This window comes from Verrucomicrobiota bacterium (assembly GCA_019247695.1).
Classification (GTDB): Bacteria; Verrucomicrobiota; Verrucomicrobiia; order Chthoniobacterales; family JAFAMB01; genus JAFBAP01.
Window position 1 is genome coordinate 1 of record JAFBAP010000062.1, and the last position, 57308, is coordinate 57308.

At 59.8% G+C, this 57308-nt stretch carries 45 protein-coding genes; 24 read left to right on the forward strand and 21 right to left on the reverse strand.

Annotated elements, in window-relative coordinates:
* Window positions 1-1191: glycosyltransferase (locus JO015_06315; GenBank protein MBV9998713.1), on the forward strand; the 1191-nt coding region annotated here is incomplete at its 5' end.
* Window positions 1192-1218: 27 nt separating this feature from the next.
* A complete protein-coding gene (locus tag JO015_06320) occupies window positions 1219-2451 on the forward strand; it encodes an acyltransferase (protein ID MBV9998714.1) in 1233 nt (410 codons plus the stop codon).
* A gap of 149 nt (window positions 2452-2600) precedes the next feature.
* On the opposite strand, the gene JO015_06325 is transcribed toward JO015_06320, so the two are convergent.
* From JO015_06325 to JO015_06370, 10 genes are all read right to left on the reverse strand, one after another.
* Complete coding sequence (locus tag JO015_06325) at window positions 2601-3500, reverse strand: glycosyltransferase family 2 protein (protein MBV9998715.1); 900 nt, start codon at window positions 3498-3500, stop codon at window positions 2601-2603.
* Between the two features lie 17 nt (window positions 3501-3517).
* Window positions 3518-4243 carry an FkbM family methyltransferase gene (locus tag JO015_06330; protein ID MBV9998716.1) on the reverse strand — a complete coding sequence of 242 codons (726 nt, stop codon included), beginning with the start codon at window positions 4241-4243 and terminating at the stop codon, window positions 3518-3520.
* Window positions 4243-5421 (reverse strand): glycosyltransferase family 4 protein, encoded by a 1179-nt coding sequence (locus tag JO015_06335; protein MBV9998717.1) that lies wholly within the window; start codon window positions 5419-5421, stop codon window positions 4243-4245. Before JO015_06335 ends, JO015_06330 begins: the two co-directional genes overlap by 1 nt.
* A gap of 150 nt (window positions 5422-5571) precedes the next feature.
* Entirely contained in the window at window positions 5572-6507 is a 936-nt protein-coding gene (locus tag JO015_06340) for a hypothetical protein (GenBank protein MBV9998718.1), read from the reverse strand.
* A 155-nt stretch (window positions 6508-6662) separates the two neighbouring features.
* Window positions 6663-8807 (reverse strand): polysaccharide biosynthesis tyrosine autokinase, encoded by a 2145-nt coding sequence (locus JO015_06345; GenBank protein MBV9998719.1) that lies wholly within the window; start codon window positions 8805-8807, stop codon window positions 6663-6665.
* Window positions 8808-8864: 57 nt separating this feature from the next.
* Window positions 8865-9422: a polysaccharide export protein gene (locus JO015_06350; protein MBV9998720.1), complete on the reverse strand. Its 558-nt coding sequence runs from the start codon at window positions 9420-9422 to the stop codon at window positions 8865-8867.
* 625 nt (window positions 9423-10047) lie between these two features.
* Complete coding sequence (locus tag JO015_06355) at window positions 10048-10599, reverse strand: Uma2 family endonuclease (GenBank protein ID MBV9998721.1); 552 nt, start codon at window positions 10597-10599, stop codon at window positions 10048-10050.
* 442 nt (window positions 10600-11041) lie between these two features.
* The gene (locus tag JO015_06360) at window positions 11042-11779 is read right to left on the reverse strand and encodes a class I SAM-dependent methyltransferase (protein ID MBV9998722.1); all 738 of its coding nucleotides are present in this window, start codon (window positions 11777-11779) and stop codon (window positions 11042-11044) included.
* 757 nt (window positions 11780-12536) lie between these two features.
* The gene (locus JO015_06365) at window positions 12537-13655 is read right to left on the reverse strand and encodes an outer membrane beta-barrel protein (protein ID MBV9998723.1); all 1119 of its coding nucleotides are present in this window, start codon (window positions 13653-13655) and stop codon (window positions 12537-12539) included.
* Between the two features lie 724 nt (window positions 13656-14379).
* Window positions 14380-14922: a hypothetical protein gene (locus JO015_06370; GenBank protein ID MBV9998724.1), complete on the reverse strand. Its 543-nt coding sequence runs from the start codon at window positions 14920-14922 to the stop codon at window positions 14380-14382.
* 467 nt (window positions 14923-15389) lie between these two features.
* Between JO015_06370 and JO015_06375 the strand changes: the two genes are divergently transcribed.
* The 4 genes from JO015_06375 to JO015_06390 all read left to right on the forward strand — a co-directional run bounded on the left by JO015_06375 (window position 15390) and on the right by JO015_06390 (window position 20722).
* Window positions 15390-16754 carry an O-antigen ligase family protein gene (locus tag JO015_06375; GenBank protein MBV9998725.1) on the forward strand — a complete coding sequence of 455 codons (1365 nt, stop codon included), beginning with the start codon at window positions 15390-15392 and terminating at the stop codon, window positions 16752-16754.
* An 88-nt stretch (window positions 16755-16842) separates the two neighbouring features.
* Window positions 16843-18048, forward strand: a complete 1206-nt coding sequence (locus JO015_06380; protein ID MBV9998726.1) for a glycosyltransferase family 4 protein — start codon at window positions 16843-16845, stop codon at window positions 18046-18048.
* A complete protein-coding gene (locus JO015_06385) occupies window positions 18041-19294 on the forward strand; it encodes a glycosyltransferase family 4 protein (GenBank protein ID MBV9998727.1) in 1254 nt (417 codons plus the stop codon). Before JO015_06380 ends, JO015_06385 begins: the two co-directional genes overlap by 8 nt.
* Before the next feature lie 171 nt (window positions 19295-19465).
* Window positions 19466-20722 (forward strand): acyltransferase, encoded by a 1257-nt coding sequence (locus JO015_06390; protein MBV9998728.1) that lies wholly within the window; start codon window positions 19466-19468, stop codon window positions 20720-20722.
* 1581 nt (window positions 20723-22303) lie between these two features.
* Here JO015_06390 and JO015_06395 read toward each other — a convergent pair.
* The 3 genes from JO015_06395 to JO015_06405 all read right to left on the reverse strand — a co-directional run bounded on the left by JO015_06395 (window position 22304) and on the right by JO015_06405 (window position 26818).
* Window positions 22304-23575 (reverse strand): acyltransferase, encoded by a 1272-nt coding sequence (locus tag JO015_06395; protein MBV9998729.1) that lies wholly within the window; start codon window positions 23573-23575, stop codon window positions 22304-22306.
* Window positions 23576-23715: 140 nt separating this feature from the next.
* Complete coding sequence (locus JO015_06400; GenBank protein ID MBV9998730.1) at window positions 23716-25284, reverse strand: hypothetical protein; 1569 nt, start codon at window positions 25282-25284, stop codon at window positions 23716-23718.
* A 73-nt stretch (window positions 25285-25357) separates the two neighbouring features.
* Window positions 25358-26818 carry a UbiA family prenyltransferase gene (locus JO015_06405; protein ID MBV9998731.1) on the reverse strand — a complete coding sequence of 487 codons (1461 nt, stop codon included), beginning with the start codon at window positions 26816-26818 and terminating at the stop codon, window positions 25358-25360.
* Window positions 26819-27306: 488 nt separating this feature from the next.
* Between JO015_06405 and JO015_06410 the strand changes: the two genes are divergently transcribed.
* The 6 genes from JO015_06410 to JO015_06435 all read left to right on the forward strand — a co-directional run bounded on the left by JO015_06410 (window position 27307) and on the right by JO015_06435 (window position 34548).
* Window positions 27307-28521, forward strand: coding sequence for an acyltransferase (locus tag JO015_06410; protein ID MBV9998732.1), 1215 nt, complete (start codon window positions 27307-27309; stop codon window positions 28519-28521).
* A gap of 213 nt (window positions 28522-28734) precedes the next feature.
* Window positions 28735-30552, forward strand: a complete 1818-nt coding sequence (locus tag JO015_06415) for an HAD family hydrolase (GenBank protein ID MBV9998733.1) — start codon at window positions 28735-28737, stop codon at window positions 30550-30552.
* A gap of 5 nt (window positions 30553-30557) precedes the next feature.
* Window positions 30558-30791 (forward strand): acyl carrier protein, encoded by a 234-nt coding sequence (locus JO015_06420; protein ID MBV9998734.1) that lies wholly within the window; start codon window positions 30558-30560, stop codon window positions 30789-30791.
* Between the two features lie 76 nt (window positions 30792-30867).
* Window positions 30868-31266 carry a serine acetyltransferase gene (locus JO015_06425; protein MBV9998735.1) on the forward strand — a complete coding sequence of 133 codons (399 nt, stop codon included), beginning with the start codon at window positions 30868-30870 and terminating at the stop codon, window positions 31264-31266.
* Between the two features lie 3 nt (window positions 31267-31269).
* The gene (locus JO015_06430) at window positions 31270-32889 is read left to right on the forward strand and encodes an SDR family NAD(P)-dependent oxidoreductase (GenBank protein MBV9998736.1); all 1620 of its coding nucleotides are present in this window, start codon (window positions 31270-31272) and stop codon (window positions 32887-32889) included.
* Window positions 32890-32985: 96 nt separating this feature from the next.
* Complete coding sequence (locus tag JO015_06435; protein ID MBV9998737.1) at window positions 32986-34548, forward strand: hypothetical protein; 1563 nt, start codon at window positions 32986-32988, stop codon at window positions 34546-34548.
* A 108-nt stretch (window positions 34549-34656) separates the two neighbouring features.
* On the opposite strand, the gene JO015_06440 is transcribed toward JO015_06435, so the two are convergent.
* The 4 genes from JO015_06440 to JO015_06455 form a co-directional block, all read right to left on the reverse strand.
* The gene (locus JO015_06440; GenBank protein MBV9998738.1) at window positions 34657-36567 is read right to left on the reverse strand and encodes a hypothetical protein; all 1911 of its coding nucleotides are present in this window, start codon (window positions 36565-36567) and stop codon (window positions 34657-34659) included.
* Between the two features lie 256 nt (window positions 36568-36823).
* Window positions 36824-37084, reverse strand: a complete 261-nt coding sequence (locus tag JO015_06445) for a PIN domain-containing protein (GenBank protein MBV9998739.1) — start codon at window positions 37082-37084, stop codon at window positions 36824-36826.
* Window positions 37062-37328, reverse strand: a complete 267-nt coding sequence (locus JO015_06450) for an AbrB/MazE/SpoVT family DNA-binding domain-containing protein (protein ID MBV9998740.1) — start codon at window positions 37326-37328, stop codon at window positions 37062-37064. The genes JO015_06445 and JO015_06450 overlap by 23 nt, the downstream gene beginning before the upstream one ends.
* Before the next feature lie 245 nt (window positions 37329-37573).
* Window positions 37574-37816, reverse strand: a complete 243-nt coding sequence (locus tag JO015_06455) for an ATP-binding protein (GenBank protein ID MBV9998741.1) — start codon at window positions 37814-37816, stop codon at window positions 37574-37576.
* A 136-nt stretch (window positions 37817-37952) separates the two neighbouring features.
* Between JO015_06455 and JO015_06460 the strand changes: the two genes are divergently transcribed.
* The 8 genes from JO015_06460 to JO015_06495 all read left to right on the forward strand — a co-directional run bounded on the left by JO015_06460 (window position 37953) and on the right by JO015_06495 (window position 45260).
* Window positions 37953-38543 (forward strand): Uma2 family endonuclease, encoded by a 591-nt coding sequence (locus JO015_06460; protein ID MBV9998742.1) that lies wholly within the window; start codon window positions 37953-37955, stop codon window positions 38541-38543.
* Between the two features lie 33 nt (window positions 38544-38576).
* Window positions 38577-38837 carry a type II toxin-antitoxin system prevent-host-death family antitoxin gene (locus tag JO015_06465; GenBank protein MBV9998743.1) on the forward strand — a complete coding sequence of 87 codons (261 nt, stop codon included), beginning with the start codon at window positions 38577-38579 and terminating at the stop codon, window positions 38835-38837.
* A gap of 14 nt (window positions 38838-38851) precedes the next feature.
* Complete coding sequence (locus tag JO015_06470) at window positions 38852-39286, forward strand: type II toxin-antitoxin system VapC family toxin (GenBank protein ID MBV9998744.1); 435 nt, start codon at window positions 38852-38854, stop codon at window positions 39284-39286.
* Between the two features lie 488 nt (window positions 39287-39774).
* Window positions 39775-40074, forward strand: a complete 300-nt coding sequence (locus tag JO015_06475) for a hypothetical protein (protein ID MBV9998745.1) — start codon at window positions 39775-39777, stop codon at window positions 40072-40074.
* Window positions 40075-40538: 464 nt separating this feature from the next.
* Window positions 40539-40778 carry a plasmid stabilization protein gene (locus JO015_06480; GenBank protein MBV9998746.1) on the forward strand — a complete coding sequence of 80 codons (240 nt, stop codon included), beginning with the start codon at window positions 40539-40541 and terminating at the stop codon, window positions 40776-40778.
* Window positions 40775-41191 carry a type II toxin-antitoxin system VapC family toxin gene (locus JO015_06485; GenBank protein MBV9998747.1) on the forward strand — a complete coding sequence of 139 codons (417 nt, stop codon included), beginning with the start codon at window positions 40775-40777 and terminating at the stop codon, window positions 41189-41191. The genes JO015_06480 and JO015_06485 overlap by 4 nt, the downstream gene beginning before the upstream one ends.
* Before the next feature lie 324 nt (window positions 41192-41515).
* A complete protein-coding gene (locus tag JO015_06490) occupies window positions 41516-44086 on the forward strand; it encodes an ATP-binding cassette domain-containing protein (protein MBV9998748.1) in 2571 nt (856 codons plus the stop codon).
* Window positions 44087-44258: 172 nt separating this feature from the next.
* Window positions 44259-45260, forward strand: coding sequence for a rhamnose ABC transporter substrate-binding protein (locus JO015_06495; protein ID MBV9998749.1), 1002 nt, complete (start codon window positions 44259-44261; stop codon window positions 45258-45260).
* A 289-nt stretch (window positions 45261-45549) separates the two neighbouring features.
* On the opposite strand, the gene JO015_06500 is transcribed toward JO015_06495, so the two are convergent.
* The 4 genes from JO015_06500 to JO015_06515 form a co-directional block, all read right to left on the reverse strand.
* Entirely contained in the window at window positions 45550-46539 is a 990-nt protein-coding gene (locus tag JO015_06500; GenBank protein ID MBV9998750.1) for a PRC and DUF2382 domain-containing protein, read from the reverse strand.
* 472 nt (window positions 46540-47011) lie between these two features.
* On the reverse strand, window positions 47012-48460 hold the full coding sequence (locus JO015_06505) for an NAD(P)/FAD-dependent oxidoreductase (GenBank protein MBV9998751.1): 1449 nt from the start codon (window positions 48458-48460) through the stop codon (window positions 47012-47014).
* 87 nt (window positions 48461-48547) lie between these two features.
* Window positions 48548-50593, reverse strand: a complete 2046-nt coding sequence (locus JO015_06510; GenBank protein MBV9998752.1) for a hypothetical protein — start codon at window positions 50591-50593, stop codon at window positions 48548-48550.
* A 698-nt stretch (window positions 50594-51291) separates the two neighbouring features.
* Window positions 51292-52191 (reverse strand): AraC family transcriptional regulator, encoded by a 900-nt coding sequence (locus JO015_06515; protein ID MBV9998753.1) that lies wholly within the window; start codon window positions 52189-52191, stop codon window positions 51292-51294.
* Between the two features lie 135 nt (window positions 52192-52326).
* Here JO015_06515 and JO015_06520 point away from each other — a divergent pair, with 135 nt between their 5' ends.
* The 4 genes from JO015_06520 (at window position 52327) to JO015_06535 (ending at window position 56931) form a co-directional block, all read left to right on the forward strand.
* Window positions 52327-53631 (forward strand): extracellular solute-binding protein, encoded by a 1305-nt coding sequence (locus JO015_06520; protein MBV9998754.1) that lies wholly within the window; start codon window positions 52327-52329, stop codon window positions 53629-53631.
* A 63-nt stretch (window positions 53632-53694) separates the two neighbouring features.
* Window positions 53695-54651: a sugar ABC transporter permease gene (locus tag JO015_06525; GenBank protein MBV9998755.1), complete on the forward strand. Its 957-nt coding sequence runs from the start codon at window positions 53695-53697 to the stop codon at window positions 54649-54651.
* Complete coding sequence (locus JO015_06530) at window positions 54648-55481, forward strand: carbohydrate ABC transporter permease (protein ID MBV9998756.1); 834 nt, start codon at window positions 54648-54650, stop codon at window positions 55479-55481. Before JO015_06525 ends, JO015_06530 begins: the two co-directional genes overlap by 4 nt.
* 127 nt (window positions 55482-55608) lie before the next feature.
* The gene (locus JO015_06535; protein MBV9998757.1) at window positions 55609-56931 is read left to right on the forward strand and encodes an alpha-glucosidase/alpha-galactosidase; all 1323 of its coding nucleotides are present in this window, start codon (window positions 55609-55611) and stop codon (window positions 56929-56931) included.
* The last annotated feature ends 377 nt before the right edge of the window (window positions 56932-57308 follow it).

The window sequence follows — 57308 nt, forward strand, 5'->3', positions numbered from 1 at the left end:
CGCCAACGGCTCCAACGGGCCCGGCTCCAAAAGCTCGGCGACTGGCTGCCCTTAAGCGACCCGCTCGACGGCTGGCGCAAGGCCGCCTACGCCGCCGCATTAGAACAAATCGAGCGCCGCCGCCCCGACCTGCTGCTGGTCTTCATCTACCCCTATGCCAGCGGCGACGTCGGCCTCCAACTCCGGCAAGCCACCCGCATCCCCACAGTGTTCAATTTTGACGACAGCCCCTCGTGCGACGACATGCACCCCGTCTACCCCAGCCGGTGGCACTTCCAACGGATGCTGGCCTGGGAAGACCGCATCGTGGAAGCCGCCGCGGCCGTCATCTACGTCTCACGCCGCAACCTCGAAAAGGTGCGCGAGCGCCAAACTCCCCAAAACCAGGGCAAGCTGCACTTGGTGCGATGCGGCGTGACCGACCGGCTGCCGCCCCCGGCGGCCCGGGCCCGGCGGCCTGAAGCCCCCTGGACCATCCTTTACGCCGGCAACATGTCGGGTTGGGTCGAGTTTTTCGACCCGCCGGGCCGCACCCCGGCCTATAAAAGGGTTTTGGCGGCCTGGAACCGTCTGGGCCAGCACACCCGCATGCGCCACGACTTCAAAGGCTCCACGCCCTACTACCTGGTGCAGGCCCTCCGCCGCCTGGGCCGGCGCGTCCCGGCCTTCAAGGACCGTTTCCGCTTCGAACTCATCGGCAACACCTACCCGGCACGCATGATCGAGCGGGCGTTGCGTCACGCCAACCTGGCCGACGTGGTCAGCGTCCGCGGCGCGTTGCCCCACCATGAAGCCCTAAGCCAACTGCAAGCGGCCGACGTGCTGTTCATGTGTCTGCCGGGCCGGCCCGACGGCAGCCCGGGGGGTCGCATCTCGGCCAAGACTTACGAGTACCTGGCCACCGACCGGCCGATCCTGGCCGCGCTGCCCGCCGGCGAAAACCGCGAGTACCTCGAAGGCCAGCCCGGCGTCTGGATCACCGAACCCCACGACGTCGAAGCCATGACCCACGCCCTCCAGGACATCGCTGGCGCAAGCCAGGCCGCAGGTGGCCGGGCCTGCTTCAGCCGCCGCGACCTTCTCAGGACCGTAGGTTATGCGGAGTTGACCAGGAAGTTTGAGGACGTCTTACATTCAGTATTAGGCGTAACCGCATGTAGCCAAAGCACGAGGCCCGGCAGCATCCATTAAGCTGTCCCGAATCCAATGATTAGACCTGTGAGCTTTACCGACTGGTTCCGGACACCGAATCCACCGTGCACACTTTCAAAACCACGGAATCTGGCGTTACTCGATTACCTGCGTTGTCTGGCAATACTTCTGGTGGTTTTCCGACACCTGGTCGGAATAAATTTCCATTGGCAGTTACCCTGGGTTTACGATGTGCGCGACTTCAGTGCATACGGCCTCGGCTCGATACTGGTCCATCTTTTCTACATTGGGTGGGCCGGCGTCCCACTCTTTTTCGTTGTAAGCGGCTTCTGCATCCATTGGTCCTGCCTGCGTCTTGAACGATTCGGCATGACTCGCTTTTTCTGGCAACGATTCTGGCGCATTTATCCCGCCTATATTACCGCCTTGATTCTCTTCACCTGGGTGGAATTGAAAGGCAATTTCAATCTGGCCGCAGGCCGGCAGTTTTTCTCACACGTTTTCCTGATTCAGAATCTCTCTACGACTACTTTCTGGGGCATTAATGGTCCGTTTTGGAGCGTCGCCGTAGAGGTACAACTTTACCTGCTTTACCCCGTTCTACTTGCAATCAGACGGCGTTCAGGATGGCGCGGTTGTTTCCTCATTGCCGGTTCCTTGAGTCTCCTGTGGAGAGTATTTGCAGTCACGAGATGGGGATGGCCGGATCATAGTGTTAACCCGGCGATGACATCGCCCTTGATGACCTGGGCCGATTGGATGGTAGGCGCATGGATCGCTGAATGCTACGGAGCTAACCGCCGTGCGTTCCCGCCGAGCAGGATACTCCTGCCGATTGTCTTTATCGGCTTTCTTGCTAGTACGATCTATCGGCCGTTAACTGTTTTTAGCTTTTCTCTCGCCGGGTTGAGCTCGGCAATATGGCTGGACCAAATGCTTCATCGTAAAGCGTCGGCCGCATTTAACTCCACACCGTCGGCCTTTGTGAAAAGAAACGCCATCAGGGTTGGGCTGATCAGCTACTCCGTTTATCTCTGGCACGAACCGATTCTGATTCATTGGCATGCATTCATTACCCAGCACGCCATCGGAAAGTTAACCGGAACGAGCTTCACGTTGCTGGCTGTGGTAATACCAATTGTGTTTGCTATCATCGTCGCGTACCTGTCCTATCGCTTGATTGAAAGGCCCGGGATACAACTCGGGCGCTGGCTCTTGGAGCGCTTTACGGCGTTACCTCGACCGGATTCGAGAATTCTCGAACTCGCCCCGTCACGGCCCGAAGCTGGGATTCACTAACTGGCAGCGTTGCCGGGCGGTCACTTCTGCAGGAACATGCGGACGGAGAGCGGGCCATGGCCGTTGCGGGGGGGACGTAATGCAGCGAGACGGCGCATTGGCAATTGGCCTTCTTGCTCGAATCCCCGCGGCCTTCTAATCCTTCTAATTTACGTAAACCGGGCCCACGCTCCCGAAAGGAATAGCGCGCGGTAATGGAGATAGAGTTGGGCCGTCTTCCACCATGCCACCATGCCAAACCTGTCCTTGCAGGCCTCGGTGCCCTTGAGCAGCAAGTGCACCTGATTAGCCAGGGCGCGTAGCGTAAAGTATCCCCAGCACTCGAGGATCGCGCGCCATGATGGAAAATAAACTCCGTAAGTCAGCGCGGCGGCCAGAAACGCCGTTTGGACCTGGACCAACGGCAGGTCATAACTGCGAACCGGCCCACTGTGATGGATGATGTAGGTGGTTGGAAGGTGGCGGATTCGATAACCACGCGCTTTGAGCCGGGCGCCAAATTCCAGGTATACGCTGCCGAAGACAAACCGCTCCAGCATGCGGTTTTCCGCAAAAACCCGGCGGGGATAAACGGTGGCCCCGTCCGAAATTGCCATCGAGGCATCCGGATTCCTGGGCGGCAACGAAAATCCCCGGGGTTGAACCTCCGGTGCCACCGGGACAGGCTCTTTCACCTGAGCCCAGCCGTAATATTCCCCGATCACCCACACCGCTTCCGGGTCGGCCGCTATAGCGTCGCGCACGCGCCGCCAATGGCCGGTTGGAAATTCGTGATCGTCATCAACCGTCCGCACGTGCGTTCCCCGGCACTGGCTGGCGGCATGATTCCGGTTCGCATACAAACCCCGGCGCGGGCCCCGCACGTAACGGCATCCGAACGTCTCAGCGACTTCCCGAGTCGACGGCGCGAACGCCTCGTCTGAGTCGTCGGATACGACTACCTCCTCGGGCGGTTCGGCCGCCGCACTGAGGCTCCGCAAGCAGCGTTCCAACTGCTCCGGGCGATTGCGCGTGACCAACGCCACGCTCAGAATCATTTCTGAAGCCATAGATCTCCGGAAGGTAATCAAACCCGGCCGAGGCCAGGGATGCGCCAGGTAACCGCTCCCCTCCAAGCCCGGTCCAATCGCCGCCCGAACCCCTCACGCAATCGCCAGACTTGCGCCTGCCACTCCCAACCGGGCCCCAGCCCCAAACGCCCGGGATGCATAAAAAGCACGTCGCTGAAGTCGGTAAAGGAACCTTTGAAGGCCCGAAAACCAAGACCCTCCAAACGACGGACGATGTTCCGGATATCCTGTACGGTGCCGATTCCGATGCTTTCATGAAACTCCACTGCAATCTGATCGACACAAGCCAGGACCGAAGCGTCTGTGTTCGCCAACAGCGCCAACTCGGCGCCCTCGATATCGATCTTGAGTAAATCGACGTGCGTGACGCCGGTCCGATCCAAAAAGCCGGCCAAGGTCAGTGCCTCACATTCAATCGCCGAACTTACGGCCGACGTGGTCGGACTGAACAGGGAAGAGCACTCGTCGTTATCGGCCAGGTTAAAACGGAGGCGCCCCGACACTGGCGCGATAGCCACGTTGAAGACCGTCAGGCCCGCTCGCCGGGCAAGCCCCTCGCATAATTGGGGGTTGGGTTCTGCACAGTAAACCTTACATCCGGCGGCTGTCAAAACGGCCGTAGCAAACGCGCCTCGGTTGCTGCCGAGATCGACTACTACCGATTTCGCATCCAGCCGGCTTCGCAGCACCGAGTGTCCGTAAAACCTGGCAAACTGTATCATCAGCGGATCCTTCCCCTGCGCCCCACCGGCGGTTCTTGAGTTAGAAGCGGTTCCAAAGAGTTTAAGAAACAGGCCGCACTGCGCCGCCAGGTATAACTACCGGCTGCGTCCAGGCTCGCGGCGCACAACGACACGTAGTCATCCGCCGGCAGGTTGAGGAAATTCAGCAATGCAGCGGCCGTCGCGTCAACGTCACCGACAGGAACCAGAAGCGCCGGATTGACTTCACGCACTAGGGTGCGAACCCCCGGAGCATCCCAGGCCACGACCGGCAGACCCGCAGCCATCATTTCCAGCACGCCTAACGGAAAGCCTTCGACATAACTTGGAAACACGGCCACTTTGGCCTCGGCCAGAAGCGCCGGGAGCTGTTCCGGCGAATAGAACGGGCGCACGACGACCGCAGCGCGGTCGCAAGGATCAAACGCGGATTTCACCCGGCCTTCGCTGACGCCGGTTCCCAGGAGGTGAAATGATACCTTCGGATTCGTCCTGCGCACCCTGCGGACAAGCGATGGAAACTCCGCCTGGCCTTTGCGCAGCCCCCACGTGCCCACAAATGTCACCACGTTGGATGCGGCGCGAATCACTGGCACGCTCGTGGCACGAAGGGCCGCCGAGAAGCCCTCGGACAGGCCGTTGGGAACGATGACGGCTTTGTCGCCGAAACCGAACTCGTCAGTGAGCACCGCCTGTTCCTCGCTATTCAGTACGTGAATCAGATCTGCGGTTGAAAACGTTCGTAAAGCGGCGCCCCAGCGGCCTCCCGAAGCCAAACGGCCCGCCTTGCGGAGAAAGTTCCCGCCCCAGGTGCCGCGCTGTCCGGTCTGCCGCATGAGGCGCCGCTCAGCCGACCGGTGCCAGCGCTCGTAGAAGAGCGGCAGCCCATTGCTCTTGGCCACCATGATCCCGTCAAAGCCGTACGCCGCCCGTGGGAACGGGCCCAGATTACTCTCCAACTGAACGACGTCGAAGTTGCGCCCCTGCCTCCTCAAGAAATCCAGCAGGCGCCACTGAAAGAGGGAAACGTCAAAATAGCGGTTCCATTTGCCCAGTCCTCGCGGGAACGCCTGTTCCCAAGCGTAATGCGAACACCGGTGCCCGAGCCGCTGGAGCTGACGGGTTAATTCTATGCTCACCCGCGGCACACCCATCCGCTCCGTCCAGGGTGAGTTCACGGCAAACAAAATTCGTAAAGGCCGTTGTACACCGTCCCCGAGCTCGCCATCTACCTGGTCGGTTGCCGTGAGCGATGCCTTCGCGGGTCGCTGATGGTATTGTCCGCCCTCAATTACTGCCTTCAAACGCACCTCCCGGTTCCATGGTTTCTACTGCGTCTGCCGCTCCGCCAAGTCCACCAACTCAGCCGGACAATGGGCGGCGTTGGACGGGTACCGCGCCGCCAGCCAGAACTTATGGCGGACCGTGCTTACGTAATGCCGGCACACCGGCCCGGCCCGTCCCGCAAAACTATCCTTAAACAACCATTGATCCTTCAACGACAGCACGTACCGGTTCCGACAAAGGGCCTTGCCCCGGCTGGAACGCATCGCCAGGTGCACGGCCGTCTGCTCGGCGAAAAAGGCAGGCGGCATGCCTCGTTCCGCCAACCGGGCCAGCGCCTCTGACCAATCCAACGGCCGAGGTATGTAGAGCACGCCCGTGTTAACGAGCGGAACACGTTCGCTCAGGTCAAGTTGGCGAGCGTCGCCGCTGAAGACAATGTCCTGCATAAACGCCGGTTGCCCACCCAACCGCGCCAGGTCCTTTCCCAACGATGACGCACCCTGGAAATAAAGGACATCTGGATCGGTGAAGAACCAGCGATCCGAAGGAGGCAGGTTCAGCAGGAACACCAATTTCTTCACATAAGCCTCAGGGATAAAAGGGTTGGGCTTCAGGTACCCCTGGAGCAATTCCGGGACCCTTCCCCGCACCTGGTCGGCAAAATCCTCTACGCAGACCCGCGGCGAGAGGGCTCGCAAAGCTTTCGCGTCCTCCCGCGTAAGCGAGCCGTCCGAGACAATCAAAACCCGCTCCGGGGTACCGGCGCGGGCAAGAAAACTGGAAAGACAAACCAGCATTTCCGGAACGTTCGAACGCCCCAGGATCGACGTTACCGAACATTCCAGGCGTCGATCCGAGGGGTAAAGGGGCCGGAAGGCATGCTCCTTCATCCTGGCCTCGAAGCGCGACCGGCGGATGCAGGCCAACCAACGGGCGGCTTGATAACTCCACCGGACCGTGAAAGGATTAACATTCATTCACCCACCAAACTTATATTCCGATGGCAGGTAACCTTCATTACCTGCCCAATTCCCGGATCAGCCAGCTGACACCCGTTTTAATCGACCGTGCAGCATGCGCTTGTCGCAAAACCGATTGCCGCCCCAAGCGCAACCACCTTCCAGCCGGCTGCTTAGCGGCCGTTGTCTGCATAGTACCGGTCGCCGTAGTAGTAATAGTAATAGCTCGCGCCGACTTTGAAGTTAACCCGGTTCAGGAAAAAGCCGGCCAACTTTCCGCCCGCCGAATGGATCAGGTGCGCGCATCGGGCGATCGCTTTCTTCGGTGTTTTCGCCGGGCGCACGACCAGGCAGACGTAGTGAGCTGCCCGGATAATGGTAAGGGTATCGCTCACGGCGGTGAGCGGGGGACTGTCGATGACCACACGGTCAAATCGTTCCGACAATGTTTTGATCAATTCGCTAAACGCTTTTCCGGACAAGAGTTCCGCCGGGTTCGGCGCCTTGCGTCCCGCGAAGAGCAGGAAAAGGTTGGGAACCCGGCTCTGTACCAGCACCTCGTCCAGCGGAACGTTGCCGGCAAGCAGGTCGCTCAAACCCGGGGTCTCACGATTCGCGATGTCTTTGAATGCCTTGTGCAACGTAGGCATGCGCAAGTCGGCCTCCACCACCACCGTTTTAAGGTTCTCAACCGCGAACGCCGCCGCCGTGTTAAGCGAGGTGAACGTCTTGCCTTCAGAAGGCACGGCGCTGGTAAACAGGAAGATTTTACGCGTCTCCTCGGGCCCGAGGAGCGACACCGACGCGCGAATGGTCCGGAACGCTTCCGCCTGGCGCGACCTGGGTTCATCCACCACCGTCAAAGGCAATGCGATATTACTTTTGCGTTTCTCTTCGGGGATCACGGCCAGCGCCGGCATGCCCAGAAATTCTTCTGCCTGGTCCACCGAACGAAGGGTGTCGTCCATTGAGTCCAATGCGACGATGATGACGACCGAAACAAGCAGAGAGAACACGAGTGCGATCAGAAGGGTTTTGACCTTTTCCGGTTTCACCGGTACCCAGGAAACCGTGGGCGCTTCCACCAGCCGGAATGGGCTTTTATCCATCCCGCTGCTGATGTTGGTTTCACCGATGCGCGTCACCAGCGAGTCGTAAAGCGCGCGCTCCGAGGCCAGGTTACGCTGCAGGACGTTGTAGGGAATGGCGATCTTGCTCAGGTTAAGCGCCTCGTTCTCCTGATCGTGCAAAGCCGCCGTCAACTGGGTTTCGGTTGCCTTGGCCTCGGAAAACCGGGTCGTGAGAATGTTGCCGACGTCCTGCAGGGTGCGGCGTAACGAGTCCTGTAAACCCTGAATTGTGGTAATGGCCTGGATGTACCTCGGGTGGTTGCGACCATAACGCTTTTGCAGCGCGTTGAACTCCGCCTGGACCGTTACAATCTGCGCCCTGAGCTGGGATACCTGCGGGAGGGCCGCTACGCTGGAAATATGGAGGATCCCGTCGGTGTCATCGGGGCGAACCCGGCGCAACTGCTCCAGATCGGTGTCCAAACGGATCCGCGCATCCTTGGCAGCCGTGACCTTACCATTGAGGTCTCTTAGCTTGTCGGCCACGATGTTCTGATTCTGGTCGAGCGACACGGCTTTGTGCTCCTCGCGGTACGTCTGCAGTTCGTGCTCGATGCTCTCGACCTTTGCCTTTTGCTGGTCTGCCTGCTCCTGCAGGAAGCGCGTGGCAACGTTGGCGACCGTCATCTGCTGCTCGAAGTTCTGGCGCAAAAACTGGTGGAAAACGGCGTCGGCAATGCGCTGGGCCCGCTCCGGCTCTTCGTCCTCCACGGAGATATCCATCAGCCGGGTCCCGCGCCGCAAGGCGGCTTTTACCCGCTTGGATGCCGCACCGGCAATGGCGGAGTCGCTGTACGGCTTCCCGTCAGGCCGGGGTGGAAACAGCCTCGGGTCCCGGTCCAACCCAACCTCTCTGGCCACCCGCAGCATAAGCGTTTGGTTGGTCATCGATTGGACGATGGTGTTGAGGTAATCGTCGCTGTTCAGGTGCTGCGGCTGGAGGTCTTCCACCTTGCTCAAGATCCGTTGTTCCTCCTGCTCAATCTGGATGACGACGCGCGAGCCGTATTCTTTCGGCTGCCGTGATACCCACGCGAATGCCCCCGCCACGCTCAACGTGATCACCACCCCGATAAACGGCAGGTTGGCTACAACCAAGTGGTAGTAACGTTTTACGTCGAAGTCCTTGCCCCCACCCTTCACGAAATCCTGCATCAGGTGCCGTTGCACCGGCATCGGTTCACTCATATGACCTCCCTAACTGTCGAAATTTATTTTTCCTGCTGACCGCTATGCCAGGAAAGGTTAGAAAATCGATTCCCCGACCGTGATGACGTCTCCCGGGTGAATCTTGAAATCCGGGCCGTTAGCGCTGCTGGCGCCATCGCGTCCATCCAAGCGGATCCGTTGTTCCTGGCCACCTTCGTTCCGGCGCACGGTGACCGCCGCCCGATTGGCGATACGAGTATAGCCTCCGGCCATACCGACCGCTCCCAACAGGGAAACGGACTCGTTACCCACTATGTCGTAGGTCCCCGGCTTTTGAACCTGACCCAGCACCGTGAAGGTCCGTTTACCATAGGAACGGACCCCCAGGTTCACCTGCGGATTGACAAAGTATTCCTGCCGGATGTAGGCGTCTCGCAACGTTTCGCTCGCCTGGGCTACGGTCAGCCCACCAATCCGGACCGATCTAAGAAATGGAAAATTTGCCGTGCCATCTCCCGCAACGCGGATATCGGCTACCGTGTCAGGTTCGCCGAAGATCCCGAAATACAGGATATCATTGGGCGCCAGACGATAATTTTCCGTCTGCTGACCCCAACCGGGGCACGCCGCCGCGACAAGTCCAACTGTTACCAATGCAAAAACCGCCCGCCGGGCGGTCCTGACCCGATCAGGGACACCTGAAAAGGCCCCTGCCAACGATAACCAATTCCTTCGAACATTCATGAAGTATTCCGTGCCTCTCGGCTCTGTGTCCTTGAGGGGTGTTCAACGGCGGAATTCCTCTCACCTTTAGGAGAAACGTCACACGACGACCGCAGCGGGGGATGGCGGGCACAACGTAAGAGTTCACACGGTCACACGGCGGGCACAGCGTAAAAGACTCACACGGCGCCACGGCGGAACACGGCGACCACGGCGGAAAGACAGAATCAGCCGCAGAACACGCAGAGAACGCAGAAAGGAGAAAACGTCCACAGATTACACAGATTGACACAGATTAGGGGGCACACGACGGATATAGCGCCTCTCTTACCCGGCACTCGACACTCGACACCCGGCACCTTCATTTTCATCCGCAGACAACGCAGAAAAGAGAAAACGTCCACAGATTACGCAAAGTACACAGGCAAGGCGATGGAGGGTCCTACGCCGTTGATCGTGCATGGCCCGGAGACGCAACCGCGGTGTGAATTACGGCTGGTTCATGAATGAGTCTTAGGCCGTCAGGATGGGTGAATCCTCGCGGGTGGCGAATGTTTCAGCGCAGAAACGTGGTCGGAATGTGCCGGGGAAAGGCGGGGCAGATGGCCGAATGTTCCAGCAAGCCTTCCCGGCTGTAAAAGGTCATTGTGCCATCCAGGTCAGATACCCAGACTTCCTGGACGCCCGCGCCGAAGTACGCGTCTGTTTTCTTCTGGATGTCGCGCTTGCTGTTGCGCTTCGATCGCACCTCGACGCAAATATCCGGCGCGAACTCCGGAAGGCTAACGTCCGCGGTTTCCAAGGTCCGAGCGTTCTCCGCCCGGTACCACACCGCGTCGGCAACCTTGACCCCCTCCGGGGTGGAGACGGCCCCCTCGGTAAATGAACCACCTTCGGGCAGCTGTCGCTCCAATAACTGGTTGATGTGGTGCTGGCGGATGCGATGCGGCGTTCTCGGTGGGGGACTCATGATCAGATTGCCGTCGCGGTCGGTCTCGATCTTCTCGAGCACGTCGTTGAGGCTTGGATCGTCAATGAGCCTTTCCCATACCTGGCGGTTCACGGCGTGCTGCTCGGGAAAGGTCCGACGGAGAGTGGGTACGCTCATGCTGCACTGTGCCTTAAACCAGCATGATACGTGATCCCAACGCCGTACACAAGCACGCCAAAGTATGACGACGCAGTCGAGGTATCGCTCCGGGACGCTCCGCTATCGACCCTCAATTTCCGTAATCTGTAAATGTTTTCTGCGTTGTCTGCGTGTTCTGCGGATACGCCTTCTGAGGACCCCACCTATGGCACCGTGTGACGGGATCCCTTCTCATAGCACGGAAACAATTATTTGGGTAGAACCCTGCCCGGCAGCCGGTCGTGCGCCCTCCCGCAGCGTGACTCCTGAGGTCATTGAGCCGATTCCCGACGCTGACGGCCCCCGTTTTCGGCGGCCGCATCGCTATGGTCCTGGATCGATCAACGCTGATTTCCGGCTGACCTCGATCCGAGAGCAGCCGTGCGGTGACCGGTAGCTGGTGAGGGTAGGGCGTCGCCCTTCAGCCTTTCCTGATTACCATGTCAACCGAACAGGGCAGGACCTTCTGAAGGAACGGGAGGCAACGCAATCCCAGGTAATATATCGTTTCGGCAGGGCCGCGATTGATAAGCGACGGGGCAAAATGCGTTTCGACCGTCAACCCCAAATCCTTGGCAATTGATTCAATCTCGCGAAATCGGATTACGTCTTCGGGTACCTCAGGACGTCTTCGATTCACCCGCAGGCAAGCGAGCCGATAAATGTAGGCGCGGCAGGCTGGTTCATGCAAATAGAGCGCAGTTCCATCAGGTCGCAGAACACGTTTGATCTCCCGCAACACGCTCCGATGCCTGATGAAGTGATGCGCTGCGCAATAGACGAAAATCACGTCGAAAGAATTATCAGGAAATGGGGTGCTATAGCTGCGGCACGCCAGCCCTTCTTCAATCTTGACCTGGTATACGTGCTCCCATTTTGGGAGTGATGCAACGGCAGCCGGGCTGATGTCGGTCGTGACCACACGAGCAGCCGGATAGAAGCGCTTGACGATGCACGAAGCCCACCCTTGCCCCCCGCCCAGTTCCAGGATGCTGCCTGCTCCTGAGAAAATGGGCCCAAAGGCCTGGAGCTTCTCGACAAACACCCGTGCCTCGGCACACTTGGTGAGAATGTTTACTATTGACTGGCTCTCCGGACTTTCGATGTCAGAGGCCTTCCAGAAATCTATCTCAATGGCTTCTTTCTCAGCAATATTCACGTGGACTCCTTTCAGGATGGGACTTCTGCGCGGTACCAGAGACGCATGCCACCTGGGCATCTGAAGTTGGCGTACGGGCATTACGGTCCCCGGTCCTGTGACCGCGTTCCGCTTAGCCGGTAACCGGCCATACGGTTAACATTTTCTCTAAGGGAGTGAGGCTACAGAACAGAAGATTTCCTTATAATAGATACAATAATGTTTATATGTTCTGGTGAATACAACCTTTTTCTTTGGTTTGTGATTATCGAATTTTGGTCAGCGCCCGACCGAGCGGGGCGGAGATGAAATGCATGATCTCAAAAGGAACGCCTGCATTCTTACGCGTCCTCCAGAACGTTGATCACGCTCCGCGATAAGGCGCGCGCGAATGACCCGGCTCGGACCTGGAAGGTTTCGGCTGTTGCAATCGCTGGCCGTCGTCGTCCACTGCGGTTTTCCTCTGCGCCTGGGCACCAGGGCGGTATCAATATGGTGCGGAGCATCTCCGGTGCCGACGCCCCCAGGCGGCATTCCACCAGCATAACTGTCTAAATGGTGCCAGCACCAACGACTCATACCATTTCGACGGCCATGGAGGTAACAATTTTGTCTTCCTTCCGAGGTGCTCTGTCAGCGTTACACCTATTAGACCGTATAAATGGCCTCAGGCCCAACGGGCCGGGAGACCTTAGCCCAGGGTTCCACCAAGATAACTAAATCGTATCAGTCTGTGTAATCTGTGTAATCTGTGGATGTTTTCTTTCTTTTCTGTGAATTAGAAAGAAATACCTAGCCGGAAGGTCACCCGATTATCCGTGAAACTGACCAAATGCTGGTTGGATCCGTCCCTTCTGAACTCGTAGGAGAGCGTTGCAGACAACCACTTGTTGAGGTTGTACGACAGCGTCGGCGTCACATGGAAATAATTGTCCTCGCGCCTGGACCCGAACGTCGATCCTGAAGTTTCTGATTGGTAAGAATCGTTTTCATAGCCGACCGCGACCCCGGTGGTCAACCGGTGAAACCAGAGTTGGCTAAGGGACACCGCCACGCCGGTGGCAACGTAATTGGTGCTGGCGTAGAGCGGCGAGGCGTTCACGTTGCGAAAACCGGTGACGCTTACGGCAGTGTCCACGAAGGGCCGCCAGGTGGCGCCGAGAGAGAATACCGGCGTGATGCTCGTTCCATCCCCACGGTAGTTCCGAGCCTCGCCGCCGGCGCTCAGCTGCAGAGAGAATTTTTCGGTCCACTCGTAGTTTACCCGCAGGTTCAACTGTCCGTAAATCGACAATGGGCTGGCTTCCTGGTCTACCGCACCAACAACGCCCTCGCCTCCCAGCTTGATCTTCGGGGTGATCTGATAATCAGCGCCGCCCCGGAGGATGTACTCATAAGAACTAAGATAGCTGGGATAAAGATTTGTACTCTGCTCGAACGCGAGAAACGCCTGGGTTTTCTCGCTGATGTCATCCAATAGCCGGACGGCGTTACCGATAAAATAGTGGTCGGCGAAGGTCCCCACACTACGATCGGCACCCGTCAGGTATTGGAACTGCGTATCGGTTTGTAACGTCAGCTTGGAAAAGCGGAACTGCGTCCGGAGGGCGCCAAACTGGTTAACGGAATCCTCCCCGGAGAAGCGGGAGAAGAAAAACGCGTCCGCACGGTACTGCGCCAAGAGGTAGTTCTCGCGCAGGTTGCGGTAATCCCCCATTTCAAAGGCCAGCCCTCCGGAGAGGGTAAAGATCTCGTCGGACTGCTTGTGGTCGTGGGAGATAAAAATGTTGTCGTCGTAGGTGACGCCGAGGCCAAAGCTAGGGTGCAGCCGCCAGAGCTTGTTTCCGGCGTCTCGGCCCGTGCCGGTGCTCGCCCCTCCCGGGAGCGCTAAGCTCAATGCGGACGGGGCCGCTTCGGTTGAGGGGGGAGGCGGAGCGACGGGGGTGCCGGACACAGTCGCGGGCGTCTCGTCCTGGGCGTCCGGAGGTATGGGAGCTGCGGCCCCCATAGCCGATGTTTCCGTCTCGGGTGCCGCTGCAGGGTTCTCTACGGCCAGGGCCGGCATCACCTCACCCGTGCCCGGTGCCCCTGCCGGATCTGCAGGCGTTGCGGCTGCATCAGCAGAGACCGCTGCCGGATCCGCGGGAGATATTACCGGCCTGGCCGGCACAGACGCGCCATCGTCAGGCGATAGCGGTACCGGAGCGTCTTGTGCGGAAATCGAAGGCTGGCCGGGCAGAGAGGCGGCCGGATCCGTAGGAACAGCCATCACCGACCCGTCTCCGGCAGGTTCGGCCGGAGCCCGGCCTACATCCGTCGCCTCTGGTGAGACCGACGTTGGCAGCGGCAGAATAGCGGTTTCGTATCCGAAAGCCGGCGGGCGAAGCACCTGTAAGGTGACTACGAGTAGCGTACATCTGAAGAATTTCGCAGTCTTCATCATAAAAGTTCCCTTCCGTGCGAAGCTGAATGGAGGGCGCTGCGCCCTCGCAGCGTCCAAGGAAAAAAAAGTGCTCCTGGTGAGGTAAATGTGTCCTGCGGTGAACTCCTGGGGCCTGATGTCCCCGGGATGAATTGCAGGTACCCGGCGGGGAACAGTCACGTCCGGGAAAAATCAACAACTACGGCAGAGCGCCTTGCTCCCTCGGTTCCATTGAGGCCCGGTACCCCATCTCTGAACCAAGCGCGGTCTCGGGTCCAAAAAACGCAAGACCCACTACGACCGACTCGGCGGTTTCCCAGATACGGGTAGCCTGCTCCGGGACCTGGGCCGTCGCCGTCCGGACCACAAGCGTTGCCCAACTCGGGCGGGCCAGGATGGCCGTCCGGACGAGGGCCGGGATTTCTTTCGCCGGCGTGATCGTTACCAGTGCCGCGATCACCGCCGCCCCTTTGGCGTCGTCACGGCGGCTCAGGCCGTTAAAAAGAAAGCGCATCAGCGCCGCAGCATCGACCCGATGGAGGCGCACCGCGCGGTCCACGGCCTGCCCCAAGGTCTCGGCCGAGCAGGTTTCGATGCCCTCGGGGACCAATGCCGCCAGCAGGCGAGCCTGCGCCAAACCGGCCGGGGATGCCCCGCAGAGCCAGCTCAAGAATCGTCCGATCCGCATCCTGTTCCTGCGCAAACCAGCGCTATCCCGGTAATCCATTTGCCTTTGGTCCATCTCGTTCACTTACAACCCATGTTTCTCTTCCTGCAGGCGAATCAGCTACAGGGCCCTCAGGCCCCCGCCTGTTATCCGTCGCCACTCAGTGGCGAGGACCAACGCAGGTGAACTAGCGTCACAGATCGCCGGAACGGGCGCATTCTTTAGAGTGTTTATATAGATTGAAAATGGTTTTTCCCGGCGAGAGTGTTATTAATCGCAATTCTGTTTAAGGAAATCCCGCCGGCTGCCGAATAAGAGGGCTATGGAGATGACACGGAGGTTTTGCCGGGATTCGCTGCGTTCATTCCCAAACACTGGGCCCTTTCCTCCCAGTGCGCTCGCCGACAGCTTCCTTAAGAATCGTTTTCCGGTTCCTACCCTGCCTGTTGAAAGAGAAGGGTACAAAAACCCACGCGCCGAGCCGTGGTTTCCCCCGCGCACTAAATGCGTCATGGACGATCAACCAGAACCCACGCCTAACCATGAGCATTGAATGGGCCGTTGCCGCCCTCCTCATCCTGCCCGCGCTCTGCCTCTCAGCCCAGAACTCACCCGCCTTGGTGGATTACGCGATTCTGGTCTACGCATTTAACCGCGAGATCCGGCGCGTTGTTGACTGGTATCAGGGAGCTTTCAACCCGTTCTCACCGATCAGCCTGACACCACTGCTTATCATTGCGCTTTTGCTCGCTCCCTTCCTGAGCCGGCTTCGACGATTGCACGCCATCCCTAAACAGGCGTTTTTCCTCCTCTTTGTTGCCATCGGTTACGGCACTTTCGTCGGACTCGCCCGCAATGGGTTCGCCGCGATTTACGCCACGGCGGAGTACCTCTCGCCGGTAGCGCTCATGGGTTACGCCGCTGTAAGCCAGGCCGATGAACGGACCTCGGATCGCTGGCTCAAGACGGCTGGGTGGGCAACGCTCGCAGCTTGCGCCTACGGGTGGTACCAATACCTGACGATTCCTCCCTGGGACGCCTTTTGGGTGCAGTCGGTCGGCTTCGTCGGCTACCTGGGCAAACTCGCCCCGACCGAGATGTGCGTCTTTTCTACTTTCGGTGAACGCGGAATATGCGCGGCGTTCCTGGCGCTCAGCGCCATCCCGATGCTGGTCTCTCGCCGGTGGCGGCTCCTGCTCGGCTGGCCGGAAGGACTTTTCATCCTTTCGGTAATCCTCCTCACGCTGGTCCGCACGGGTATTATTCTGGTGGGCTTGGGCGTCATACTCTACCCCATGCTGAACCGCGGCAAGGGAGCCGCTCGACTGGCGTTGGCTCTGGCCAGCCTGGGCGCCGCCGCCGCGTTCGGCTTTGACCACTTGCCGGGTGCGGAGCGCATCAACGATCGCTTTTCAACGTTGCAAAATATGCGGGAAGACGCCTCCTACCAAGGTCGTCTGGGCATTGCCCAATACGGAGCACAAATGGCCCTCTCAAATCCGGTCGGATTCGGCATCGGTTTCGCAGGGCTTGGCGGTCGCCTCAACGGGAAGTCAGGCGATGCAACGGGAGCCATCGCTGTCGACAACGGCTACATTGAAGTGTTGTCTTCTTTGGGTGTCCCCGGGATGTTCTGTCTTACCGTCGCCCTCGTCATGCTCTGGCGCTACCTGACTATGTGCACACGCTACGGGCTGCGGGACGACTATTTTGCCTTGGCCCGTGGCTTTTTCGTCGTGTTTCTAATCGGCATGATGGTCACCAACTTTTTCAATGGGCTGACCGTCATGTGGATTGCCCTTGGCCGCGCGCTCTCCCCGATGATGCTGCACAAACTGCAGATGGCACCGGAATACGACTCGCCGGAGCTTCTGGCGGAAGGACTACATCCCCAACGCATCCCGTAATACAGGTTCGAATCCGGACCGCCTCCCCTTCCCGGGACGTTACCATACCCCAGGGGCTCTTTAGGCCGCTAAACCCTGAAAGATTGTTATGCAACGTCTGCAAATCGCGTATGCAATGATCAACACCAATCGGCGCGATGGCAGCGCCCGCGCGCTCTGCGAGGTGGCGGAGCGCCTGTCGCAAAGGCATGAGGTGCACCTCTTTGCCCGGACCGTGGCGGATTTGGATTTGAGCCATATCCGCTGGCACCGGATGCCCGGGCCGGGTTGGCCCGCGGTCGCTGACTTTCTAAGTTACCACCTTCTGGCTGACTTTAAAATCAGGGCCGGCGACTTCGACATCATCCACTCCATCGGCAATAACGCGATGGCGTCGAATGTCATAACGATCCAGAATATCCAACCGGCCAAACGCCCGTTCCTAACTGTCGCAGGAACCCAGGCCAGCCTCGCGCGCCGGCTGACCCGCTGGCTTTTTCTTAACGTTACCTCGGCGGTGGAAGGTAGAGTTTATTCAAATCGGGCCAGGCACAACCGGCCGATCCCTTTGTTCCTGCCCGTATCGCAGGGCGTGGACCGCGAACTCAGGACCCATTACGCCATCGGTTCTGCGCCGGTGCGCATCATCCCCAATGCGGCCGACACGGATGTCTTCAAACCGCTTGCCCCGGAAGAAAAGGCGCGGTGGCGACACGCCAACGGCCTCCGCGAGAAGGATACCGTGCTGGCTTTTGCGGGCGGGGAGTGGGCCCGCAAAGGCCTCGAGTTCGCCATCGAAGCGCTGGCCCGGATCCCGCGACCCGAAGTGAAGCTGCTCGTTCTCGGGCAGGATGCTGAGGCCTCGCGTTTTAACGAACTGGCCCGCCGTTTGGGTGTAGGGGATCGAATCGTCTTTGGGGGCTTCCGGCGCGACGTCGCCGAGGGGCTCGGCGCGAGCGACGTGTTCCTTTTTCCGAGCCGGTACGAAGCCTTCAGCCTCGCCACGATCGAAGCCGCCGCTTGCGGGCTGCCTATCGTTGCTACGCGAATCAACGGGGCCGAGGACTTCATCACCGCGGGTCACAATGGGTTCTTCATTGAACACAACCCGGAACAAATCGCCCGGACCCTTCTACCCCTGCTGACCTCGCCCGAATTGCGCCAGGAAATGGGCCGGGCCGCCCGCCGGCGCGTCGAGGAGCATTACACCTGGGACCGCGTGGCGGACCTCACTGAAACCGCCTATTTTGAATATTTGGGGCTGACGACCGGCAAAGGGGCGGAACAGTTAGAAACGCTGGCTTTTCATGGCTAACCACTTCACCCCGGCATTCCGGCGCCTCATCGAGATCGGTATGCGCGGCGACGCGAGCTTCGGAGGCGCGGATCGCTACTTCTGGGGACTGCATAACGCAATCCGGCGCCGGGAGACGGATTTTACCGCAACGGCGTATCATTTTGAGGAAATCGAACGCATGCCGGATGAGAATAACGGCCGCGTGCCGTTGGGATCGACCCGCCTCCCTTTGCACTCCAGGCTGAAGATATTGCGTGACGGCGTTCTCCGGGAACTCAGAACCGGGAGTTGCGGCAACCGGACGCCATCCGCTCGAGGCCAACCTCTTCACCCCGGCACCGTCATCGCCTCCCATTTTGCCCTGCACGCGCTGCCCCTTTTACCGGAATTGAGCCGGGCTGCTCACGTGGTGCATTTTCATGGTCCTTGGGCGCAGGAGTCCAACGTTGAAGGTCAACCTTGGATACATGTAACCGCCAAGAAAGCCATTGAGAACCTCGTGTACGGCAGTGCCCGGGCGTTCGTTACCCTTTCAGAGGCATTCCGCAAACTCCTTATCGACGCCTACAAGGTGCCCCCTCATAAGGTTCACGTTATTCCGGGCGGGGTGGACGTCGAGCGCTTTCGCCCGGGGAATCGATGCGCCGCGCGCGCCGCGCTGGGCTGGCCGCAAGATCGGCCGCTTCTGGTCTGCGTCCGGCGGCTCAACTCCCGGATGGGGCTGGAGAGCCTGATCCGGGGTTTCTCCCGGATCGCGCCCCGGTATCCTCAGGCGCAGCTGATCATCGGCGGCAAAGGCCCGCTCCGGCTCCGGCTGGACGCGTTGATTGGCTCGCTCGGTCTGCAGGAGCAGGTCCGCCTGGCCGGGTACATTCCCGAATCACAGCTACCGGCGGTATACCAGGCCGCTTCCGCGACCATCGTGCCCAGCGAACGCCTGGAGGGTTTCGGATTAACCACCGTCGAGTCGCTGGCCTGCGGAACGCCGGTGCTGGTTACACCGGTTGGCGGCCTCCCGGAAATCATCCGGCCTCTCGCTCGGCCATGCGTGTTCGCCGGTACCGGTGAGGAGCCGATTGCCCATGGGCTGGACGCCTTTCTGGCAGGAAAATACCCCGTCCCGGATACAAAAACCTGCCGGCGCTACGCCGTCGAACGTTTCGATTGGGACCGCATCGCCGGCCAGGTCCTCGATGTATACCGGAACGCGGCGTACGTAAGCCGCGACCCGGCAAGCAACAGCCGGTTATCCCGGCTCCCGTAAATGTAGAAATCTCCAGAAGCACTCAAAAAGCTAATCCAATCACTGCCAACGCCGATAATACCGGGTGCCATGGAATGGTCTCAATCTTCGACTCCCCCATCAAGCTCCGGGACAGCTCCTGGTGGGCTTCCCTCCGCCATCGACCTCACCTCGACTGCTTGACCCTCCGACATGCCGACCAAAACCTCCGCCGACATCATCGCCCCGATAGCTCAATCCATGCCGTTCAAATCGAGGAACATCCAGATCGACGCTTTGCGAGGGATCGCAATCCTAAGCGTCATCCTCCTGCATTACTCTGTCTGGTTGCCTCTCGGCTTCCTTGGACTTCCCACTGAGGTTGTCTCCCCTTTTATTCACAACGGGTACTACGGCGTCATCATCTTTTTCGTCATTTCAGGCTACCTGATCACCTCAAGGGTACTTGAGAATGGGATCCAGAATTTTTCGGCCCGCCGCTTCTACCTGATGCGATTCGGGCGCATCTTCCCCTGTCTCCTGTTGATGGTGTGCGTGGTGAGCGCCCTGACCCTGCTGAAGCCCGAGTCAATCGGCTTTGACCCCCACAAGCATCGCCTGCCCAACTTGTTAGCGTATGCATTTACCTTTCGAGCAAACCGTTACGTTCTGGAAAACGGAAGCGCCGGTCTGGCCTGGGACATTCTCTGGTCGCTGTCAGTCGAAGAGGTCTTTTACCTCGTACTCCCGTTCGTGGTTAAAATTTTCCGCGACCAGCGGCTCTGCAGCGTCCTGCTGATTACCGTGGCCGTGATCGGGCCGATCCATCGGTGCACCACGCGCAGCCCGTACGATTACGCCGGTTGCTTTGACCTGATCGCGATCGGCTGCCTGACCGCAATGCTTGCGCACACGTTCGGCCCGCTGAAAAGCCATGCGGCTCGATCCAATCTGTGCTGGTTAGGTGCAGGCCTGATCCTGTGGTCCTACGCATTTCGCAATGTCGTTGATAACCGCGTGCTCGGTCCGTCGCTGGTGGGGATCGGAAGCTCGCTTTTTATTCTCGGAAGCGTCCCGTCAGACAAACACCACAACCTTCTCCAGCAGGTTCTCGCGAAGCTCGGTTCACTCAGCTATGAGCTTTACCTGTTCCACATGCCCCTTCTTTACCTGACGCTGCATTGCGCACGGCAGTTGTCAATGTACCCCACGAGTTCGCAGGCGGGCACCTGGCTGTTCCTGCTATGGTCAGGCCTGCTCGCCGGCCTGGCCCAATTGATTTCGCGGTTTTACTCTGAACCGCTTAACCGCTTAATCCGAAGAATGTTAATTGCCCGGCTTGGCGCCGCAGAATCCCGGTCCGATGCCATCGCCGGTGCCGGTGGGTTCCCCATGGCTTCTGCCACTGAAGGCCATTCAACGGCCAATACTGCAGATCTCGTCGCCGGTACCGCCCATCTCGTGCCATGAAGTCGATTATCAGCACGGTATACGGTCGGGTCAGCACCTTCCGATTCTTGGAATTGCCGGCTTTAAGATAGGTTGGACGGCTGTCCTACAGCCCTTTACATCTGCCAAACCTTGTTTCTCCAGTCTCAACGTGTCCCTGATCCCCGGTGGCTGGCCGTCGTGCAGCATTTTCCGGCGAACATATTCTTGATTGTCTTGTGCTCCGTCGTCACGCACTACTTAGTGGAACGGCCGATGATACAGCTCGGCCGCAGGCTCTCCCGTGCAGCGCCTGTTTCTCACGCGAATCCTGCCTCTCTGGTGCCTGAGCCGGCGATGATGCCCTGAGCGCGTCCTCGATGGGCGTGAGATGGACTCACCCGCACCATGAGCAATCGGGTAACGGGCACGCTTCAAGGCGAGCGCTGAGTCCGCGACAAACGGGAAGGCCGCCGCTGGTTCTGGAAGCGAGCAATTTGGGCACAGGAGGGAGCCGCCGGGGTAGTGACGTCAACATGCGTGTCATACCATTTCGATGGCCCTGGAGGTAAAATTTTGCCTTCCTTCCCAGATGCCCTGCCAGCGTTACACCTGTTAAACCGTAAAAACGGTCTTAGGCTCAACGGGCCGGCAGACCTTAGCCCAGGGTAAACCCCAGTGCCATTTAGTCAGGGGCGAGGGGGGATGCTTTCGTCCCGGAGGGACGGCTGATGTTAGACAGGGACTTCAGTCCCTGTGAGGCGCATCTAAGAAGGATCGCGTCCCGTCGGCACGCCTGAAACGCTGCACCGGAGGATTCCGACTCCCAAGGGGCCGGCCAAACCCGGCGCGACCATCAGCACCAAAAAGCCGAACGTCCCCCAACCTTCGACGTCCGCCTGGTTTGGCGCACGCCTTCAGGCGTCCCGACGGGACGCAATCCCTGGGGGGAACGCCCTCACAGGAACTGAAGTCCCTGCCTAACATCAGCCGTCCCTGCGGGACGAAAGCATTCCCTCCTCGCCTTTAACTAAATGGCAGTGGGGGTTTACCCTGGGAAGACGTTTCCCCCGCGCCCAGCCCTGAAGGGGCGGTAGCAAGCGTTGCCGGCGGGTTCTGCCGCCCCTTCAGCAAATCCAACGCGGCGGGGCGGGTGTTTGTTCGGGAGGGCGTACAGGCGTGACCCCTTAGGAGGGCTCATCGTCATTTTACGGCTACCCAGGGTAAACCCTGAGCTAAGTTCTCCCGGCCCGTTGGGCCTAAGGCCGATTCAACCAAGTACGGAGCATCCTCCGGCGCCGACACCCCCTGAGCCGGCATTCTACCGAGATAACCGTCTGAATGGTATCAGGGGTTCACGCGTCAACACGGGAGATCGCTCCCCATGCGTGGGCAAGTGTCCACGCAACCGCTGATCCCGTGAGGACCCGGGCAGGGTGAGGGTGGAAATCGCAGAGGCCCATCAAGGTACCGGTGAAGCGAGTACCGATCGCGGAGCGAAGCGGCCTTGGCTCAATGGTGCTAAGTTAGGCCCGCTTTATGGCGGTGGCGGTGCTGAGTCAGCGCCGGACCATGACCTAATGACCCCCTCCCGGTCATCCGACAACCCGGAGAGTCTTCCGGTCAATTTGCGTCGGCGACATCAACCGGTTGCACCGGCCGGGACGCTGAGCCGTGCGTGGCTCCCGGACACGACTCATCGAGCGACAGACGGTCCTGGCGGCTCGTCCATGCCGCCAAAACAGACTTCCCGACCGAGATACTCGGGGTCTCGACAAAGCGATAGATCAGACCGCTAACCGGGAAAATAATGATCCAACTGGTAGCCCCGGCTACAAAGTACAGCAGGGGCCGGCTCTCAAGATGGGGAAAAGCCGCCAGGTAGGCGTTCAACACAGATTTTAGGATCGGATGATGTATCAGGTAGATGCTGTAGCTCCAGAGACCCGCCGTTTGAATATGCCGGCTTAGAACATTCTTTTTTTCCGGATCGATCCGCCCGGGGTGGAGCATGCGCCAGAGCAGATTGGCTGCAAAAAGGGCGAAAAAGGTAAATGAAAGGGCATGCGCCGGGAGGTCCGCGGTCGCCATACCCAAGATCAGCCACAGACTAGTCGGGATCCGCCGGACCAGCGTTAAAGCTCGACCGTCCAGGTAAGCTTGAGCAAGCCCTGCCCCGATCGACCAGCTGAACCAGTAGAACAGAGGGGACATGCAGAGGGGAATCGGAAGCGCACCGAAGCGGGCCTGATGGAAAATCGTGATCACCTGGCACGTCAGCTCGATCAAACCGGTGAGCAGCAGGGCTTTCCTCCACCCCCAACGCCTCGTTACGAGCAGAAGGGCAGGAAAAATGGCGTAGAGCTGCACTTCCACGGCGATGCTCCAAAAGTTTCCGTTTATTCCCCAGATACACCAGGAGATGTAGTTATGGACGAGTAAGAGGTGGGTGACAAGCTGCGCCCATTGATTGAGCTTGGTGAAAGCCAGCCTGGTGGCAGGAAACACGAGAGCGAATAGGAGCAGGGCAAACAGATACGGTGGATAGATCCGGAAGAACCGTCGTATGTAGAAACTCGTAAATGGGTTAACGGTGGTCTTCTTGAAGCTAAGGTGGATGCAGAATCCACTGATGACAAAAAATACCGGCACGCCGATCCAACCGAGGGTGAATGGGTATAGGACAAGCCCGGTAAGCAAGGACTTGAGATAAACCGGAAAGGAAACGCATAGCTCAGCCGGCACCACCCACGGATGCTTGAAGGATCGGCCGGTGAGCAAAAAGTACTCCCAAACGATGTGTCCGAGAAAGACTGAGATGACGGCGAGGCCGCGAAGATCGTCAAGGAAAAGAAAGTGAATTCCGGATTTCGCAGAGGATGACGAACGGTTCATAGTGAGTGCACGGCGTGGGTCGATCCAAATAGAATGGCTGGACGATGGCTGGTGCCGATGACTTTCAGGGTGCCTTGCACGAACCTCTCCAGGGTTGCCCGCCGCTGAACCGGCTTGTGCGAACGCGATCCCCCTTTTTCTCAGGTACCAACCGTCGCGGTCTTCACCTGGGCCGTCTTCGGCGGCCGGGTCCCTTGGACGGCGTCGCCGGATCGATCCGGTCGCCTGAAAATGCCGGCAAGCGCAGCACCATTTATCGACAGGAGCATGAGCGTGATCGCCCAAGCGACGATTCTACCGCCGGCCGAATGTTCCCCGAGCCGCACCAGCCAAAAATCGGGAAATCGGTTGGCTCCGGAACGAGCCGGGTCCTCGGCGGCCTCACGTGACTTCTGGGAAACAGGCAACGGTTTACCATGGATGCCAAGCCAAAGGCCATGCCAAACCGCAATTTGTTGGCTGGGAAAACCTACATCTTGGTTCCATGCGGTTTCCGACTCGACGGTTGCCAGATGCCAGTTCACGAGTACCGGCGGGACGGTTAAAGCCGCAGACGCGATGACGAGCGCAGCAAAGGCCGGGCGAAACCTGGAACGCCAGAGGGCGACGGCGACGGGAGCGACTGCAACGCCGAAAATGGGCAAGACCGGCAGCAGATAGCGGGGTCCCCAGCCGAAGGCGCCCCAATTCTGCATCCTGGCGATCAGGAGCGAGTACAAAAGCGCCCCCGGTAAAAACGTCAGCACCAAACCGCGCGTCGGTCTAGGAACATGCTTCCAATAGAACGGCAGCAGAAAGATCAGGAGCAAGACCGGTGAATAAAGGAAAAGGCCGCGGTTCGGAGCGAAAAAGAGGCCAAAGAGGCCGTGAAAAACATTTCCGTTTAATGCGTTGTTGCCGTTGAGATAAACCGGTGCCGTCGTACCTGGGCGCAACGGGTTGCCCATCCGCAGCCAGTTGTAGGCAAAGGTCGGAACGAGCACCGTGAATCCGGTTAGGGCGGACATGAGGTAGTCGGAAAATCGGACCTTTCGTCGCTGCAAGAACAGGTACACCGCAAACGCGAGGCCGGCGAATATTCCCAGTGAGTAGCGGAAGGTGCAGGCCAGTGCGAAGGCGGCTGCGGCGAGGATCACGTAGAGCCGAGGACGCGGCACGAGCGGGATCTTGCCGCAAAGGTAGAGCAAGGCGCACATGCAGACGCACCCGCCCATAACGTCCCACGCCGTCTTGCTGTAAGGCCAGTACATCGTCGTCATTACAAATCCCGCGGACAACAGGAAGGCTGTGCGCGTTGAAAACGTCAGCGCGAAAAGCTGATACACCAGCAGCGCGCCGATGGCGCTGAAAATCGCATAGGTAAACGCGACGCCGATCCGGGTGAGCACAGGGGGAGATGCAATCTTGTCAGCCGCAGTGCCCTTCGACAGACAGGATCCCAGAAGAGCGGCGGGCAGCATCAATACCGTATTGCCGAGGTCGTGGGGCTCGTAATAGCGATGATCCGGGCCTTGGATCCATGCCGGTATTTCTTCCGGCGAGCTCAGGGTGCCCTTATTTACGATTAACAATGCGACTCTCAACTGCTCAGTTGCGTCGCCGCTGGACATCCGGCCGGATGCGAACAGCAATAAGAAGCTGACAACAAAAGCGGTGACTGCCAGGGCCGGACGGCTCGTGAGGGCAGGTTTGTAAAAGCGTTGATGCATTTCTGGATCGAATATTTCTGGGTCGTTCTCGTAACGATGGCAAAATGCCCGGAACTCCGGAACTTGGTCCGGGTTAAAAGACCGTGGCGAAGACCAGGACCGCAGCGAGAAGCAAGGCAACCACGTAGCTCCGCGCGTCCCTGAGGGCGAAAACGATCGGGTCATGATGCACGTCGTTGCGCCCGGTCAGTATCCAGAGTCTCGCAAACCAATAGAGAAGAATCGGGCAGGCGATGAGAAGGAGCTGAGGAGATCTGTACAGGGCCTGGACCTCGGGCGAACTGACGTACAAGACCAGGATCAACGTCGACAAGATTCCTGACGACACGCCCAGCATCGCAATAATCAGGAGATCAGTGGGGCAATACGCCCGCCCGGAGTTTCCGGCCATGGACTTACCCATGGCGTTGATCTCCGTGTACCGTTTCACGAAGGCCAGGCTTGTGAATAGGAACATTGAGAACGCCAGCAGCCAATGCGACAAGACGATGTGTGCGGTGATTCCTCCGGCCAGCACGCGTGCACTATAGAGCAGGGCGAGGCAGATCACGTCGACGATCAACTTGCGTTTCAGGTAATGTGAATAGGCAAACGTGATGCCGTAGTAGGCGAAAAGGCAGAGAAAGAAGCCGGGTGAGACCGATGCAGACAGGGCCAACCCCCCGGCCAGGAGAGCTATGGAAGCGCCGAGCGCCTTTCCGATGGGCAGGTCGCCGTTGGCGATCGGACGATGCTTCTTTTTCGGGTGCGCACGATCGTTCTCAAGGTCGACGATGTCGTTGGTGAGATAGACACTGGACGCAACCAGGCAAAACGCGATGAATGAGACGGCGACGGCCAGGTCTGTACGGAAATCGAATATCCGGTGTGCCGCGATCAACGGGACAAAAAGCAGGATGTTTTTGGCCCATTGGTGCGGCCGGCAAGCCCTCAACAGGCTTCGAAACAGTGAAAGTCTTTTGACGTTTACCGTTGCAAGCTTCGGGACCGCCCGCAAGACGTGTTTCTGCGGGTTGACCGCGTAGGCGCGCCGCGCCTGTGCCCAGACGGGGATGTCAGCGGTAGAATCTCCAACGTAGTCAAACCCGGATGCTGAGAATCGTTTGTTTAACTCGTCAACCTTGGCGCTGCCTTTGAGGTTCCGGGTGGCGTTGCTGGCGATGACCATGTCGAAACAGCCGACGTGGCGGGCAACCTCTTCCGCGATGGCAGCGTTCGCGGCAGTGGCAAGAACAAGCTTGCGCCCGCTCGACTTTTCTGTCCGCAGCCAGTCGATGAGGGCGTGGTTATAGGGCAACAGCGCGATATTCGGCAGGTTCTCCTGCGCCAAGCGCTCCTTGAGGCAGGCCCGTCCCTTGACCAGCGCCGCCAGGATCAGAAAAACGTTGGTCGGCCGTTTCAACACCCACCGCAAACATGATTCGATGAGGGTGTCGGTCCGGCATAGCGTGCCGTCCAGATCCACGCACAGAGGGGCGGACGTGAGATCCACCGGTTCCTCCGATGCAGACGATTGCGAGATGGTTCCAGCCATTCAAAAACCCCGGTTCGAGAGATCCGTGCCGGCAGGGTACGAGAAGGTCCTGCCGCAACCCGTCCTTGTTCGTGACATGCAACGGATGAACGGCAGGCCCAATGTAAACTTTAGCAAGGCCGCGGCATTTACTGATTTGGGACTGGACCGAAGGGGGGTGTAAAGTGAACCGCTTGGGATCGAGCGGCTCGCCGGAAATGCCCTCCGGATGCGCCGGTGTCGCGCCGTCCGCAGCGGCTGAAATTTGAGAGAGATAACCCTCAAGGAGGCGGAGAATACTCCGAATGTTATGACTTGAATTCTCTCCACGGAGCCCACGGGATGAGCAAGGACCAGCACACGGCTACACATCTCCGAAAGCAAGGCCACGGCGGCGCAGCAAGTACACGGATGTCGTATCACCACCTCAGCCAAGGTCCGAATCTCGGCATGACAGCTTAAGGGGAAACCCCGGGGTCTTCAGGATACAAAGATGATTGGCAAGACTAATGACTATAAAAAATAATTTGGATGCGACCCTGAAAAGCCATAATGCCGGCCGCATTCCCAGTCTGGACGGCTTACGCGCCGTTGCAATTCTGATGGTCATCCTCGGCCACGGTTCGTATTCTTTGCCTAAATTCTTGTCTCCGGCACTGGCCTTTGCCGGCAATGGCCAGCTGGGTGTCAACGTCTTCTTCGCCTTGAGTGGATATTTGATTTTCCAGCTCAGCGTTCGCGAAAGGGAAACAACGGGAGAGTTTGATTGGAAGCAATTTTACGTCCGACGCGTTCTGAGGATATTCCCCTGCTTTTACTTTTATCTTGCCGTAATCGGAGTCCTGATCAGCTTTGGAGCGCTGACGCTTACCGGCCCGATGATAGGATCGGCGGCCACGTTCAGTCTCAACTACCGTTGCCTGTGGGATCACTGGGTTGGCGATTCGAACTATTCGGTCATCGGGCATTATTGGACGTTGGCTCTGGAGGAGCAGTTTTATCTGATGTGGCCGCTTCTCATGGTTTTATCGGTGAGGCGGAAGTTGGTTCCGGCGTTGGTGGCCGCTATACTGCTCGCCCCGCTTCTGCGGGTGATTTCTTACTTCTTGGCGCCGGGCCTGCGTGGCCAGATCGGAATGATGTTCCATACCGGCTTCGACTCGATCGCAGTGGGCGTTTTGCTTGGGGAACTGCTTAGGAGGACTCGCCCGAAAGCATGCCTTGAAAGGCTGGCTCGCAATCCATGGATCGTAGGGACGACGATCGTGTTCCTAGTATTCCTGTCGCCCCTTCTGACCGCAAGGTTCAAAGGAATGTATTCGCTCGCCATTGGCAAAACGCTCGAACTATCGTGCCTTGGTATTCTGATTACCGCTGCGGTTTCGCAACCGGGAACGTTTCTGTTTCGGTTTCTGAACTGGCGCCCCGTCGCATACATTGGTGTCCTATCGTACAGTCTGTATGTATGGAACAATCTATTCCTAAACGGCGAGGGGCACTGGATGGTAAACACCTTCCCGTTAAACTTTGTATGTGTCGCCGGAACGGCGGCTGCCTCACATTATCTGATCGAGAAGCCATTCCTTAAGCTGAAGAGTCGTTTTCACAGGTCTTCGAAACCCGGCATTAGCCCGGTCAGCACACGAGGCTTACCGAGCAACGCGCCGGCCATCCCGACGCTTACGCAGGCGGAAGTGGGATCTGCCACCGGTGGCCGGCGTTGATCTGCGTGCCTCATCCCTGACCGTGGTTTAGGATCGTCAGACGCCGCAAAATACCAGTAGCCCGTGAGGCTCTCCCGTTTCCACTCCTACGGCAGATTCTCATTTTTGCGGCGATACGTCCCGGATTAGTTCATATTCTATTGTGGATCGTTAAAGGAGCCTGCGCTTCGTCCGATGGTACTGGGCAACCAGACATCTTCTGCGAAGGATCTGATGAGCAAGGACAAGCGAGAAATCCTGGATTGGCTGAAGGCGGATCCCTCTCCTGCGCGCTACGTCTCGGCCGCGCGCCGCCTCGACGCATTGGCGGATGACGATGCACCCGAGATTCGAGTCGCCATCCTCCGGAACGCCACGATAGACCCGGTCGTTCCTTACATTAAGGCACAGTTCCACGACGCCGGGCTCAGGCCACAGATTTACCTCGGGAACTACGACAACGTTCATCAAGACGTTTTCGACAGGGGTAGTCCGCTTTTTGAGTTCCGGCCGGACGTCATCATCCTGGCTATGCGCCTGCATACCCTGCAGCCGCGCCTGGTGTTCAACTATGCCGCACTGTCGCCGGAAGAGGGTGAATGCCATGCAGCTGAGGCGCTCGAGCGCGTTGCCGGCATCCTGCGAGCCATTCGGGAACGGTCTCCTGCGCTCATCCTCGCCCACACCTTTGAACGGCCGATCTATCCGGCGTATGGCGTGCTTGACCCGCATTGGGCGCATGGACAGCAAAACACCACTTTGCGCCTCAACGCGCGTCTAGGGGAACAGGTCACGGCCCTTGGCGGTGCGTTCCTTGTCGATCTGGATGGGATTCTTTCCCGAGTCGGTTACGAACAGGGGTTGGATGACCGGTACTGGCACATCAGCCGGGCACCCTACAAGCCTCCGGTTCTGATTCGGCTCGCCGATCAGTACGTACGGTTTGCCGTCGCCCTCAGAGGCAAGAATCGAAAATGCCTGGTTCTGGATTGTGACAACACGCTTTGGGGCGGCGTCATCGGTGAGAACGGCATCAATGGGATCCGGCTGGGCAACACCTATCCGGGATCAGCGTACGTGGAATTTCAGGCTGCGATCCTCGACCTGTACCATCGAGGGGTGTTACTGGCGCCCAACAGCAAAAACAACGAGAAGGACGCCTTGGAGGTTTTCGAACGACACCCATCCTCGCTGTTGAAACCCGAACACTTCGTGGCAAAACGAATCAACTGGCAGGACAAGGCTTTAAACCCGCGCGAGATCGCAGCGGACCTCAACATCGGCATAGACAGCCTGGTGTTTGTCGATGATAACCCGGTCGAATGCGCTTACGTCCGGGAATGCCTGCCGGAAGTCGAGGTCGTTCAGCTTCCGTCTGACCCCACCGGATACCGGCGCCTGCTGCAGAGCCTGAACTATTTCGATTCGCTCACCCTGACGCAGGAAGACCGCCGGCGAAGCAGCATGTACCAGACCGAGCAGCGCCGGAGACAGGTTCAGACCGAGAGCAAAACGATAGAAGATTACCTAGGCTCGCTGGAGATGACCATCACCATCGGCCATGCTGACGCTTTCACCATTCCACGGGTTGCGCAACTCACCCAGAAAACCAACCAGTTCAATCTCACGACCCGGCGCTACTCGGAAGAGGATATCCGCGCGCTGGCGATAAATCCTTCGACAGACCTTTTTCATGCAAGTTTGAAGGATCGTTTCGACGATAACGGCGTCATCGCGGCCGCGATTGTTCGCTATGAGGGTGACGCCGCCCGTATTGACACGTTGTTGATGAGTTGCCGCGTGATCGGCAGAGGCGTCGAACAGGTCATCCTGGCGCACCTCGAAAAAGCCGCAAGAGCGCGGGGGTGTTGCCGACTGGAAGGCGAGTACATCCCGACACCAAAAAACGGATTGGTAAGGGACCTGTTCAGAAACAACGGTTTTGTATCGGTACCTGACGATGCGCAAGGTTTATGGCTTCGGAACTTGTCCGAGCCGCCGTTAACACCTCCTCCATGGTTCGGGGAGATCTGTATCAAGAAACAAGATTAAATTCGATGAGTGTGGATCAACGTCTCAGCAAAGTTTTTTCAGAAGTTTTCGAACTGTCACCCGAGGAAGTTTCCGATGAGGCCTCGCCAAAAACCATCGAGCGATGGGACTCGATGAATTCCATGGTCCTGGCGATGGCGCTGGAGGAAGAATTCGAGGTTCAGTTTTCTGATCAGGAGCTGATACGGATGAACAGCTACCGGTCAATCCGGGAAACGCTGGCGCAGAAAGGATCGTAAGCAGCCTGAAAGGAGTCGAAGGGTGCTGAAACCGGGGCGCATTTGGTATTGGAGTTGCAAGGCATACCGGAAACGGATGATTACGGTCGCCAAAGCCTTGAAGCTCCTGAATTACATACTCTTCAAATGTTTGCTTCCCTTTGAAGCGGAGCTCGAAGGAGAAGTAGACATGCGGCATTGGGCCCTGGGGGTAGTCGTCCATCCGCAGGTCCGAATCGGCAAGAACGTGGTTCTTTATCATCAAACGGCGTTGGCGGCGCAGACGTGGATCGGATCGCCCCATCGAATCATCGTTGAAGATGACGTTACGATCGGGGTCGGTGCAATCGTCGTCGGCAGCAATTTACGCAGCCTCAGGATTGGCAAAGGCGCGACGATTGCGCCCGGATCGGTCGTGGTCCGGGACGTTGAGCCGGGGCAGACGGTGGTCGCAACACCGGCGCGTCCTGTTCCCACCGCGGCCTGCAGCGCCTGAGCCATGACCCGAGAAATCCTGGAGCGCAAGCGCTTCACCATTGAGGACCAGGAGCGTTTTGCGCGGTTGTCCGGAGATAGAAACCCGCTGCATATGGACCCCGTTGCCGCGAGGCGGACCCAGGCGGGTGCGCCGGTCGTGCATGGGATCCACACGCTGCTGTGGTTCCTGGACGTGCTGAGCCGGAAGCATCCTGATCTACCCCCGTTCGGAACGGTGAACGTCCGTTTCGAGAAGCTTCTTTACGTCGGCGAGACCGCTGAGGCGATCGTGACGCATTGTGATGCATCGGGTGTGCGGGCGGAGGTAACGGCGGCGGGCACGCTCGTCGTACGCGTGACCGGAACTTTCGGAAAACCCAAACCGCCGAACCCGACGGTGGCGGATACGGAAATGCCGGTTCAACGTCCCCTGCTTCCGGCCGAGCTTTCTCTGAAGGAAATAGCCGGCAGAACCGGCCGGGTCGGCTTTGCCGGATCGCCAGGGGAGATTGCGCGCGCGTTTCCCGACGCGGCCCGTGCCTGGGGCGAGCGGCGTGTCGCCGCATTCGCCTGCTGCACTTACCTGGTTGGGATGGTTTGCCCCGGATTACATTCCATCTTTGGCGGGCTCGTGCTGACCAGGTGCGAAGAGGCGGATGAACGGGATGCGATCAGCTTCCGCGTTACGCTCAGCGATCCGCGGTTTCGGCTGGTCCGGATGGAGATCTCGGGCGGCGGGCTCGCCGGCAATTTAGAAACTTTTGTGCGCCAACCGCCTGTCGCACAAGCCGGCATGGCCGAACTCGCCGGACGCATCACTCCCGGCGAGTTTGCCGGCACGACGGCGCTCATCGTCGGCGGCTCCCGAGGTCTCGGTGAATTAACAGCCAAAATCCTGGCCGCAGGCGGCGCACAGGTCCTCATAACCTACGCGGCCGGTCAGGCGGACACCGAACGGGTGCGGGATGGAATGACCACGCAGGGAGGAAACTGCGAGATGCTGCACTACGACGTCCGAGCCCCGGCCGGGGCGCAGTTGGTGAACCTCGCCAAGGAGCCGGCCGAACTTTACTATTTTGCGACTCCAGCGATCTTCAGGCGCAAAACCGGCGTTTTCGCGCAGGATAAATTCAACGACTTCTTTTTGTTTTACGTCACCGGGTTTTATGACCTTTGCCAGATGCTTTGTCGACGACGGTCCCAAGGGATCTCAGCGTTTTATCCCTCCTCAACGGCGGTCGAAACGCGGCCCGCAGGGATGACCGAGTACGCCATGGTCAAGGCTGCCGGTGAGATCTTGTGCACCGACATGATGGCCTACGAAACTCGGATCCACATCACGATCAAACGTTTGCCCCGGCTGCCTACCGATCAGACGGCGACGCTGATGCAAGCCGAAGCCGCGGATCCGGTGGAGGTAATAGTACCCATCGTTCGCGAAGTGCACGCGCGCTCTGATGCGAGGAGTAAGCAGCGCCCGGTGAACGCGGCTACCTCGTCGGCTTCGCAATCCGTGGTATTCGGTTCCTGCGACGCCTCGCCTGAGGAGTTGCCGACCAGGGATCGGCTCGACGCTGGTGACCCGGCTGACGACGAAATACGATGTCTGGCACATGACACGAGGCGGGATACGCTCGGCTAGACACGGATCTCCCGCTTATCACAAACTTAATTGAACTCTATGTCTTACCTTACTAATCAAACAAGTCGGATGGCTCGGTCGCGACTGGTTATCCCCGTGTTCTTCATTAGTTTCTTTCTTCTCTCCGCATCCGGTCGGATGTCCAGCGGTGATGCCCTAAATCAGTTACGGGTGGCGCTCTTGATGCTGACCGAGCGCGCTGTGAGCCCAACGGGTGAACACGAGGCCTGGATTCGAGAAAAGGGGGAATGGTTTCAAGGCCAAAACGGTCACTTCTATGAGCCTCATGAACTTGGAAACACCGTTGTCATGTTGCCCGCCGCTCTCCTGGGGCTGTCTGCGCCTGCCCCGCATTACTCGACCGGCTCGACGCAGGACGTGATCATCAATCCGCCCGTCGCTGCGAAGATAGCTGCGGCGTTATCCTACGCCGTCTTCAGCGCGGTAGGCGCAAGCTTTATATTTTTCCTCTTCGGCCGGTTCTTTTCGAAACGTGCAGCGTTTTTCCTAACCGTCGGCTTTGTGACCACGACGCTTTACTGGACCTACAGCAAGACCGCTTTAGATGTCATGGGTGGGAGCATCTGCGTGTGCGGTCTGCTCTATTTCTGCACTATGATTCCGGTGTCATCGCGTCCTCGATTGAACGCAATCTGCGCTTCCGTATTCTTCGGGCTGACCTGCCTGTTTCGGTATGCACTAGCTCCATTCCTTGGCCTTGCTTTTGTCACCTATTTGATCCTGCATCGGCGCAGGCTTCGTTTGATAGATTATACTTTATGTGCATTGACGGGATTCGTTATTTTACTGCCAACTTTCGCTTATAATTGGTTGAGAATGGGTAACCCCTTACGTCCAGGTACAACCGCACCCTATTATCTAGCCGAATTTAATGCGATGACCGGGAACATTCTAGGAGGGACGCTTGGACTGCTCTTTTCGCCAAATCTCGGGCTCATGTTCCACTCGCCAGTTTTGCTGTTGATCTTTCTCGTGCCTCTGTTTTGGAAATCGTTTCCGTTGCAGATTCGACAACTGACGATGTGTTTCCTCCCGGCGGCCATTGGCTATGTATTCGTGATCGCTAAGATGAAGCATTGGTCGGGGCTGATGGGCGTGGGGCCCCGCTATTTGCTTCCGATCCTACCGATTATGGCTGTTGCGATCGCGCCCATCGCGCTGACTCTCTGGCGATCAAAGTGGCGGTTCCTACTGATCGCCTTGGTGACCACATCGGCGATTCTCGCCGTTGCACCGGTCCTCGTAAACTGGCAGGTTGCGGTTGCCGAGTCTCCGAATGCTATGTCTCAGGATGCTCGATATCCAATCCAGCAAATGGCCATGTTGAGAGGACTCTGGCTTGGTCTTCACGGAAAACCCTTGCCGACGTCAGGTTTGTCGAAAGCAGTCACCGAGGATCCGGTATATTCGAGTGTAACTCGTTTCCCTGATCTCTGGCTCGCACGTCTGGCGGAGCAATCGATAGGCATGAAGGTTCTCTCGGCGGTAACGACGCTGGTGCTCGTAGGGATGAATATAAGCACTTTGATCTGCATCCTGGTGGTCACGAGAGACGGTGAAAAGATCAGATTCGAGAGGTTTCATAGCGAAGATACGGGCTGCGGCGTCGATGCGACAAAAACCGTTCTTGACGTTTGAGTGACCCCATACCGGCATTCTTTTGATTCCGATCGTTCCTCAACCGTATTACATCTGGCTTAAGGAAATCGTCCTCTCATGGTCAGCCACCAGAGAAATTCACGAGGATCAGGTCCCACCATCGTCGTCGATGATCAATAGGTATGGATAATCGGCGGCGACGGCCGTCAGGGTAATGGCATTTCCGGAGGCGGAATCCACGGTCACCGGCACGTCACGATCGTTAAGCGGGTCATAGGCCCGGGCACGGATACTAGCAGCGTTCACCCCCTTTAAACTGATGGTGAACACCTCCGGGGCAAGGGCTTGCGTCAGATCGCGCGTCATCACGTAGTAAGGGATGACGAAACGACCGGCATTGACCTCGAAAGGCAGGATCGCAAGCACGTCACGGTCATAGAGCGGAGGGTGCGCGGCGGTGCCGTCCCCGTCGAACTGGCGATGGTCATGCGCGTCGCTGATCGAGGTCACCTGCAGGGGCCGGGTGGCCATCAGGGCGGAATCCAACCCTTGGCTCATGAGGTCGACGATCCGCTTGGTTACCATCAAAGCCGGTGACGTGTAGGAAGAGTCGTCGTCAGGATAGGCTTTGTGGCTTTTTGCGTAATCGATGAAGTTATCCTGCACGATCCCGTACTCAAGGTCGCCGGCCCCCGAACTGAAAAGCGTCAGGTTTTTAACCCCTTTCTGCAGGTAAAAGCAGAGCGTACGCGCCGTTGCCTTGGCTTTGAGGGTCAGCGCTGTGGGGGCGTCAACAACGCCGTACCCATGCGGATCATACCCCGTCTCAGTGATCCACGTATCGCATTCGACCACGCGTCCATCTGCGACCCGGGCCTGACGGCCATGGGCGTCGGTCGCAATGCGGGTGGTGAGCGGCGACATGTCCCGGATGAGGTGCTCGGTCTGGATCGCCGTCCCGCCGTATTCGGGAAAACGGCAGCGGTAACCGGGCACCCAACCCCGGTTTTCAAGTTGCAATTGCGCGTTCACGCTGCTCCTGCCGTCGTCGTCCACCGGAAAGCTCCGGTCGCGCGGGTACGGATGCTTGCAGATCGCGCCGATCCCGACCGGTTGATTGGATGCGCTCGGCCACGGGATCGTGCTCGCAAAGCCATCGGCGACCTGCACGCCGGAAAAAGCGCCCGGTGCTTGCCGGGCGCAATCGACGGTCGCCTGCAGAAGGTTACCCCAGACCACGTCCTGGTTGTACTGGTAAGGTGCCGGCCGGTAGTACGCATTGATGTACAGGAAGTTCGAGCCGAACGTCAGCTCGTTCCAGATCTCCAGGTCGAAGCCTTTGTCGCCGCGGTTATCAGCCGTGCCAAGCGCCTCACCGGCATAGCGGGCGACCGTCTCGACGTAGCGCCTCCACCCGTTAAGGGTCTCTTCGCCTTCGGGGGTGCCGGGCGGCGAGAACGGGCGATACTTCAGGGTAGCCATGCTCACACGGGTATTGGCGGGAATCGCTTTCGGCAGCGGCTTGGATAGGGTCACCGTGTGGCCGTCAATTGCCGTGATGAGGGCCTCGGCCGCCCAGTAGCCGGTTAGATTGCTTAAGCCGCTTCGCCCGAGGACCAGGCCCGTGGTGCCGTCGAGTTGTACGCTCGTGGCCCCTGCGGCCGCCTCGGCTGTGACGGTACGATAGAAATAGCGTGCGGGGCAAGGGGCGCCCTGATTGGCGTTCAACAGGATGATCGGGCGGATACCCCATTTTTTGCATGCCTGCAGGGCTGCGCGCAGCGAAGGAGAGGTTAGAGACTCGTCCTCATAGTTGAGGTTACCCCAACCAACCTCAATCCGGGTGAGCTTGATGCCGTGCCTGGCCAGATGCTCAAGGACAAGGTCCGCGTTATCGGGGCTGCTTAGGACCACGCCGAGCCCGTTGAGGAAACGGTTGGCCGGGACGGTTTCGAGGTAGGCGCGCCAGGGTTGAATCCAGTGGGAGCGGGCGCCAAACGGAATGTCGAGCTGATAATTGGGGTCGGTGTAGGCTGAGGCCAACGTACCGGAATGCATCGGGCACGCCGTTGCGGAGAATAGAGTAGCGATAAGGCGGCTAATGCGCAGACGCCGGCGAAGTGGCGCCTGTGCCAAGCGGGGAGCGGCCGGACCGGCAATCGATTGTTGTGGGACCATATTCGTCAGTGGCTTGGAACGCAGGTGGAAGCTCAAAGTCTGCCGTACATGGCCCCTGAAGCCACGGCTGGCGTTGACGGCGAGAGCCGTTGCAATGACGTGATCGTCATTCGGGTCCCGGCAGGCCGGCCCGATTTCAGGCAAGCGGACCAGGGAACACATTCCCGGCTGCTTCCAGATCGGCGCACCACGCCACGACCGCCGTCTCATCATGGCCGTAGGCCTTCCGCAGCCGGGGCGAGAGCAGCGCGGTTTTGGTTTCTTCGAGTAGGAGCGGTGACAGGTGCATGACGAATGCGCCTTGGCCCGCCAGCTTCAATATCCACCCCGGAACGCTTCGGGGAAACAGGAAGGCGCTCACCAGCACCGAGGCGTCAACGACGGCGCTTGCGGGCATGGGAAGCTCTGGCTTCGTCAACGGCAGCCAGAATCTCGGCTTCCTGTTCAGGGGTGGGTTCGCGCCCGGAAATGCTCACCGGACGCAGCAGGATCGCGCCGCTTTCGGTGACTTCGGCCTCCAGATAATCGCCTTCTTCCAGCCGGGCCGCTTCTCGGATATCGCGGGGGAGGGTAATTTGCGCTGCCCGCCGGACCTTCACGAGCGCCAAAGGCGAGCCTTCCGGGTGCAGATGGTCTGACATAGGGAGCTACCTTTCAAATTACGAATTTATCATAACATCTTTGGCCGTTGGGGTCAACAAGCGCGAACCCTCGGCATCCCGCTGCCTGCTGATACACTATGTATATGAAGCGTATCAAACAGGCTTCCGGGCCGTCGCCGGCCGGCATGCAGCTTTACGACCAGGACGGCCGTGCGCACGCCGGTGTGAAAATCCGGTAGCTGGAGCCTTCAATGACGACTGTTTCGGCATGATGGAGCAGCCGGTCAAGGACGGCCGCGGTGATGGTGCGCTTCGCCGTTAAAAGTCGCCGGCCATTGTTTGAAGGCCTTGTTGGAAGTGAGGACGATCGACCCGCGTTCGTAGCGTTGGCTGATGACTTGGAAGAGCAGGTCGGCGCCGCGTTGATCGGTGGGGAGATAGCCAACCTCATCCAGCACCAGTAAGGCGGGCGACAGGTAACGTCTGAGCTGGGGTTTGAGCGTGCCTTGCGCCTGGGCGGCGCTCAAGGTGTTAATGACGTATGGACAGATCGGCCGGCGCCAACGGCCCACTATGACGCAATTCCCGAAGCATCAGTCAGCGTTATGCGCCCGGCGTCGCCACCGCTTGCACCCGGCGTTTCGGAACCATAAACTCACTGTGATGCCGCTTACCATCGAGCTCTGCGCCTCAGAGGAGCAAACGGCCTTCAATTTGCATCGTTGGGCCGAAATCCAGGCCGACCCGGAACTCCGGCGTCTGCCCCACCGAATTGAAACGGACCGGCACGGTCGCATCCTGATGAGCCCACCCCCTGCCCCCGCGCACGGCAACCGCCAGAGCCGTACCGCCGCCCTCCTGATCGATCTACTTGCCGAGGGCCAGGTTGTAACCGAATGCCCGCTGTCGACCTCCGACGGCGTTAAAGCGATCGATGTGGCCTGGCTGGCACCAGGCCGTGAGGCCGAGGTGGAGTCCTCCATCTGCTTGATGCGCGCCCCGGAGGTCTGCGTCGAGATCATCTCGCCCTCTAATACCGGCGCAGAGATTGATGAAAAGGTCGCCTTGTATTTTGAGGCCGGTGCCCGCGAGGTCTGGCTATGCGGGCTGGATGGGAAGCTCACCTTTCACATCGGCTCGGCCGGAAACTGCCGTGCCTCCTGGACTTTGTGCCCGCAGTTCCCGACGGCGGTTCCACGTGCCGACCCCACCCGGTCGCCCGGATGCCGGGCCTCTTGCCAACAATCGCAGTAGACTAGTCTGGACGGGTCGATTACATGGAGTGCTATGGCCCAAGAGACTTTGGTGGGAGCCTACGAAGCGAAGACCCGACTCCCTCAACTCCTTGACCGAGTCGAGGACGGTGAGATTATCGTAATCACCAGGCATGGCAGGCCGGTGGCCAAGCTCATACCGGCCTCGGCCGAGAAGGTTCGACCCGACGTACAGCAAGCCATCAAAGAGATGCTCGAATTTCGGGACAAGCACGGCCCGCGCCTCCAAGGCCTAAGCCTTCGGGAGCTGATCGAAGAGGGACGGCGTTACTAGCTGAAGGGGTTCCCATGTCCCAAGAGGTCAGGGGCCGATTCATCCTGGATACGTCGCTAACCCTGGCGTGGTACTTCGCCGATGAGGCCAACCCCTACGCGGATGCTGTCGCTCAGAAGTTTGCCTCGGCTGAAGCCATCGTCCCCTCACTTTGGCCGCTCGAAGTCGCTAACGCCCTGCTGATGGGCGAGCGGCGAAAGCGGAGCACCGCAGCCCAAGCGTCAACCTTTTTGGCTCGCTTGGGCACGCTTCCCATCGTCATCGATCATGAGACAGACGCTCGGGCGTGGAGCGATACCATTAGCCTCGCTCGGGCTCATAACCTCTCGACTTACGACGCGGCTTATCTCGAACTCGCGATGCGGCGAGGACTGCCGCTGGCCTCACTTGATGAGAAGCTTAAAGCCGCGGCGACTGCCGTTGGCGTCGGTCTGTATTCGCTGCCGTGACCGGCCTGTGGCCCGGCTCGCACCGGGCCGTGAGGCCGAGGTGGAGTCCTCGGCCGGTGCCCGCGAGGTCTGGCTATGCGCGCTGGATGGGACGCTCAGCTTTCACCTCGGCTCAGCTGGGAATCGCTGCGCCTCCTCGACTTTGTGCCCGCAGTTCCCGGCGGCGGTTCCACGGGTAAACCGGTCGGAACGGGTGATGGGTGGCTCCGCCGCAGCCGCTGAATCTGTGTTAATCTGTGTAATCTGTGGATGGATCTCTGTTCTGCGTAATCTGTGGATCCACTAACCGGGACGGCACGGATCCCACTTTCGGGACGCCGGTCAGGTCCGCTTCGTAGCGCTCAAGGGACTCCGCCCGGCTCGGCTGAGCTCGCTAATCCCTAAATTCCTTGATGTCAGCCGGTTACGTTCAGGATGATTATCCGGTTACGTTCTCCCGGGCTGCGCGGAGGGGCTTGGCACGGCTTAAGCAGTCACTCTCAATCGTTATGAGCGCCGCCCTTTCCGCTTCCAACCCGCTGGCCGCCTTCGCTCTTCCCGACCTGCCCCGTCGGTCGCCCCGGACCTCGATCATCCTGGCCGAACTGGCCCGCCAGCGCCGTCAGGAACGCTGTCGGCGCCGCCAAGTCCGAGCCCGGCGGGCGGCCTGGCTGTTCTGGCTGGACCGGCGGCCGTTTGACTCGGCGCGCGTGCCGCAACAACCCCTGCCCGGGCTGGTTTTCGCGGGCGGCATGCTGCAGGTCTGCGTCACACCACGGGCACGGCGATTTGGCGGGCACAACGACTGAGTTCACACGGCGAACACGGCGAGCCACGGCGACCACGGCGGAAAGAAGAAAGAGTTCGGGGTTCGGAGTGGCATCGTGGGGGGTGGGTGCGAGTGTCGGCCTTAGAGTTACCGCCAGGTCCTCTTAATCTGTGTCAATCTGTGTAATCTGTGGATGCTTTCCTCTTTTCTGCGTGTTCTGCGGATGATTTAGTCGTTCCGCCGTGTTCGCCGTGGTCGCCGTGTGAACTCTTACGTTGTGCCCGCCTTTTCGCTGTGCCCACCGTGTGACCGTGTGAACTCTTACGCTGTGCCCGCCACACCCGCCGTGCCCGTGGTGTGCCCGACACCTCCCGATCATTCCCACCGAGCGATTTAGTCGCCGGCTGACCTCAACCGCCGCTCCGGGGCAAAGACCGGCTCAGCCGCCTTGAAATCCGGTATCGCGCGACTTGCACCGGATGATATCAATGCTATCATTGGTCAATGGCCCAGCTGCTGGTGCGGGATTTGGAAGACGAAGTGGTCGTTGCCCTGCGTTCAAAGGCGGCTGAAGAGGGTACCTCGGTCGAAGAGGCCCATCGTCGTGTGCTGCGTGATTTTGCCGGCCGGCGCGGGCGCCAACGGAACGACTTCAAAACCTTTCTGTTGAGCTTTCCAGAAGGTGATCTCGATGAGGTCTTTGAGCGACAACGCAACGTTCCACGGCAAGTAGACCTGGCGTGACGTACTTGCTCGACACCAATGTGCTCTCGGAACTGCGGCCCAGGGCAAATCGTCACCCGGGAGTACTGGCATGGTTTATGGCGGTTAACGAAGAGGACCTTTTCACCAGCGTGCTGGTGTTAGGGGAAATTCGCCGCGGGATTGAAAGGGTCCGCGCGTATGACGCGGCGTTTGCAGCTCGGCTCGAGGCTTGGCTCACCGTCCTCAAAGCCGACTACGCAGACCGTGCCTTGCCGATAGACCGCGCGGTGGCGGATGTCTGGGGCACATTCGACCGTCGCCAACTGCCGCCGGAACCGGATGGTTTGGTCGCCGCCACCGCTTTAAGACACGGGATGACCCTCGTCACGCGGAATGTTGAGCACGTCGCCGGGACCGGGGTTGCCACCCTCAATCCATGGACGTGGGCTTAAAAGCGGCGTGAGCGAATCCGCAGAACACGCAGACGGGTCGCGGCGCGTGCCGGTGGATGCGTGCGACGCTACATGACCGTAATCTGTGTCAATCTGTGGATGATCTCTTTTCTGCGTTGTCTGCGAGTTTTTTGGTCCCCCCTTGCCTTGCGCTGCGGAAGGCAGGATCATTGCACGAAGTCAAAACGCATTCCCCCCTGCGCACCCTCCATTCCCCCTTAAGTGAAAAGCGGAAAAAACCCATCGGCCGTTTCCCGTGACTCGCGGTCTGCTGACGGCGCCACTGCACCGGAATTTTCGGGGCAGCCGAACCCTGCGGGGATCATGGGGCGCGGCCTCGTGCTTGGGGGCCTTCATGAGGTGACCAAGTCGTTCGGCGCGATTGTGGCCATCCAGGGAGTTTCTTTCGACCTGCGTTCGGGCGAAGTGCTCGCCCTTCTGGGGGAAAATGGCGCCGGCAAGAGCACGTGCGTGAAGGTCCTGGCCGGCGTCCATGCCCCGACCGCGGGGCACGTTTACCTCGAAGGGCAACCGGTTCAACTGCATTCACCGTCGGACGCGCAGCACCGCGGCATCGCCGTCATGCACCAGCACCCGGGGCTCTTTGGAGACCTGTCGATCGCGGAGAACGTTTTTATGGGGCACCCGAGAAAGGGATTCCTGGGTCTCCTGGATCACGACGCGATGCTCGCGGAAACGCATCGGTTGCTGAAAATCGTGGGGCTGCAGGCGGACCCCCGGGCGCCGCTTTACAGCCTGCGGACGTCGGAGCAGCAATTGGTCGAAATCGCCAAGGCGCTGGCCGTAAAGGCTCGCATCATGATCATGGACGAACCGACCGCGGCCTTGTCGCGTCGCGAGGTCGATCAGCTTTTTCTCGTCGTGGACGGCCTGCGGAAGCGCGGTGTGGCAATGATGTTCGTGGGCCACCGGATGGAAGAAGTTTATGAGGTCGCCGATCGCGTCGTGGTTTTGCGCGATGGAAAGGTGATCGGCGAGGCGCCGGTCGGCGAAATGCCCCGGGATCGGGCGATTCAACTGATGGTGGGCCGGCCGTTGGCTGACCTTTACCCGAAGCGGTCCAATTCTTTGGGAGAAGTCATTCTGGCAGTCGAGGGGCTTTCCCGGGGGACCATGTTTGAGAACGTCTCGTTCACCGTCAGGTCAGGTGAAATCCTGGGGTTCGGCGGCCTGGTCGGAAGCGGCCGAACGGAGATCGCGCGCGTTTTATTCGGAATCGATCAACCGACGGCCGGAAGGATTCTGCTCGACGGGAAACCGGTTTCATTCGCGACGCCCAAGGACGCGCTGAAAGCGGGGATTGCGTACGTCTCGGAAGACCGGATGGGCCAGAGCCTCGTGATGGACTTTTCCATCCTGGCGAACGCGGTTCTGCCCGTGGTAGACCGCGCGGCCCCGTTCGGTTTCGTGGAACGCGCACGCGAACTTGCCCTCGCCGGGCCGCACCTGGATCGCCTGCGGGTGCGCTGCCGCGGCTACGACCAGCCCGTGCAGCAGCTTTCGGGCGGGAACCAGCAAAAGGTCGTGCTCTCAAAGTGGCTCGCAACGAAACCGCGGATCTTCATTTTTGATGAGCCGACGCAAGGGGTGGACGTGCAGACCAAAGCCGAGGTTCACGCCGTGATCGCAAGCCTGGCGAAGGACGGGGCGGCCATCATCGTGATCTCGTCCGAATTGCCGGAGCTCATCGGCGGCTCCGATCGCATCATGGTCCTGCGGGAGGGGGTCGTCACGGGCGAATTTTCGGCCAAGGACGCAACCCAGGAAGGAATCATGCGGGTCGCAACGGCGGAAACGGCCGTGATCAATCCGCCACCGGGTGAGGCGGCGGCGCCGCCCGGGGCAGCCGGGCCTTTACTGCCAAAGCCGGCCGCCGACGGGTTGAACCCGCGACGTCTGCCGGACCTTCTGCTGGTCCGGCGGGAACTGGGGCTGGTAGCCGCCATCCTGATGATCATCATCCCGGCCACCATTTTGAATCCGAGGATGCTGGGCGCGTCCAACCTCAAGGCGCTGTCGATGGATGCCGCCCTGCTCAGCATCGTGACGGTCGCGCAGATGCTCGTTCTGATCACGAGAAACATCGATCTCTCGGTTGCCTCCGTGATCAGCCTTTCGGCCTACGTTTCCGCCATGGTGTTGAAGGCGTCGCCCCACACGCCGATCCCGATCGCGATCCTGATCGCGTGCGCCGTCGGGTTGCTGTGCGGGCTGATCAATGGAGCGATCATCGCTTACGGGCGGATTCCGGCGATCGTGGCCACCCTGGGAACGCTTACCTTGTTCCGCGGCTTCAACAGCCTTCTGGCCAACGGGGTACAGATTAGCGCCGACCAGGTGCCCCAGGGTTGGCTCGACCTTACCACGGCCTCCCTCTTCGGGGTTCCCGGCGTGGTCTTCGTGGCCGCAGCCATCGTGACGGCGATCGCGCTGGGTCTCCGCCACCTGGAGGCCGGCCGCCAATGGTTTGCGATCGGCTCGAACCCGGACGGCTCCCGCCTGATCGGCGTCCCGGTCACCAGGCGAATCCTGGCGGCTTTCGGTCTGGCCGGACTTCTGACCGGGTTCGACGGGGCGCTTTGGGCTTCCCGGCTGGGAACCGTCGATTCCCAGGTGGCATTCGGCGTCGAACTCACCGTGATCGCTTCGGTGGTCGTCGGCGGGGTGGCGATTCGCGGCGGCTCGGGAACGGTCCTCGGCGTCCTGCTGGGCACGATCACGCTGCTGGTAATCAATAACGCCCTGATTCTCGTGCACATCGATCCGCTGCAAATTCAATCCGTGTATGGGCTGGTTATTCTCGGGGCGATCTCAGCCGACGCGTACGTTACCCGAAAAGCGCATCAGCCGCGTTCAACCCGGGTCAGGAAATGAATAGAAAGATTGCGAACCTGTCAGGCAGCCGGGACTTCTTTCCGGCCGTCCTGTTTTTCCGCGCGTTCGCCTACGCTTTGCCGGATTCCCTGACTAACTTCGGTTTGAACATGATCGGCCCGACAGAGGATAGGTGTACTTGTACGAAAAAAACTAACAAATGACGAGGACCATGAGAATCCATTCCTGCATATTTAACATAATCATCATTGCCGCCGCTGCTTGCATGGCCGGCACAGCCGGGTCCGCTGCCGACGCCGATATTACGGTCGGCTTCATCCCGAAGCTGGACACCGATCCCTATTTCAAAGTCGCCGGCGAGGGCGCAGCCGAGGCGCAGAAGGAAATCGGCGGGAAGTCGCTTTTCGTCGCGCCTTCAACCGCAACCGGGGAGGCGCAGATCCCGTTCATCAATAACCTGGTTTCGCAAAGGGTGAACGTCATCGCCATTGCCGCCTCGGACACGAATTCGGTGGTGCCGGCATTGCGACGGGCGCTGGCGCAGAAAATCCGTGTGATGACGTTTGATTCGGACTGCGCGAAGAATGGCCGGGAGCTGTTTGTAAACCAGGCGACGCAAAGCAGCCTGGCCGAGATGATGCTGGATAGTTTAGGCGGGATGATCGGTTACGAAGGCGAATTTGCGATCCTCTCGAGCACGCCGACCGCGACGAACCAGAACCAATGGATCGATGCGATGAAGAAGAGAATGGCGAATGACCCGAAATTTGCCAAACTGAAGCTCGATCAGGTGGCCTATGGGCAGGAATCCGCGCAGGTCAACCAGCAGCAGGCGTTGGCCCTGGCTGAAGCCTTCCCGAATCTGAAGGGCATCATCATTCCAGCCGGCATCGGCTTGCCGGCGGCGGCCCGGGCCCTGGAACAGGCGGGGTTGCTCGGCAAGATCAAACTGACCGGTCTGGCACCGGCCACGCTCATGAAGAAATACATCCTCGCCGGTCAAGCCCAGGATATCTGGTGGAACGTCAAAGATCTCGGCTACCTGAGCTATTATGCCGCGGCGGCGCTCGCGACGGGCAAAATCACCGGAAAAAAAGGTGAAACGTTCACCGCGGGACGCCTTGGGGAACGCACCATCGGAGATGACGGCGAGATCCTTCTAGGCCCCGCCGTAATCGTGACGCCGGAAAACGTGAATTCGTTTGCCTTCTGACACACGGCGGGCACAACGTAAGAGTTCACACGGCGAACACGGCGGAAAGACAGAATCATTCGCAGAACACGCAGAGAACGCAGAAAAAGAATCCCAAACGCTGGACCTGACAGCGGCAGCCGGCACCCATGCTGCCGCTCCGAACTCCGACCGACACCCGCTATTCGTTACCCGTTACCCGTTACCCGCCACTCTCTTCCATTTGTGGCATTTAAATAGAGAACGCCCGGTCTTGCGACCGGGCGTTTTTCTGAACCGCTGCAGCGGACGGAGCGCTGTTATTTATTGATTAAAGATTGCGTTCCTCGCGTCGCCGTTCCCTTTCGGCTTCCCGCTCGGCTTCCGTGCCCGTCACGCCGGTTGTAGTGGTGGTCTCACCGGTACGCGCCGTTTCACCCAACCCCGAGCGATCGACTTCCACGTCCGTCTTTCGGACCGAATCCGAGACGGTCTGCTGCTCGACATCTTCGGTCTTGCGGGCACGCACGGCCCCGGTGACCACCCGTTCCTTGTCGACCACTGCTTCCTCGCGCCGGATCGGCACCTCGACTTCCTGCTCCGTAAGCTCGCCCGTCTGGCCCGCGCGCACCTGATCGGCAGGCACCCGCTCGATCACCACGTCTTCACGGCGCAACTCGACCGGCACGTTGACCTGCTCGGTCCGCACCAGCTTACGCAGCCGGACCCGGCCCGCCTCAACCTCGCGCTTGCCTACCCGTACGCGCTCCTCTTCAGTCGGGATTTCCACTTCTCCGGTCGCGCTTTCACGAGGCGTCCCGGTAACCCCGATTTGGTCGCGGCGTTGCTCGGTAATGTCCCGCTCGCCCGTGACGGCACCAGCGCGCGTGTCAGCCGCCTCGGTCCCGATAGCCGTCGCGCTTGTCCTCTCGGCACCGATTGCCGCCGCACCGGCTGCACCGGCCGTCTCCGCCCCGGTAACGGTCGCACCGGCCGTTCTGCCCTGGTAATACTGGATAACTTCCTGCTCCCGCGCGTCCGACAGCACCTCTTCGGCAGGATGGCTGGGCGCATTTTTCACAAGCTCAGCATCATAGGGAACCCGGACTTGATCGTCGTGGATTTCCACGCTGCGAGCGGGCACCACGTGTATCTTGCCCAGCAGCCAGCCGGTCTTGATTCCGAGGAATTCAACCTTGCCGCTTGCCTCGTCGGTCCAAAGGGCGTCCAGGGTGCCAATGGTATCGCCTCGGTTATCGACAACCTTTCGGCCGATAAGCGATTGGAACGTCTGGTCGTTAATATCGTCAAATGTATTCATAATACCTTGATTCCACTTGCTGGTGGTGAAGCGTTAGTAAAGCTTCGCCAACGCGGCTGGCGACGGCCTTATCCCATTTACGATTCTCAAGGCGGCAACATTGCGACGCAAAACGGGAGGGTTCCGTCACACGGCGGGCGCAGCGGGTTGGGCGGGCACAACGTAAGAGTTCACACGGCGAACACGGCGGACCACGGCGGGAAGAGGGGGAAGGGGAAAGAGTTCGGCGTTCGGAGTGGCATCATGGGTGCGAGATGCCCATGTCAAGCTCCGGTTTCGTGGATTCTTTTTCTGCGTTCGTCTGCGTGTTCTGCGGATGATTCCGTCTTCCCGCCGTGTTCCGCCGAAAGATTGGATCCAGTCATAGGACGTCTCCGAGCTCCGAACCCCGAACGCCGAACTCCGAACTCTCTCCCCTCTTCCCTCTTCCCGCCGTGGTCGTCGTGTTCCGCCGTGTTCGCCGTGTGAACTCTTACGTCGTGGCCGCCGTGTGACAGAGAACGTCGTTCAGCGCGGCTTTAGCCGCCCCGTAGCCGGCCATGCCGTGCACTCCGCCTCCCGGCGGGGTGGAAGAGGAGCATAAATATACCCCGCGCAGCGGCGTGCGGTACGGCACCGGCCCGAACACGGGGCGTGCGATCAACTGCCAAAGGTTGTTGGCGCCCCCGCTGATATCGCCGCCGATCAGGTTGGCATTTAACCGTGCCAGGGCCGCAGGGCCTGACACGTGCCGCATCAGGATGCGTTCGCGAAACCCGGGTGCGAAGCGTTCGATCTGCCGCTCAAGGGCGTCCGTCATGTCGATGGTCAACCCGTAGGGCACGTGGCAATAGGCCCACAACGTGTGTTTGCCTGCGGGCGCCCGGGTACGATCCCAAAGGGTGGGCTGGCTGACCAAAACGAAGGGGCGTTCCGGCACGGCGCCGGCAGCAGCCTGGCGTTCCGCCAAGGCGATTTCCCGGAGCGTGCCGCCCAGGTGCAGCGTGCCGGCTCTCCTGCATTCCTCGGCGGTCCAGGGCACCGGGCCATCAAGGGCATAGTCGACCTTGAACACCCCGGGGGCATGACGGAACCGCTCCAACCGGCGCCGGTAGCCGGCTGGAAGCTGCCGGCCGGCGATCTGGACGAATTGCCACGGGGTCAGGTCCAGCAAGATGGCCCGGGCGGACGGGATTTCACTGAATTGCCCGATCCGTACGCCGGTCTCGATCTTTCCGCCGAGTTCGCGCAGGCAGCCGGCCAGAGCGTCGGTGATCGCCTGCGCTCCGCCGAGCGGAATGGGCCAGCCCACCGCGTGGGCCAGCATCCCCAGCACCACCCCAAAGGCGGCCGAGACCGGCGCTTCCAACGGCAGGAATGAATGGGCGGCAACGCCCGCGAACAGTGCGCGCGCCGGTTCCCGGCTGAACACGGTGTTGGTAAGCGCGGCCGCGGGCCAGATCGCCCGCAGGCCGAATCCGGCCAGGGTGAAGGGATGCCGGGGCAGGTGCAGCATCGGCTGCAGAAACTCGAACACGAGTTTTTCCCACCGGCGCACCGAAGGGCCGATGAGCTGCCGGTAAGTCCAGGCGTCCGGGCCCAACGCCCTGGCGGTCCGGCTGAGGGAGTCGTAAAGGCAGGCGGCGGTCCCGTGATCGAGCGGGTGGGCCAGCGGAATGTCCGGCCGCAGCCACCTGAGCCCGAAACGTTCGAGAGCCAGGGTTCTGAAAAACGGGGAGGCCGCTCCGAGGGGGTGAACGGCGGAGCCCAGGTCATGCACAAAGCCCGGCAGGGTCAATTCCGCCGAGCGGGCGCCGCCGCCGATGGTGGAATTAGCCTCCAGGACCAGCACCGAGCAACCGGCCCGCGCCAGGGTGATGGCCGCCGCCAGGCCGTTCGGCCCGGCACCGACCACCACAGCATCGAAGTCAGCGGCGCTCATGGCGCCGTGCCGGTCCGGTTAGGTTATACCATCGCATCTGCCGAGAATTACGCTGCACAAGGGTAGCAGGTTGTCCCGGAAGTCGTATCAGGTGCCCGCGCCGTCGTCGACGACCAGGAGGTAAGGATAATCGGCGGCGTTGACCGTCACGGCAATGGTATCGCCCGCCCCGGCGTTGTTGCGGTTGACCGTTACCGGCACCATCGTGCCGTTGAGCGGGTCGTAGGCGCTGATCCGCGCGTTTGCGGCGTTCACGCCCTTAAGGCCGATGGTGAACGGCTCCGGGATGAACCTTTGCGTCACGTCACGCGTCATGACGTAATAAGGGATGACGAACCGGCCGGCATTGACCTGGAACGGCAGGATCGCAAGCGCCTCACGGTCGTAAAACGGAGGGTACGCGGCGGTGCCGTTGCCGGGGAACTGGTAATGGTCATGCGCGTCGCTGATGCCGGTGACCTGAAGGCTCCGGGTCGTGGTCAGGGCGGGGTCCAAGCCTTCGCTCATGAGGTCGACAATCCGTTTAATAACTGCCAATGCCGGTGAGGTGTAGGGCGAATCGTCGGCCGGGTAGGTACCGTTGCCGTTTGCGTACCGGATAAAATTGTCCTGCACGACCCCATAATATAGATCGCCGGCTCCCGAACCATAAAGCGTAAGCTTGGGAACGCCTTTCTGCAGGCAGAAGCAGAGGAATCGTGCGGTGGTTTTTGCTTTGAGGTTCAGTGCCGCCGAGGCGTCGGTGATTCCAAATTCAGACGGGTCGAATCCGAGTTCCGTAATCCATTCGTCGCACTTCACCACCTGACCATCCACCACTCGGGCATAGCGCCCATGGCCGGATTGGCCGATGTTCGTCGTGATCGGCGACATGTCCCGGATCATGTGTTCCGTCTGAACCGCGTTCTCATAGTATTCGGGAAAAGCGCAATGGTAGGCCGGTACCCACCCCGGGTTCTCCAATTGTAGTTGGGCGCTGACGCTGTTTGTCCCGTTGTCTCCGGAGGGGAATTGCCGGTTGCGCGGGTAAGGATGCTTGCAGAGTGCAGTGATTCGAACCGGCTCCTGGGATGAGCACGGCCAGGGAATCGTGCTGGCAAAGCCGTCGGCCAGCTGCACCCCGCTGAAGGCAGCCGGGTTCTGCTGGACGCAATCCGCCGTGGCCTGCAGCAGGTTACCCCAGATCACCGCTTGATTATAGTTGTAGAGGGCCGGTTGGTAGTAGGTATTGATATAGAGGAAATTCGAACCGAACGTGAGCTCGTTCCAGATCTCCAGGTCAAAGCCTTTGTCGCCGGCGGCACCCGTGGTGCCGAGCGCATCGGCCGCGAAGGCGGCCACGATCCGTACGTATCGTTGCCAGGCGGCGATCGTCTCCGCGTAGTCGGTGGTGCCGGGGGGCGAGAAGGGACGGTACTTCAGGGTCGCGATGCTCACGCGGCTATCGGCGGGAATCGCTTTCGGCAGCGGCTTGGATAGGGTCACGGTATTGCCGTTGACGGCGGTGATCAGGGCCTCGGCGGCCCAGCCTGTGGTCAGGTTGCTGAGACCACTGCGCCCGAGCACCAGGCCGGACGTATCATCCAGCTGTACGGTCGTGGCCCCCGCAGCTGCTGCCGCCGTGACGGTGCGACTGAGTACCTGAAGCGGGCAAGGATCGCCCTGATTGGCGTTCAACAGGATAATCGGCCGGATACCCCACTTCCCGCATGCTTGCAGGGCCGCCTTCAGTGAGGCGGAGGTGAGGGAGTCGTCATTGTAATTCAGGTTGCCCCAACCGATCTCGATCCGGGTGAGCTTGATGCCGTGGCGGGCCAGGTGCTGAAGAACCAGGTCAGCGTTACCGGTGCTGCTGAGGACTACGCCGGTGCCGTTGAGGAACCGGGTGGCCGGGACGGTTTCCAGGTAGGCGCGCCAGGGCTGGACCCAGTGGGAGTGGGCGCCAAAGGCGATATCGATCTGGTAAGCGGGATCGGTGTAGGGCGACGCGAGCGAACCGGAACGCACCGGGCATGCCGTTGCAAAAAGCATCACAATGATAATCAAAGCATTGATCAATGACTGGGGCGCTGCGGTCGGGAACATTGACCGATCGCATCTGTCCGGATTGCTGATGGATGGCAGTAGTTTCATGTTCGCAGGCAGTTGATGGTTTTTTGAGGGCAAAGGGGGGATACTGCGGAGACAAAGCGCCTCTGCGAGGTAGAAGAATCTACCTCTTCATAACACCGGGCGTTATCCAACCCCGCGGGCGCCTCGGGGATGACCGGGGTTAGTTAAATCTCTGCGGGATGACCAAGGCTGGAGCTGGCCGTGTATGCATCGTGACGTGCCGGACTGCTGGCCAAGTGGGTAGCGAGGAGCTTGGACGAGCCGCTGACCTCCTGTCTGGCTCAATTACTCAATACAATCATTACAGTTAATATTATAAAATATACACGCCTACCGAAATGCCAAGGGAAATACGGCGCACTGGTAAGGGTGTCGGGTAGAGCTCGGAGTTCGGAGTTCGGGGTTCGGAGTTCGGAGCGGAAGAGAATGCCACAAATGCCACAAGCGGAAAAATGCCACAAATGGAAGAGAGTGTCGGGTGTCGGCCACGAGCTTGGGGAAGAGTCGCCGATGTCAACTCTGTAACTCTTCTTCCCGCCGTGGTCGCCGTGTTCCGCCGTGGCGCCGTGTGATCCTCTTCCGCTGTGCCCGCCGTGTGCCCTTAATCTGTGTAATCTGTGGATGTTTTTTCTTTTCTGCGTTCTCTGCGTGTTCTGCGGATGATTTATTTAATCTGTGGACCCGCCGTGTGATGAACCCGTTACCCGTTACCCGCTACGTTACCGAATCCGAGTCATGTGGCGGTAACGGTCGGGGGTAAGGTGGAAGTGTTTGCGGAAGACCTTGCCGAGATGGGTGGCGTCGGCAAACCCGGTCAACTCGGCAATGACGGCCAGCTTCAGGTCGGATGAAACCAACAGGCGGGCGACCTCACCGATCCGGACCTGGGCGATGAATCTTCCCGGGCTGAGCCCGGTAATCTGGCGGAAGTAATGGGAGAAACGGGTCCGGCTCATGCCGTACTTCTCCGCGATCTGAGGAACGCTGAACGCGGCCTGAGACATTCCTTGCAGGACCGTTGCACGGGTATCGGCCAGCAACCGTTCCCGGCGAGCGGCGGGATAGACCAGCGCGTGCGCAAACCGCTCGTATTCGATGAGGAACCGGAAGAGCGCAGTTTCCTCGGCGAATTCATCCGGCAACGAGGCGGCGCGCACGGCGTCGTACAGGTCGACGGCGCAGCCGACCAGGGGGGACTCGGGCGGCAACCGCCAGACTTGGCCGGCCGGCCGGAAGCACGCCTGGATCCGCCGCACGACGTACTCATGGTCGATGATGAGCCAGAAAAACGTCCACTCGCGCGATCCGGGCGGCAGAAAATAGAGGTCATCGCTGGGCACGGCCGTCGCAAAGGCATCACCCGGGCTGACTGGGATTTCCTGGCTCGAACTGCCGGAACGGAAGGCGCCCTGCCCTGACAGGGTGTATTGCCAGACCAGAAAGGGTCTTTTCTCGTCGCCTTCGCGTTCGCGGCAGTGCCAGCGGTAATGCCGGGCATGCGTGTGGGTCTCCAGCCCGCTCAGGACGCGTGCCTGATAGTTGAGCGGTTCCTCCGGACGGCACCGGAGCGTTCGCAAGGTCCGGTACAGGCGGGTCAAGGCGTCGTCGCTGGGCTCCATGCGTGCACAATCGGGTCTGGGACCGGTCGGTCACGGCGGCGCCGGTCACAAAATGACTATCATCCGATACAGCCGACTATTGCGACCTGAACCGATTTAGCCAAGCTAGAAGTCGGTTTCAAAAGCCCCCCGATTATGCGAATCAGATTTCCACACATTTTGATGGTTGCGGCCGCGTTGTTCTCGACGGCGGCCTCCGGCGTCAGCAAAGAACTCGACCTTTGGTTCATTCCGATGGCATCGGAAGGCCCGGCCAAGGTTCCCCTGCTGAACTGGGCCAAAGAGAATTTCCCGAAAGAGCTGCCTTCGGGCGTCACGGTGGCGAACAATTACGGGCCGCCGGTGTACCAGGATGCGCAGCAGAAGTTCATCGTCCAGGGACGGCGCGGCAAGCCGGACGTCATCGAAGGCGTGCTTGAGGGCATGATTGCGTATCAGAAAGCGGGCTTGATCGAGCCCCTCAATGACCTCTTTGATAAGTGGCCGGACAAGGACCAGTTCGTTCCGAGCACGATCAAGGCCCTCACCATCGGCGGCAAGGTTTACGGGGTCCCGTACAACACCAATGTCCGGGTCCTGCTTTACCGGAAGGACCTGTTGCAGAAATACAATCTGCAGCCGCCCAAGTCCTGGGACGAGATGATCGACGATGCCGGGATGATCTCCGCCAAGGAACAGGGCGTCAGCGGCCTGGGTCTGACCACCAAGACGGGCAGCGTGCGCACGTTCCAGGAGTTCATCTCTTTCTTTTTCCAGGTGAACAACGGGGAAAACCCGTTCAAGCAGGATGAGGGTACCCAGAAATGGTCGATGAACACCACGCCGGAAAAACTGGCGACGGTGCTCAAGCTGTACGAGGCCGCCTTCTTTAAGGGAAATCCGTCCGCGGCGAACCAGAACGCGCGCGGCAACGATTACCAGGCGACCGACGCTGATTATGTGGCCGGCAAGACCGCGATGGTGCCGATGGGCCCGTGGATCTGGCAATACCGCGCCACGGGCGAGGTGGGCCGCAAGGTTCTGGAAGAGAACACCGGCGTGATCGCGCTGCCGTTGCCTCCGGGCGGGACCCAGGCCACCTACCTTGAGGTGAAGCCGATCATGCTGAATGCGGCGAGCAAGGACAAACAGGACGCCTGGGCGCTGATCCAGACGCTGGGCTCGAAGGCATTCGTCGCGCTTGACGACAAACTGGAGGGCGTCAACCCGCCGCGCAAAGATGTCGCGGACCTGCCGGAATTCAAAAACGACTGGTGGCAGCAGGCCTTTACGGCCCAGTTGGGGACGGGCGTGGCTCTGGCGCCGATCAACTGGGGCCTGGTGGTCAACGACATCACCGAGGCGCTCCAGAAGGTGATCTACAAAAACAAAACGGCCGAGGACACCGGCAAAGAGCTCTACAATGCGCTCGAACAGCGAGCGAAAAACAACCAGCTGTAACGATATATAAATAACAACAACGTGTTCAGGGGCGGGGCTGCCACAGGCCCCGCCCGGGATCCCATGCTTAACGCTCCCTCCACACCGTCCGCTGTACCGGCCGCCCAGGGCAAGCCCCGCCGGGGCGCCACCGGTTGGGCCGCGCGGCTGGGCGAGGACAGTTTCGGCTACCTGCTGCTCGCGCCCGCGTTGCTGGTCATTCTCGGCCTGAACCTTTACCCGACGATTTGCGGCGTTCTGGCGTCATTCACGGACGAGTCGCTGCTGAACCCCAACACCTGGAACTGGGTTAACCTGGCCAACTACCAGAAACTGTTCGGCGACCCGGTTTTTCGCCTCGCGTTCGTGCACTCGTTGCAATTGACGATCGCGGCGGTCGTGCTCCAGGTCGTGTTCGGCCTCATCGTGGCGCACCTGTTGATCCAGAACGTTCCCGGAATCCATTTTTTCCGAAGCATCGCGATGATCACCTGGGTGCTGCCGATCATCACCGCGGTGGTCATGTTCCGGTTCATCACGCTGCCCAGTTTCGGGTTCATCAACATCCTGCTGCGCTCAGTCGGCCTGGGGAGCCTGGCCCGCAACTGGTTCGGCGACCCGGGCTGGGCATTTGCGTTCGTGCTGATCATGCATCTTTGGCGCAACATCCCGTTTTACGCGATCTCCTTCATGGCGGCGATGCAGGCGATTCCGGTCGACATCTATGAAGCCGCGCGCATCGACGGTGCGTCCGCGTGGAAGCAGTTCTGGCACGTCACGCTGCCTAACCTGCGTTACATCATGCTCGTGATGGTCGTGCTGCACGTCACGTTCACCCTCAACAACTTCGATTTTGTCTACCTGTCGACCGGCGGCGGCCCGGTGAACGCGACCGAGGTCATGGCGACTTACATCTACAAGCAGTCTTGGCAGGGTTACGCCCTGGGCTACTCCAGTGCGGGCGGCGTCGTCCTGCTGGTCGTGCTCGTCCTGCTGGTGTTTCTCTGCCGCCGGCTGATCGGAGGAATGGACGCCAGATGAAAAGTGACCTGAAGCCGGGCCGTCTGCTCCTCATCTATGGAGGATTGCTCATCACCTTCCTGTTTTTGCTGTTGCCGATCGTCTGGCTGGTGTTCGCGAGTTTTCGCAGCAATGACTCGATTCAAACGGGCCAACTCTGGCCGGCGCCGGGGGATTTGACGCTGGCGAATTACGCCGAGGTCTTTCAAATCAACGGGCTCGTCGGGTTCCTGGTGAACTCGGTCGTGATCGCCATCGCCACCACGCTGCTGGTGGTTTTTCTGGGCAGCCTGGCCGCGTACGGGTTGAGCCGGTTTGCCCTGCGCGGCAAACAGCTTTTCATGACGGCGGCGCTGCTGCCCCAGTTCTTTCCGTACGTGCTGATCCTGATCCCGTTTTACGTGCTGATGTCGAACCTCGGCCTGGTCGACACCCACGTCGGGCTGATCCTCACCCACACCTCGATCACCCTGCCGTTCGGGCTGTGGATGCTGACCGGCTATTTTAACGCCATTCCCCGGGAACTGGACCAGGCGGCCGCGATTGACGGCTGTTCCCGGCTCGGGGTGTTGTTCAGGATCATCTACCCGATCGCCGTACCCGGCCTGGTCGTTGCCGGGTTTTTCGCCTTCGTGGTGTCGTGGGGCGACTACCTGTTTGTCTCCATCCTTTCGCAAAGCACGAGCACCCAGACGCTGCCGATCGCGCTCCAGACGTTCATGAGCAGCCTGCAGGTGAAATGGGGCATGATCACGGCCGGAACGGTCGTGGCCATCGTGCCGACGATCGTGTTTTTCTCCATCGTGCAGCGCCGGCTGGTAGCCGGGCTCACGGCCGGTGCGGTCAAGTGACGTAACTGTAACTGAATCAGACTCTACCCGCCGTCCCGCTCGCTCGCTCGCTCGTCCGCCCGGCGGATACGGCGCGGTGAGGTGCGGTGCGGCGGGACAAATTATCAGCAGTTCTTCCTGTAGTTTTATGCCAAAAATAACCTTTATCGGGGCGGGCAGCCTGGTGTTCACCCGTAACCTTTGCAACGACATCCTCCTATGCCCGGCGCTCGAAGGGAGTACCATTGCGCTCATGGACGTGGACGGGCAGCGGCTCGAACAATCCCGTCGGATCGTCCAAGCCATCATCGATAAGCGAAAACTCCCGGCCCGGGTCGAGGCGCACCTGGACCGCGCGGCGGCCGTCCGCGGTGCGGACTACGTGGTTACGACCTTCCAGCAAGGGGGGCTGGAAGCGTATGCCCTGGACATCGAGATCCCCCAACGGTACGGGGTTGAACAATGCGTCGGTGACACCCTCGGCCCGGGCGGCGTCTTCCGCGCGCTGCGCACCATCCCGGTGTTGCTCGACCTTTGCCGGGAGATGGATGATCACGCCCCGGACGCCTTGCTGCTCAATTACGTGAACCCGATGGCCGCCAATTGCTGGGCGGTCGATGCCGGCACGGGCCGGCCTCACGTGGGATTGTGCCACAGCGTGCAAGGCACGAGCGAGATGCTGGCCAAATGGGTCGACGTGCCGTACAAGGAGGTGGTTTATTTCTGCGCCGGCATCAACCACCAGTCGTTCTTTCTGGAGTTTCAGCGCGGCAAGGTTGACCTTTACCCGCGCATCTTTGACGCCGTTAACCGGCCCGAGATTTACGGCGAAGAACCCGCGCGGATCGAACTCCTGAAGCACTTCGGGTACTTCGTCACCGAATCGAGCGGCCACACCAGCGAGTACGTTCCGTACTTCCGGAAAAACGCAAAAATGGTCGAGAACGAGCTCGTGCCGAAATTTACCAGTGACGTGAATGACTGGCTCGATTACGGCCGGACCGGCGGTTATCTGCGGCACTGCCGTAATCGTTTAAAGACGTTCCAGCAGGAATTTGATGAAATCCTGGCGGAAGATCCGCCGCTGGCGCGCACCCACGAGTACGGGTCCTACATCATTGAGGCGATCGAGACCAACTGCCCGATCCGCATCAACGGCAACGTGCCGAACGTGCACCTGATTGATAACCTGCCCGAAGGCTGCTGCGTGGAGGTGCCGTGCCTTGTGGACGGCAACGGGATTCAGCCGAGTTACGTCGGGTCGTTGCCGCCTCAGCTCGCCGCGCTGAACCGCACGAACATCAACGTTCAGGAACTCATCGTCGAGGCCGCCCTCACCGGCAGCAAGGAAGCCGTCTACCACGCCGTCATGCTTGACCCGCTGACCGCGGCGGTTTGCACCCTGCCGCAGATCCGTCAAATGGTGGACGAATTGCTCGACGCGCAAGCCGACTGGATCGCCGTCGAGTAAGCAGCGGGCACGGCCGGGAAAGTTCGGAGTTCGGGGTTCGGGGTTCGGAGACACGGCGGGCACAGCGGGTCAGGCGGGCACAACGACAGAGGTTCACACGGCGAACACGGCGAGCCACGGCGAACACGGCGAGAAGATTAAATCATCCGCAGAACACGCAGAGAACGCAGAAAAGGGAAAACATCCACAGATTACACAGATTGACACAGATTACGGGGACCCGGCGGCAACTCCAAGGTTGACACTCGCACCTAACCCCCATGCTGCCGCTCCGAACTCCGAACTCCGAACTCCGAACTCCGAACTCCTCTTCCTCTTCCGCCGTGGTCGCCGTGGCTCGCCGTGTTCGCCGTGTGAACTCTTACGTGGTGCCCGCC

Coding starts and splice junctions, on each gene's coding strand:
- JO015_06370 (MBV9998724.1), bottom strand. CDS start 14,922: ATGGACCAAAGGCAAATGGATTACCGGGATAGCGCTGGTTTGCGCAGG.
- JO015_06380 (MBV9998726.1), top strand. CDS start 16,843: ATGCAACGTCTGCAAATCGCGTATGCAATGATCAACACCAATCGGCGC.
- JO015_06490 (MBV9998748.1), top strand. CDS start 41,516: ATGGGGCGCGGCCTCGTGCTTGGGGGCCTTCATGAGGTGACCAAGTCG.
- JO015_06340 (MBV9998718.1), bottom strand. CDS start 6,507: ATGAATGTTAATCCTTTCACGGTCCGGTGGAGTTATCAAGCCGCCCGT.
- JO015_06330 (MBV9998716.1), bottom strand. CDS start 4,243: ATGATACAGTTTGCCAGGTTTTACGGACACTCGGTGCTGCGAAGCCGG.
- JO015_06410 (MBV9998732.1), top strand. CDS start 27,307: ATGACTATAAAAAATAATTTGGATGCGACCCTGAAAAGCCATAATGCC.
- JO015_06385 (MBV9998727.1), top strand. CDS start 18,041: ATGGCTAACCACTTCACCCCGGCATTCCGGCGCCTCATCGAGATCGGT.
- JO015_06510 (MBV9998752.1), bottom strand. CDS start 50,593: ATGAAACTACTGCCATCCATCAGCAATCCGGACAGATGCGATCGGTCA.
- JO015_06430 (MBV9998736.1), top strand. CDS start 31,270: ATGACCCGAGAAATCCTGGAGCGCAAGCGCTTCACCATTGAGGACCAG.
- JO015_06445 (MBV9998739.1), bottom strand. CDS start 37,084: ATGCCCGCAAGCGCCGTCGTTGACGCCTCGGTGCTGGTGAGCGCCTTC.
- JO015_06535 (MBV9998757.1), top strand. CDS start 55,609: ATGCCAAAAATAACCTTTATCGGGGCGGGCAGCCTGGTGTTCACCCGT.
- JO015_06520 (MBV9998754.1), top strand. CDS start 52,327: ATGCGAATCAGATTTCCACACATTTTGATGGTTGCGGCCGCGTTGTTC.
- JO015_06480 (MBV9998746.1), top strand. CDS start 40,539: ATGGCCCAGCTGCTGGTGCGGGATTTGGAAGACGAAGTGGTCGTTGCC.
- JO015_06395 (MBV9998729.1), bottom strand. CDS start 23,575: ATGAACCGTTCGTCATCCTCTGCGAAATCCGGAATTCACTTTCTTTTC.
- JO015_06465 (MBV9998743.1), top strand. CDS start 38,577: ATGGCCCAAGAGACTTTGGTGGGAGCCTACGAAGCGAAGACCCGACTC.
- JO015_06375 (MBV9998725.1), top strand. CDS start 15,390: ATGAGCATTGAATGGGCCGTTGCCGCCCTCCTCATCCTGCCCGCGCTC.
- JO015_06475 (MBV9998745.1), top strand. CDS start 39,775: ATGAGCGCCGCCCTTTCCGCTTCCAACCCGCTGGCCGCCTTCGCTCTT.
- JO015_06355 (MBV9998721.1), bottom strand. CDS start 10,599: ATGAGCGTACCCACTCTCCGTCGGACCTTTCCCGAGCAGCACGCCGTG.
- JO015_06460 (MBV9998742.1), top strand. CDS start 37,953: ATGCCGCTTACCATCGAGCTCTGCGCCTCAGAGGAGCAAACGGCCTTC.
- JO015_06440 (MBV9998738.1), bottom strand. CDS start 36,567: ATGCATTCCGGTACGTTGGCCTCAGCCTACACCGACCCCAATTATCAG.
- JO015_06325 (MBV9998715.1), bottom strand. CDS start 3,500: ATGGCTTCAGAAATGATTCTGAGCGTGGCGTTGGTCACGCGCAATCGC.
- JO015_06495 (MBV9998749.1), top strand. CDS start 44,259: ATGAGAATCCATTCCTGCATATTTAACATAATCATCATTGCCGCCGCT.
- JO015_06420 (MBV9998734.1), top strand. CDS start 30,558: ATGAGTGTGGATCAACGTCTCAGCAAAGTTTTTTCAGAAGTTTTCGAA.
- JO015_06515 (MBV9998753.1), bottom strand. CDS start 52,191: ATGGAGCCCAGCGACGACGCCTTGACCCGCCTGTACCGGACCTTGCGA.
- JO015_06530 (MBV9998756.1), top strand. CDS start 54,648: ATGAAAAGTGACCTGAAGCCGGGCCGTCTGCTCCTCATCTATGGAGGA.
- JO015_06500 (MBV9998750.1), bottom strand. CDS start 46,539: ATGAATACATTTGACGATATTAACGACCAGACGTTCCAATCGCTTATC.
- JO015_06525 (MBV9998755.1), top strand. CDS start 53,695: ATGCTTAACGCTCCCTCCACACCGTCCGCTGTACCGGCCGCCCAGGGC.
- JO015_06400 (MBV9998730.1), bottom strand. CDS start 25,284: ATGCATCAACGCTTTTACAAACCTGCCCTCACGAGCCGTCCGGCCCTG.
- JO015_06505 (MBV9998751.1), bottom strand. CDS start 48,460: ATGAGCGCCGCTGACTTCGATGCTGTGGTGGTCGGTGCCGGGCCGAAC.
- JO015_06425 (MBV9998735.1), top strand. CDS start 30,868: ATGATTACGGTCGCCAAAGCCTTGAAGCTCCTGAATTACATACTCTTC.
- JO015_06470 (MBV9998744.1), top strand. CDS start 38,852: ATGTCCCAAGAGGTCAGGGGCCGATTCATCCTGGATACGTCGCTAACC.
- JO015_06405 (MBV9998731.1), bottom strand. CDS start 26,818: ATGGCTGGAACCATCTCGCAATCGTCTGCATCGGAGGAACCGGTGGAT.
- JO015_06450 (MBV9998740.1), bottom strand. CDS start 37,328: ATGTCAGACCATCTGCACCCGGAAGGCTCGCCTTTGGCGCTCGTGAAG.
- JO015_06345 (MBV9998719.1), bottom strand. CDS start 8,807: ATGAGTGAACCGATGCCGGTGCAACGGCACCTGATGCAGGATTTCGTG.
- JO015_06415 (MBV9998733.1), top strand. CDS start 28,735: ATGAGCAAGGACAAGCGAGAAATCCTGGATTGGCTGAAGGCGGATCCC.
- JO015_06390 (MBV9998728.1), top strand. CDS start 19,466: ATGCCGACCAAAACCTCCGCCGACATCATCGCCCCGATAGCTCAATCC.